The sequence below is a fragment of the Cryobacterium sp. HLT2-28 genome (assembly GCF_004402495.1).
GTDB classification, from domain to species: domain Bacteria; phylum Actinomycetota; class Actinomycetes; order Actinomycetales; family Microbacteriaceae; genus Cryobacterium; species Cryobacterium mannosilyticum.
The window spans coordinates 1-43,899 of the sequence record NZ_SOFH01000019.1; the positions used below are offsets into that span (position 1 = coordinate 1).

Sequence of the window (43,899 nt, forward strand, 5' to 3'; positions counted from 1 at the left end):
GGGGGACCCTGTGGGAGAGTAGGACACCGCCGGACTTAACTTAGCAACAAGTGAAATGGCCACCCAATGGGTGGCCATTTTGCGTTAAGCCTTACGCTGTTCAAGGCAGTCGAAAAGGCAGACCAATTACACAGGAGACACAGTGAGCCCAACAGGTACGCACGGAGACGACGCACGAAACGGCGGCCGGGACGATCGGCGTTCCGGCGGCAACCAGGGCGGCCGGCCACAGGGCGGACGCGGCGGCGACAATCGCCAGTCCGGTCCTCCCTCGGGTGGCGAGCGCGGTTCCGGCGGTTATCAGGGTCGCAACGACCGCGCGCAGGGTGGCGGTGAGCGTGCGCCCTATCGTGGCAATTCCGATCGCCCGCAGCGTGATGGCGAGCGTCCTCCGTACCGTGGCAATTCCGATCGCCCGCAGCGTGATGGCGAGCGTCCTCCGTACCGCGGGAACTCCGATCGTCCGTCCGGTGGCGCTGAGCGCAAGCCGTGGGCGAAGGATGGCGAGCGGGCTCCGTACCGTGGCAACTCGGATCGTCCCTCCAGTGGCGGTGAGCGGCCCCCTTACCGTGGAAACTCCGATCGTCCGTCCGGTGGCACTGAGCGTAAGCCGTGGGCGAAGGATGGCGAGCGGGCTCCGTACCGTGGCAACTCCGACCGTCCGTCCAGCGGCGGCGAGCGGCCCCCGTACCGTGGTAACTCCGACCGTCCCCAGCAGGGCGGCGAGCGTCCCCCGTACCGTGGCAACTCCGATCGTCCGTCCGGTGGCGCCGAGCGCAAGCCGTGGGCGAAGGATGGCGAGCGTGCCCCGTACCGTGGCAATTCCGACCGTCCGTCCAGTGGCGGCGAGCGTGCCCCGTACCGTGGCAACTCCGATCGTCCCTCAGGCGGCGCCGAGCGCAAGCCGTGGGCGAAGGATGGCGAGCGTCCTCCGTACCGTGGCAACTCCGATCGTCCCTCAGGCGGCGCCGAGCGCAAGCCCTGGGCCAAGGACGGCGAACGCACCGAGCGCCCGCGCACGGATGGCGACCGCAAGCCGTGGGGCAACGCCACACAGCGCGGCGGATCGCCGAACCGTGCCGGTGCCCCGCGTGACGCCGGCAAGAAGCTGTGGACCCGCGAGGGTGCTCCGGCCCGCGGCGATCGTGACGCCCGCGTCGTCGAAGAGGAGATGACCGAAGAGCAGCGCATGCAGCGTGAGCTGCGTTCGGTGCGTCCCCGCCACGACGACCCGGAACTTCCCGACGACGTCACGTCGCAGGACCTCGACCGGATCGCCCGCAACGAACTCAAGACCCTGAGCAAGGACAACGCGGAGGCCGTGGGCCGTCACCTCGCCATGGCCGCCCGTGTCATCGACGAGGACCCGGAGCTCGCTCACCGCCACGTCATGTCGGCCGCCCGTCGGGCCGGCCGCATTGCCGTGGTGCGCGAGAGCCTGGCGATCACCGCCTACGCGACCGGCGACTTCGCCCTGGCCCTGCGCGAACTGCGCACCTACCGGAGGATCTCCGGCTCCAACGACCAGCTTCCCCTGATGGTGGACAGCGAACGCGGCGTCGGACGCCCCGACCGCGCGCTCGAGCTGGGCCGGTCCGTCGACCGGGCGACCCTGCCGGCATCCGTTCAGGTGGCCCTGGCCATTGCGATGTCGGGCGCCCGCCTCGACCTGGGGGAGACCGAGGCCGCGCTGAGCGAACTCGAGATTCCGCAGCTCGACCCGAAGACCGCGTTCTCCTACAGTGCTGAGCTGTTCGCCGCCTACGCCGAGGTGCTCGAAGAGCTCGGCCGTGTAGACGAGGCCGAACTCTGGACCGAACGCGCCGAGCGCGCGGATGCGGCCGTGTCGGGCGCGTCGGATGCGGACGAGACCATCGAGATCCTCGAGATGGAGGACGACGAGTTCGACGACGGCGAGCAGGACATCGGCGAGCAGGACATCGACGAGCAGGACATCGGCGAGCAGGACACCGACCCGGAGGTCTCGACAAGTTCGACCACCGGCGCGGACGACGAAGGCCAGCAGGAGCAGGATGCTGAGGCGTCGCCGCGTGGTTGAGCCGAAGACCCCGCTGTCCGGCGTCGACGTGGTGCTCGCTGACCTCGACGGTGTCGTCTACACCGGCCCGGGCGCGATCCCGTTCGCGGTGGAAAGCCTCAACCGCGCGGCCGAGACCATGCGGGTGGGCTACCTCACCAACAACGCGTCCCGCACCGACCAGACCGTGGCCGACCACCTGAGCGAGCTCGGCCTCGGGGCGGTGGCGACGGATGTCGTCACCTCGCCGCAGGCCGCCGTGCGCCTGCTGGCCGACGAGGTGCCTGCGGGCGCCCTCGTGCTCGTGATCGGCGGCGAGGGTCTCGTCGTCGAGGTCGAAAAGGGTGGCTTCGTCGTCACCCGATCGGCCGACGACCAGCCGGCCGCGGTCATCCAGGGCTTCTCGCCCGACCTCGGCTGGAAGGACCTCGCCGAGGCCGCGTTCGCGCTGCACCCCCGCGCCGACGGCGTCGAGATCCCCTGGATCGCGACCAACACCGACTGGACCATCCCCGTCGCCCGCGGCATCGCCCCCGGAAACGGTACCCTCGTCTCCGCCGTGCACACTGCCGTCGGTCGCCTACCGATCGTGGCCGGCAAGCCGGAGGTCGCCATCTTCACGGAGGCCGTCAACCGGTTCGGGGCCAGCCAGGCCCTGTTCATCGGCGACCGCCTCGACACCGACATCCTCGGCGCGAACCGGGCCGGCATCCCCGCCGTGCTCGTGCTCACCGGGATCGACAAGGCGAAACAGGCCCTCGCGGCCGACGCCGCCTCCCGGCCCCGCTACATCCTCGACGACCTGCGCCAGCTGCACGAGCCGTACCCGGAGACCGTGTTCTCCAAGGACGGCACATCGGCCACCGTCGACGGGGCCACGGTGCGCCTGCGCGGCGCGGACGTCGAGGTCGTCGCCGAAGGCGACGGCGCCATCAACCTGCTCCGGGCCGCCTGCGCCGTGATCTGGGCCTCCGGGCGCCCGATCTACGGCCTGAATGTTCCGGAGCGACTGTATCTCTGACGGTAACGTTGAAGGCGTGACAGAGCACTCCACCCCCACGTCGAGGCCGGCGCCCGCGCCGCGCACCCCGGCGGGCGACGCTTCGACCAGCGAGCCGGCGGAGTTCGTTTCCACCCTCGACGCGATCGAGAACCAGCCGCTCGAGGAGCGCGCCGCGGCCTATGTGCAGCTGCACGACCGTCTGCGCGATCACCTCGAGGGCGGCGACGTTCCGCGATCGACCGACGCATGACCGGGAATCCGATGAACGACGACAGCCAGGCCGAGTCCACCGCGCCTGAACCGATGGACACGCCCCAGCCGGATGCCGGCGGGCCGGATGCCGGCGAGCCGCACGCCGGCCAGGGCGAGCCCGAGCAGGCCCCGGCCGGCGCCTCCCTGCCCGAACGCGCGCCGGACCAGCGCCTCGACACCGCCCTCGCCGAGCGCGGCCTGGCCCGCTCCCGCACGGTGGCCGCGCAGCTGATCACCGGCGGGCTCGTCACCGTCGACGGCAAACCGGTCGTCAAGGCATCCGCCAAGGTGCGGGGCACACAGCTGATCGAGGTGGCCGCGACCGACCACTACGTCAGCCGCGGGGCGCACAAGCTCATCGCCGCGCTCGACGCCTTCGCCCTGCCGGTGACGGGCCGCACCGTGCTCGACGCCGGCGCGTCCACCGGCGGGTTCAGCCAGGTGCTGCTCGAACGCGGTGCCGCCCGGGTGCTCGCCGTCGACGTCGGCCACGGGCAGCTCGCGCCGCTCCTGGCCACCGAGCCACGGCTCACCCTCGTCGAGGGCTTCAATCTGCGCTACTCCACCGCCGAGTCGCTCGCCGCGGCATCCGGCGTCGACACCCGGGCCGACCTGGTGGTCGCCGACCTCTCCTTCATCTCCCTGCCGATGGTGCTCCCGGCCCTGGTCGCCACCGCCGCGCGGGGCGCTGACTTCGTGCTGCTGATCAAACCGCAATTCGAGGTCGGCAAGGGCAGCATCCGGGAAGGGATCGTGCACGACCCCGGCCTGCGCGCCGACGCCATCGCCGGCGTGCTCTGGGCGGCCTGGGACCTGGGCCTCCGCACGAACGGCCTGATCGCGTCGCCGATCGCCGGCGGTGCCGGCAATCGGGAGTATCTCTGCTGGCTGAGCCGCGAGGTGGGCACGAATCCGACAGAATGGATCGACCGGACAACGGCACTGGTGGGAGCCTGACGACATGACTGCAGCACGCCACATCCTCGTCGTCGCTCACACCGGGCGGCAGGATTCCCTCGAGGCGGCCGTCACCGTGTGCGAGCAGCTGCTCGCGGCCGGCGCGGTGCCCGTGCTGGCCCGCAACGAACGCGCCGACCTGCTCGCCTCCTGCCCCGCGCTCGACGGGCAGTTGGCAATCCTGCACGAGACGGTCGACATCACCGACCTCGAGCTCGTCGTCGTGCTCGGCGGCGACGGCACCATCCTCCGCGCCGCGGAGATCGTGCGCGGCTGCTCCGCGCCGCTGCTCGGGATCAACCTCGGCCACGTCGGCTTCCTCGCCGAGAGCGAGCGCGACGACCTGGGCGAGGCCGTGCGCCGCGCCCTGTCCCGCGACTACCTGGTCGAGGAGCGGATGGCCCTCGCCGTGCGCGTGAAGGTCGGCGACGACGTCATCTACGAGACCTGGGCGTTGAACGAGGCCACGGTCGAGAAGGCCAGCCGGGAACGGATGCTCGAGGTCGTCATCGAGGTCGACGGTCGCCCGCTCTCCTCCTTCGGCTGCGACGGCGTGGTCATGTCCACGCCCACCGGGTCGACCGCCTACGCGTTCTCCGCCGGCGGGCCGATCGTCTGGCCGAGCCTGGACGCCCTGCTGCTCGTGCCGCTGAGCGCGCACGCCCTCTTCGCCCGCCCGCTCGTCGTCGGCCCGGACTCGTCCCTGGCCGTCGAGGTCGTCGCCCGCACCGGCGCCACCGCCGTGCTCTGCGCCGACGGCCGCCGGGTGCACGACCTCCCGCCCGGGGCGCGCGTGATCGTGCGCCGCTCGCCCATCCCGGTGCGGCTGGCCCGGCTGCACAGCGGCCCGTTCACCGACCGCCTGGTGAACAAGTTCAACCTGCCGGTCACCGGCTGGAGAGGCCCGGTCGGGCGTGAGTGAGCCCCGCGTGAGTGAGCCCCGCATGACTGAGCCCCGGGTGAGCCGGCCCACCGTGAGCACGCCCCGGCGATCCGGCGTGAGCGGGCCCAAGTCATGATCGACGAACTCATCATCAGGGACCTCGGCGTGATCGCCGAGGCGACCCTGCCGCTCGGCCCGGGGTTCACCGCGGTCACCGGCGAGACCGGCGCGGGCAAGACCATGGTCGTCACCGCGCTGGGCCTGCTGCTCGGCGAACGCGCCGACCCCGGGCTCGTGCGCCAGGGACAGACCCAGACCTGGGTCGAGGGCCGCTGGCTGATCCCCGCCGACGGCGCCGTCGCCGGCCGGGTGCGGGACGCCGGGGGAGACCTCGACGGCGGCGAACTCATCCTCAGCCGCTCGGTCTCCGCCGAGGGCCGCAGCCGGGCCGTCGTCGGCGGGCGCGGCGCCCCCGCCAGCGTGCTCAGCGACCTCGGCGGCGACCTCGTCGTCGTGCACGGCCAGTCCGACCAGGTGCGCCTGCGCTCGGCGACCGCCCAGCGCGCGGCGCTCGACCGGTTCGCCGGCCCGGAGCTCGCCGACACCCTCGACCGGTTCACCGAGGTCTTCCACCGCTGGCAGGACCGTCAGGGCGAACTGATCCTGCTCGTCGACGAGCAGGACCAGCGCAGCCAGGAGGCCGCCGAGCTCCGCGACGCGATCGACGAGATCGAACGGATCGCCCCCCAGCGCGGCGAGGACGACGAACTGGCCGCGCGCGCCGAACGCCTCGGCAACCTGGAGGAACTCCGGGTCGCGGCCGCGCAGGCCCGCGAATTCCTCTCCGCCGAGGAGAACCCCGACGGGCTCCCGGATGCCGTCGCCCTGCTCGACTCCGCCCGCCGCCAGCTCGAACGGGCCGGCGAGCACGACCCGGCCCTGCCTCCGATGGCCGAGGCCCTCGCGGGCGCCGGCTTCGTCGTCGCCGACGTCGCCGCCCAGCTCTCCAGCTACCTCGCCGGCCTCGACGCCGACGGCGCCCGCGAACTCGAGGTCGTGCAGGAACGCCGGGCGGTCCTCACCGCGCTGGCCCGCAAGTACGACGGCGGCCTCGACGAGGCCGTCGAATTCCTCGACACCGGCAGTTCCCGGCTGCTCGAGTTGGACGGTGACACCGACCGCATCGACGCCCTCCGCGCCGAGACCGAGGCCGACCGGCTGGTCGTGGAGCAGCTCGCCGACCGGCTCACCGGCATCCGCCTGGCCGCCGCCGAACGCCTCGGAACGGCCGTCACCGCCGAACTGGGCGCCCTGGCGATGCCGGATGCCGCCCTCGTCGCCCTGGTCGACAGCCGCCCCGAGGTCACCGCCACGGGCCGCGACCTCGTGCGGATCCTGCTGCGACCGCACGCCGGGGCCGAGCCGCGCAGCCTGGCGCGCGGGGCATCCGGCGGCGAGCTCTCCCGAGTGATGCTTGCGATCGAGGTCGTCATCAACGCGACCGACCCGGTTCCCACGTTCGTCTTCGACGAGGTCGACGCCGGTGTCGGCGGGGCGGCGGCGATCGAGATCGGCCGGCGACTCGCCCGGCTCGCCGAGACCGCCCAGGTGATCGTGGTCACCCACCTCGCCCAGGTGGCGGCGTTCGCCGGCAACCACCTCAGCGTCGTCAAGGACAGCGACGGCGCCGTCACGGCCAGCAGCGTGCGGCAGTTGCACGGCGACGAACGGGCCGCCGAGATGGCCCGGCTCCTCTCCGGGCTGCCCGATTCCGCGAGCGGGCTCGAACACGCCCGTGAGCTCATTTCCCTCGCCCGCACCAACAGAACGGCCCAGCCAGAGTGATAGAGTCGAAGCCCGTGGTGGAAAATAAAAGCACGGACAAATCAGACGGTATCAATCTCAATACGACGGTCAAGCACATCTTCGTGACCGGTGGTGTCGTTTCCTCATTGGGCAAAGGCCTGACGGCGGCAAGCCTCGGCAATCTCCTGACAGCGAGCGGTTTGCGCGTCGTCATGCAGAAGCTCGATCCCTATCTCAACGTGGACCCGGGCACGATGAACCCGTTCCAGCACGGCGAGGTCTTCGTGACCGACGACGGCGCGGAGACCGACCTCGACATCGGCCACTACGAGCGGTTCCTCGACATCAACCTCAACCAGGCCGCGAACGTCACCACCGGCCAGGTCTACTCGCAGGTCATCGCCAGGGAACGCCGCGGCGAGTACCTCGGCGACACCGTGCAGGTCATCCCGCACATCACCGACGAGATCAAGCGACGGATGCGCCTCCAGGCCGACGACGAACCGCGCCCCGACGTGATCATCACCGAAATCGGCGGCACCGTCGGCGACATCGAATCCCAGCCGTTCCTCGAGGCAGCCCGCCAGGTGCGCCACGAGCTCGGCCGCAAGAACGTCTTCTTCGTGCACGTCTCCCTGGTGCCGTTCATGGCCGCCTCCGGCGAGCAGAAGACCAAGCCCACCCAGCACTCCGTCGCCGCCCTCCGCTCGATCGGCATCCAGCCCGACGCGCTCGTGCTGCGCAGCGATCGGCCCGTCTCCGAGTCGAACAAGCGCAAGATCGCGCTCATGTGCGACGTCGACGAAGACGCCGTCGTCAACGCGATCGACGTGCCCAGCATCTACGAGATCCCCACCATGCTGCACGAGCAGGGCCTGGACCGGTACATCACCGACCTGCTCGACCTCCCGGTCACCAAGGTCGACTGGACCGCCTGGCAGAAGGTGCTCGACGCCGTGCGCGAGCCCAAGCACGAGGTCACCATCGGCCTGGTCGGCAAGTACATTGACCTTCCCGACGCCTACCTCTCGGTGACCGAGGCCCTCCGCGCCGGCGGGTTCGCCAACCAGACCAAGGTCAAGATCAACTGGATCGCCTCCGACGAGTGCGAGACCGACGAGGGCGCGGTCCGCCACCTCAGCGAACTCGACGGCATCTGCGTGCCCGGCGGTTTCGGAGTGCGCGGCATCGAGGGCAAGCTCGGCGCCCTCCGCTTCGCCCGGGAGAACGGCATCCCCGTGCTCGGCCTGTGCCTCGGCCTGCAGTGCATGGTGATCGAATACGCCCGCAACAAGGCCGGCCTGATCGGCGCCTCGTCCTCCGAGTTCGACCCGGAGACCGAGTTCCCCGTGATCGCGACCATGGAGGAGCAGGTCGAGATCATCGCCGGCGGCGACCTGGGCGGCACCATGCGCCTCGGCCTCTACCCGGCCACCCTCGCCGAGGGTTCGCTCGTTTCCGAGCTCTACGGGGCCCCTGAGGCCTCCGAGCGGCACCGTCACCGCTACGAGGTGAACAACGCGTTCCGCGCCCAGATCGCGGATGCCGGCATGTGGTTCTCCGGAACCTCGCCCGACCGCCACCTGGTCGAGTACGTCGAACTCAAGCGCGAGGAGCACCCGTTCTACGTCGGCACCCAGGCTCACCCTGAGCTGCGCAGCCGGCCGAGCCACGCGCATCCGCTGTTCCGCGGCCTGATCGGCGCGGCCCTCGACCGCCAGCAGGCCAGCCGCCTGTTCGAGGTTGAGGTCAAGGTCGAGGCCTAGGCCTTGGTCGACACCGCGCTGAACGCCGAGAACACCGACGGCGCGGCGTCCCCGGCGCTGCTCGCCGACGAGTTCGCGTTCGCCCCCGTCACCGACACCGGGATCGTCTTCGACGGCAAGGTCTGGGACGTGCGCCGCGACACGTTCGACTACGCCGGCTCCGGGATCGTGCGCGAGTACCTCGACCACCCCGGCGCCGTGGCGATCCTCGCCCTTGACGACGAGGACCGGGTGCTGTTGATCAAGCAGTACCGGCACCCGGTGCGCGCCCGGGAGTGGGAACTCCCCGCCGGGCTGCTCGACGAAGACGGGGAACACCCGCTGATCGGGGCGCAGCGCGAGCTCGCCGAGGAGGCCGACGTCACCGCCGCCGACTGGGACGTGCTCAGCGAGTTCTACACCTCGCCGGGCGGCAGCAACGAGGTCATCCGGATCTACCTGGCCCGCGGCCTGGCCGCCGCCACCGACGCGTTCGAACGCACCGACGAGGAAGCCGACATCGAGATCCGCTGGGTGCCGCTGGACGACTGCGTCGACGCCGTGCTCGCCCGCCGGCTGCAGAACCCGTCGCTCGTGATCGGCGTGCTCGCCGCCCAGGCGTCCCGGGCCCGTGGCTGGAGCTCGCTGGCCGCCGCGGACACCCCGTGGCCGCGGCATCCGGTCAACTGGGACCACTCGGTGTGATCGCCCGGGCGGCTGTGGATTCGTACCTGCGGCACGTCGCGATCGAACGCGGGCTGAGCGCCAACACGGTCGCCGCGTACCGTCGGGACCTCGTCATCTACGCCGGCTGGCTCGCCGGGCACGAGCTCACCGACCTGCGGGCGATCACCTCGCTGCACGTGTCCGAGTTCGTGCGGTTCCTGAGCCTGCGCGAAGAGTCGCCGCTGACGGCGGCGTCGATCGCGCGCATCCTCTCGACCGTGCGCGGGTTCCACCGGTTCCTGCTCGAAGAGGGCACGGTCGAAACGGATGTCGCGCACGAGTCGAAACCGCCCAGGCTCGGCACCCGGCTGCCCAAGGCCATCTCGATCGAACAGGTGACCGCGCTGCTGGACGCCACCGACGGCGACGACGTGCAGGCGCTGCGCGACAAGGCCCTGCTCGAGCTGCTCTACGCCACGGGCGCCCGGGTCTCCGAGGCGGTGAACCTCAACGTGGACGACGTGCTCGAAACGGATGTCGTGCGGCTCACCGGCAAGGGCGACAAGCAGCGGATCGTGCCGGTCGGCAGCTTCGCCCGGAAGGCCATCGACGCGTACCTGGTGCGGGCGCGGCCGCTGCTCTCCGGGCGCGGCAAGGCCACGCCCGCCCTGTTCCTCGGCCTCCGCGGGCAGCGGGTGAGCCGCCAGAACGCGTGGCTGATCATCCGGGCCGCCGCCGAGCGCGCCGGTCTGGACGGGCACGTGTCGCCGCACACACTCCGGCACTCCTTCGCCACCCACCTGCTCGCCGGCGGCGCCGACGTGCGGGTCGTGCAGGAACTGCTCGGGCACTCGTCGGTCGCGACAACCCAGATCTACACCCTGGTCACCGTCGACACCCTGCGCGACATGTACACGACCGCGCACCCGCGCGCCCGCTGAGGGTCGCCACAGCCCCAATCCGTGCGATCCCGGTCGGGCCCACTCCTGCTATGTGCATAACTCCTGCAATTCGTGGTGGCGACGGATGCCTGCCCCGGAATTCCGGGGAACTTGTCGGAGCGACGCAGAAACTGCAGGAGTTATGCGGGGGCGAGGCCGCGGATCCGGACTGATCGGGGCGGGAGCGGCGCTTTTCGGCGATCCTTGCGAGCGGGAGCCGATCCGATCGCTACACTCGACACAGTGATGGGTGCAGGACGGATCGAGGACATCTCAGTGGCGCGTAAGCAGGGTGACCGGATACTACTCCCCGGTTTCGAGGACGTACCAGTCGGTGCTACCGGGCGCCCGAAACGCGAATTCGAGGAGCCGGAGCCTCTCAAGAGCCACGGCCCGGCGCGCATCATCTCGCTGTGCAACCAGAAGGGCGGCGTGGGCAAGACCACGACCACCATCAACCTGGGTGCCGCCCTGGCCGCGTACGGCCGTCGCGTGCTCGCGATCGACTTCGACCCGCAGGGCGCGCTCTCGGCCGGCCTCGGCGTGCCGACGCACGACGTCACCACCATCTACGACCTGCTGCTCAGCGGCTCGGTCAACCCGAGCGACGCGATCCAGAAGACCTCGGTCGAGAACCTCGACATCATCCCGGCCAACATCGACCTGTCCGCCGCGGAGGTGCACCTCGTCAACGAGGTCGCCCGCGAGCAGATCCTCGCCCGGGTGCTGCGCAAGATCTCCGGCGACTACGACGTCATCCTGATCGACTGCCAGCCCTCCCTCGGAATCCTCACCGTGAACGCGCTCACCGCGAGCCACGGCGTGCTCATCCCGCTCGAATGCGAGTTCTTCGCCCTGCGCGGCGTCGCCCTCCTGATCGAGACCATCGACAAGGTGCGCGACCGGCTCAACCCGGCCATCGAACTGGACGGCATCCTCGCCACAATGTACGACTCCCGCACCCTGCACTCCCGCGAGGTGCTCGATCGGGTCGTCGACGCGTTCGGCGACAGCGTGCTCGAGACCGTCATCGGCCGCACGGTCAAGTTCCCCGACGCATCCGTCGCCGGTGTTCCGATCACCGAGTTCGCGCCAGAGCACGCGGCAGCCAAGGCGTACAAGCAGGCGGCGCGGGAACTGATCCAGCGTGGCGCCGTCGCCTGACGCGGCCGCTCCGAAAGCATTCTCGGTTGCCCTCGGCAACTTCGAGGGCCCGTTCGACCTGCTGCTCAGCCTGATCAGCAAGCACGAGCTGGACATCACCGAGATCTCGCTCAGCCGGGTCACCGACGAGTTCATCGGCTACCTGCGCGGGCTCGACCAGACCGAAGAGCTCGACCAGGCCACCCAGTTCCTCGTCGTCGCCGCGACCCTGCTCGACCTCAAGGTCGCCGGGCTGCTGCCGCAGGGCGAACTCGTCGACGCGGAGGACGTGGCCCTGCTCGAGGCCCGCGACCTGCTGTTTGCCCGGCTGCTGCAGTACCGCGCGTTCAAGACCGCCTCGGCCTGGTTCCTCGGCCGGATGGACACCGAGGCCACCCGGCACGTGCGCTCGGTGCGGCTCGAGGAGAAGTACCGCGCGCAGACGCCCGAACTGGTCTGGACCCTCTCGCTCGGCGACTTCGCCGCCCTCGCGGCGCTCGCGCTCACCCCGCGGGAGCTGCCCACCGTGGGCCTGGACCACCTGCACGCGCCGCTGGTGAGCATCCGGGAACAGGCCGCCTACATCGTGTCGATGCTGCGCCCGGGGGAGACCCTCACTTTCCGCGAGCTCATCGTCGGCGCGGAGCTCAAGGGCGTCGTGATCGCTCGTTTCCTGGCCGTGCTGGAGCTCTACCGGCACGGCGCCATCTCCTTCGACCAGCTCGAACCGCTCGGCGACCTCAGTCTGCACTGGAGCGCCGAAAACTGGTCCGAAGCCAACCTCGCCGACCTCGGAGCCGACTATGACGCTTGACGCCGTGCACACCAGCGACCCCGCCGCTGACCCGATAACCGGCCCGGCCCTGGCCGGCACCATTCAGGATGCCGCGGGCGGGCTTGCCCCGATCGAGCGCAAACTCGAGGCCCTGCTCATGGTCGCCGACGAACCGCAGAGCCTGATCCACCTGGCCACGGCCGTCGACCGCCCCCTGAAAGACGTCAAGGCGGCCATCGCCCGCCTGGTCGCCGACTTCGACGGCGTCGCGGGCACCGTGCGCCGCGGTTTCGAACTGCGCGAAGTCGCCGGCGGCTGGCGCATCTACGTGCGCCCCGAATACGACCTGGTCGTCGCCGATTTCGTGCTCACCCAGAACCCGAGCCGGCTGTCCCAGGCCGCCCTCGAGACCCTCGCCGTGATCGCGTACAAGCAACCAATCAGCCGCGGCGCTGTAGCCTCGATTCGGGCCGTTAATGTTGACTCGGTCGTGCGTACCCTCCTGGGTCGAGGTTTGATCACCGAGGCCTTCACCGACAGCGAGACCGGCGCGATCAACTACGCCACCACCGACCTGTTGCTCAGCCAGCTGGGAATCAACACGCTGGACGAGTTGCCATACATATCGCCGTTGCTCGCAGACGGCGCAGACGGATTTGAGGATCTTCCATGACCACCGACCCCCAGGGCACCCCGACCAACCCGGATGCCGCCGCAGACGGCGTGCGCCTGCAGAAGGTCATGGCCTCCGCCGGCGTCGCCTCCCGCCGCGTCTCCGAGGACCTGATCGCCGCCGGCCGGGTGCGCGTGAACGGCAAGGTCGTCACCGAACTCGGCCGTCGAATCCACCCCGACACCGACAAGATCGCTGTGGACAACATCGCCGTGCAGCTGGACACCACCCGCCGCTACGTGATGCTCAACAAGCCCGTCGGCGTGGTCTCCTCCATGCAGGACGAGAGCGGCCGGCCCGACCTGCGCGAGTTCACCGACCAGTTCGAGGAACGGCTCTTCAACGTCGGCCGCCTCGACGCGATGACCAGCGGCCTGCTCATCCTCACCAACGACGGTGACCTCGCGCACGTGCTCGCGCACCCCTCGTTCGGCGTCACCAAGACCTACATCGCCAAGGTGGAGGGCCGCGTCTCCGCGCAGACCATCGGCCTGCTGCAGAGCGGCATCGAACTGGACGACGGCCCCATTTCCGCCGACAAGGCCCGCATCCTGACCAGCCCTCCCGGCGACGGTTTCAGCCTGGTCGAGCTCACCCTGCACTCCGGCCGCAACCGGATCGTGCGCCGCATGATGGAGGCCGTCGGCCACCCCGTCGTCGACCTCGTGCGCCGCCAGTTCGGCCCGCTGCACCTCGGCACCCTCCGGGTCGGCGACGTGCGCGACCTGACCAAGGCGGAACTGGGCCAGCTGCTCACCGTGTCCCGCGCCGAAACCAAGGACTAGTTCCGAACACCAGGAGAACCACCATGGTCGAGAGTCGACTGATCGGACCGGTGCGCGTCGTCGGCGCGGGCCTGCTGGGCACCAGCATCGGCCTCGGCCTGCGCAACCGGGGCATCGACGTGATCCTCGCCGACGCGTCGCCGACCAACCTGAGCATCGCCGTCGACTACGGCGCCGGCCGGGCGGCCGCCCCCGGCGACGCACCCCAGCTGATCGTCGTCTGCGTTCCCCCCGACGTGACCGCCGAGATCGTCGCCCGCGAGCTGGAGGCGTTCCCGCAGGCGATCGTGACGGATGTCGCCAGCGTCAAACTCGCGCCCCTCGCCGAGCTCACGGCCCGCGGCGCCGACGTGTCCCGCTACATCGGCGGTCACCCGCTGGCCGGCCGTGAACGCGGCGGACCCCTGGCCGGCCGCGCCGACCTGTTCGTCGGCCGGCCCTGGGTCGTCGCCGCGCACGACGCGATCAGCTACCAGCAGGCCACCGCGATCGACGACCTTATCCTCGACCTCGGCGCGATCCTCGTCGAGATGAGCCCCGAAGAGCACGACCGCGGCGTCGCCCTGATCTCCCACGTTCCCCAGGTCGTCTCCACGATCATGGCCCGCCGGTTGACGGATGCCCCCGCCTCCGCCCTCAACCTCGCCGGCCAGGGCCTGCGCGACGTGACCCGGGTCGCGGCCAGCGACCCCGAACTGTGGGTGCAGATCCTCGGCGCGAACGCCCAGCCCGTGCGGGACATCCTGCTCGCCTACCGCGACGACCTCGACCGGTTCATCGACGCCCTCGCCGACCCGGCCGCGCCCGGCGCACGGCGCAAGGTCGCCGAGGAACTCGCCGGCGGCAACGCCGGGGTGGCCCGGCTGCCCGGCAAGCACGGCCAGGACCGCCGGTTCGTGTCGCTGAGCGTGATGGTCGACGACACCCCGGGCCAGCTGGCCCGGCTGCTGGCCGAGATCGGCGAGGTCGGCGTGAACCTCGAAGACCTCCGGCTCGAACACTCGCCGGGCGCCCAACTGGGCCTGGCCGAAATTTCCGTTCTCCCCGAAGCGGTTTCCCGCCTCACCGAAGAGCTGGCCGCCCGCGGCTGGCGGATTGCTGGTTAGAACTATGGGACGTCATTCCCGCCCCCACCTCGTCGCGATCGACGGGCCGGCCGGCAGCGGTAAGTCCAGCGTCAGCCGCGCCGTCGCCCGCCGCCTCGGTTTCGACTACCTCGACACCGGCGCCGCCTACCGGGCCCTGGCCTGGTACGTGCTCTCGAAGAAGATCGACCCGGCCGACGCGCCGGCGGTCATCGCCGCGCTCGGCGGCTTCGACTACTCGATCGGGATCGAACCCGACCGGTACTACGTGCAGGTGGGCGACACCGTCGTCACCGACTTGATCCGGGAGCCGGAGGTGTCGGCCGCGGTGAGCGCCGTGGCCCGCATTCCCGAGGTGCGCAGCTACCTCACGAAACTGTTCCGCACCATCGCCGCGGGCTCCCCGCGCACCGGCGTGGTGATCGAAGGACGGGACATCACCACCGTCGTGGCCCCCGAGGCGGAGGTGCGCATTCTCCTTACTGCATCCGAAGAGGCTAGAATGGCTAGGCGCTCTGCGGAAATATCGACCCAATCGGCTGAAACCGTGGCAGAACAGTTGCGATCGAGGGATCGCGCTGACTCCCAGGTAGTCGAATTCATGAGCGCCGCAGACGGTGTGATCACCGTCGACTCCACCCATCTCGACTTCGACCAGACCATTGACGCGGTCATCGATGTCATCAATACACGCCGCGAGGAACTCGCATGAATAACAACGACTTCGACGACACGATCCCAGCCATCGACACGGAACTGGTCTCACGACTGGACGACCTCGATGAAGATCTGGTCACCCGGCGCGCCGCCGCCCTCCGCACCGGACTCGACGAGTACGAGCTCGACGACGAGGACTTCGACGTTCTCGACTCGGTGACGGATGACCCCGACGCCATCCAGTACCTGCCGGCCCTGCCGGTGATCGCCATTGTCGGCCGCCCGAACGTGGGCAAGTCCGCACTGGTGAACCGCATCCTCGGCCGCCGTGAGGCCGTCGTGGAGGACACCCCCGGTGTCACCCGCGACCGCGTCACCTACAAGGGCGAATGGCACGAACGCAAGTTCAGCCTCGTCGACACCGGCGGCTGGGAGCCCGACGCCAAGGGCATCGACGCATCCGTCGCCGCTCAGGCCGAACTGGCCATCGAGCTCTGCGACGTCGTCATGTTCGTCGTCGACGCGAACGTCGGCCCGACGTCCACCGATGAGGCCGTCGTGCGCCTGCTGCGCAAGGCCGGCCGTCCGGTCTTCCTCGTCGCCAACAAGGTCGACGACATCCGCCAGGAGCCCGAAGCGGCCAGCCTGTGGGCGCTCGGCCTCGGCCAGCCGTGGCCGGTCTCCGCGCTGCACGGTCGCGGCGTCGCCGACCTGCTCGACGCGATCCTCGAAAAGCTCCCCGAAATCTCCGCCGTCGCCAAGCAGGAGGTCGGCGGGCCCCGCCGCGTGGCCATCCTCGGCCGCCCGAACGTGGGCAAGTCCAGCCTGCTGAACAAGGTCGTCGGCGAGGAGCGCGTTGTCGTCAACGAGCTCGCCGGCACCACCCGCGACCCGGTCGACGAGCAGGTCGAGCTCGGCGGCAGGGTGTGGCGCTTCGTCGACACCGCCGGCATCCGTCGCCGCGTGCACCTCTCGCAGGGCGCCGACTTCTACGCGTCGCTGCGCACGAGCGCCGCGCTCGAAAAGGCCGAGGTCGCCGTCGTGCTCATCGACGTCACCGAGGTCATCAGCGAGCAGGACGTGCGCGTGATCGACCTCGTGCTCGAGTCCGGCCGTGCGCTGGTGCTCGCGTTCAACAAGTGGGACCAGATCGACGACGACCGTCGCCGCTACCTGGAGCGTGAGATCGAGCAGGACCTGGCCCACGTGGCGTGGGCTCCGCGCGTGAACATCTCGGCCAAGACCGGTCGCCACATGGAGAAGCTCGTTCCGGCGCTGGAGACCGCGCTCGAGGCGTGGGACACCCGCATCGCCACCGGCAAGTTCAACGCGTTCCTCGCCGAACTCGCCGCCGAGCACCCGCACCCCGTGCGCAGCGGCAAGCAGCCGCGCATCCTGTTCGGCACCCAGGCGTCCAGCCGCCCGCCGACCTTCGTCATCTTCACCACCGGGTTCCTCGACCCGGGCTACCGCCGGTTCATCCAGCGTCGCCTGCGCGAGACCTACGGATTCGTGGGAAGCCCGATCAACATCAGCATGCGCGTGCGCGAGAAGCGCAAGCGCTAGGGAGTTGTTCGAGCGAAACGCGCGCGTCCTTCGGGGTGCGCGCGTTTTGCGTTACCGCCCGGCTCAAGGGATCGCATCCGGGGCTCGACAACCGGGCGGGTCAGCGGGTGGGGGCGGGCAGCTGGCGCTCGGGCGCGTGGAGGCGGGTCATGATCTTCGTGATGCCGCCCGGGCGGCGGCCTCGGGTGAGCAGCGAGACGCCCACCATCACGGCGAAGGCCGCCGGCACCGTCCAGGCGGCGGGCTGCGCCAACAGTTCCTGGCCCGGCCCGGCCAGGGGCCCCAGCACCCGGCCGGCCACGATCGCCCCGCCGCAGAGCGCGGCGCCGGCGAGCATCCCGGCGATCGCGCCCGCGTCGGTGAGACCGCGCCACCAGATGCCCAGCAGCAGCAGGGGACAGATCGTCGACGCCGTGAAGGCGAAGACCAGGCCGACGCTCCCGGCCAGCTGCATCGAATCGGTGAGCAGCGCGACGCCGAGCGGCACCAGGGTGGAGAACACGGCGGCGACGCGGAAGCCGAGCACGCGTCCGCCGAGCACGTCCTGGCTGATCACCCCGGCGATGGAGACCACGAGCCCCGACGTGGTCGAGAGGAACGCGGCGAACGCCCCGGCGATGACGAGGGCGGTGAGCACGTCACCGGCCGGGCCGGGAAGCAGCCGGCCGGGCAGGAGCAGCACCAGCGCATCCGGGGTGCCGCCGGTGGCGATGTCGGGGGTGAAGGCACGACCGAGCACGCCGTACACGGTGGGGAACAGGTAGAAGACCGACAGGAGCCCGATCACGATCAGAGTCGTGCGCCGGGCCGAGGGTCCGTCGGGGTTCGTGTAGAAGCGCACCAGCACGTGCGGCAGGCCCAGCGTGCCGAACAATAGGGCGACGACCAGTGAGATGTCCCGGTAGGCGTCGGCCACGGGGGAGGTGGCCGGGGCGGATGCGAACGGCTCGGCCACCGCCGCGACCGAGAGTCCCGAGTTGCCCATGATGATCAGGATCAACACGATCGGTAGGGCGATCGCCGTGAACTTGAGCCAGAACTGGAACGCCTGCACGAAGGTGATCGACCGCATCCCGCCGGTCACCACGGTGACGCAGACGACGACGGCGACCGCCACGGAGCCGACCCACGACGGCAACCCGGTGGCGATGCTCATGGTCAGCGCGGCGCCGTGCAGCTGGGGCACGATGTAGAACCAGCCCACCATCACCACCAGAGCGCTCGTCACCCGTCGCGCCGCCACCGACTCCAGCCTCGCCTCGGTGAAGTCGGGGATCGTGTACGCGCCCGACCGGCGCAGCGGCGCCGCCACGAACAGGAGCAGCATCAGGTAGCCGGCGGTGTAGCCGATGGGGAACCAGAGCGCATCCGACCCGGAGATGAGGATGAGCCCGGCGACGCCGAGGTAGCTGGCGGCCGAGAGGTACTCGCCGCCGATGGCGGAGGCGTTCCACCACGGCCGCACCGTGCGGGAGGCCACGTAGAAGTCCTCGGTGGTGCGCGAGATGCGGAGGCCGTAGAAGCCGATCCCCGCCGTCACGGTGAACAGCCCGATCAGGGCCGCGTAGCCCGCCCAGGCGTTCATGCGCCGTCGACCAGGGCGAGGTACCTGGCCTCGTTGCGGGCCGCGGCCCGCACGTGCAGCCACGCGCTCAGCAGGATGATCGGGTACACGCCGACGCCGAGCGCCAGCCAGGAAAAGGGCACCCCGAGGAACTCGGCCTGATCCAGGCCCGGCACGTACGCGATCAGCAAGGGAAAGGCCAGCAGAATGAGGAGGAACCCGACGGCGACGACCACCGCGAGGAGCAGCTGCGAGCGGATCAGGGAACGCACATACACCTGGCCCACCTCGGACAGCTCGGCGACCTCACCAACCACCGGGCGGCCGGGTGCGCGCCGGGCCTGGGCGATGGGCGCCGTGACCCTGACCCGGCGCGGCGGGATCGGTGCGCCGGGGCCCGCCTCGGTGGGAGGCTCCGGCGTCATGACGACGGCCTGATTCTGGTGGCCTCGAGCTTCTCTCGAAGGTCCGGCAGGTGCCTTCGGCTCACGGGCAGTTCCGCCCCGTTGGTGACGATGGTCGGCCGCGCGGCACCCAGTTTCGCCTGGGTGATGTGCGACATCGAGACCAGATAGGAGCGGTGGATGCGGAGGAACCCGGCATCGGCCCACTGTTTCTCCAGGTCGGCGAGCGGAACCCGGATGAGGTAGCTCGATTCGTCGGTGTGCAACCGGGCATAGTCGCCCTGGGCCTGCACGTAGCGAACCTCGTCACGGCGGATCATCTTCTTCAGTCCGCCGAGATCCACGGTGATGAGCGTCGGCGGGGTGGTCTCGGCCATCGCGAGGGTCTCGATCACCCTGGCCACCGACTTGGCGAGCCGTTCGGCGCGCACGGGCTTGAGCAGGTAGTCGACCGCGGCCAGTTCGAAGGCCTTCACGGCGTGGTCCTCGTCGGCGGTGACGAAGACCACGGCCGGGGACCCGGCGGAGCGAGACACCGCATGGGCGATGTCGAGACCGGACAGCCCGGGCATGTGGATGTCGAGGAACAGTGCATCGACGCGCTCGTGATCGAGGATGCGCAGCGCCTCCGATCCCGACGAGGCGCGGTGAATGGTGCCCACCCGTTCATCTCGGCCGAGCAGGAACGCAAGCTCGTCGAGGGCCGGGAGCTCGTCATCGGCGATGAGGACACTGATCATGACGCCAGTCTCTCAGGCACGGGGTGCGCCGGTCACGAAGCGAGGTCGGGTCGGGGCTGGGATTTCGGCACCCGCAGGGTTATCAGGGTGCCGGCGCCGGGGGCGGTGTCGATCACGAGGCCGTGGTCGTCGCCGTAGACCTGGCGCAGGCGGGAATCGACGTTGCGGAGACCGACGTGGTCGCTGGCGCTGTACCCGGCGAGCACGGAGCGCAGGTGCTCCGGCTCGATCCCTACGCCGTCGTCCTCGATCGTCACCTCCACGAAGGCGCCGGCCACCTGGGCCGCGATGGCAATGTGACCGACGCCCTCCTTGTCGTCCAGCCCGTGGCGCACCGCGTTCTCGACCAGCGGCTGCAGGCTGAGAAAGGGAATGACGGTGCTCAGCACCTCGGGAGCGATGGTCAGGGTGACCTGCAGCCGGTCGCCGAACCGGGCCCGTTCGAGCTTCAGATAGTGCTCGATGCAGCCCAGCTCCTCGGCGACGGTGGTGAAATCCCCGTGCCGGCGAAACGAGTACCGGGTGAAGTCCGCGAACTCCAGAACCAGGTCGCGGGCCTTGGCCGGGTCGGTGTTGATGAAGGACGCGATGGCATTGAGGGAGTTGTAGATGAAGTGCGGGCTGATCTGGGCTCGCAGGGCGCGCACCTCGGCCTCCATCAGGAGAGTGCGGGAGGACTGCAGCTCGGCCAGTTCCACCTGGGCGGCCACCCAGTCCGCCACCTCGCCAGTCGCGCGCACGAGGCCCGGCTTGACCCGGGGTGCGTAGGCGACGACCGTGCCCACGATGCGGGAGCCGGAACGGATCGGCGCGACGACGGCCTCCTTCAGCTTGGCGTCGTGGGGCACCGCCTCGCGAACCACCTGGGGTCGACCGGTGGCCAGCACCTTCGAGGCGAGATCGATGGCCCCGCCACGGTGCTCCTCCCCGGCGCCGTCCCAGGCCAGCAGGCCCGAGACATCCGTGATGGCCAGCGCCTCGCAGCCCAGCAGACCGCGCAGATGCCGACCGGCCTTCGCGGCGCCGGCGGGCTCCAGCCCGTTGCGCAGATGCTTGCCGGCCAGCGACGCGGAGTGCAGCGTCGTGTAGGTGGCCTGCTCGGCGTCCGTGCCGAGTTCCCGCCAGGACCTGAGCAGCCTGAAGCCCACGGCGCCGACGACCGCGATCGTCAAAGTGATGACGACCACGCCAACGACGACCACGGCGAGCAACGGCGACTCGGGCATGGTGCTAACACTAACCGGCACGCTTCGGGGCAATCCGCCGTTCGGCGCAGGGTGACCGCCGCTCGGCGATGGAACCGGGTCGATTGCTCGCCGCAGCTCGGGGCGTGCGGGAGAGTGATCGGCACCGCACCAGACCACCGGTTCGTATGAATGCTCTATCAATGATGAGGAGAAAATCATGGGCAATGTCGCCCTGGAAGAGGAAGTCGACGCGGTCATTCCCGCGGCAACCTTCCACCGAGTGCAGGAATCAGCCGAGTTTCAGGAACTGCGCAAACGCCACCGCAGCTTCGTTTTCCCCGTGGCCATCGCATTCCTGCTCTGGTACTTGGCCTACGTGCTGCTGGCCGGCTACGCCCACGACTTCATGTCGACCAAGGTGTTCGGCAGTGTCAATGTTGGCCTGCTGCTCGGCCTGGCCCAGATCGTGAGCACCTTCGCGATCACCACCTGGTACGTCAGCTACGCGGGCCGCCGGCTCGACCCGATCGCCGCAGCCATCCGCCACGAGATCGAGGGCCCGCTCGCCGCTGCCACGAAGACCTCTGCCAAGAAGGAGTCCAAGTGAACATCCACCTCGCGGCCGCCGCCGCAGCGACCAGCCCGGGTAACCCGGTTCTCAACATCAGCATCTTCGGCGCGTTCGTCGCCATCACGCTGATCATCGTTCTGCGGGCCAGCCGCAACAACAAGACCGCGGCCGACTACTACGCGGCCGGCCGCTCCTTCACCGGCGGCCAGAACGGTACCGCCATCGCCGGCGACTACCTCTCCGCAGCCTCGTTCCTCGGCATCGTCGGAGCCATCGCCATCACCGGCTACGACGGCTTCATGTATTCCATCGGCTTCCTCGTGGCCTGGCTCGTCGCGCTCCTGCTCGTCGCCGAGCTGCTGCGCAACACCGGCAAGTACACGATGGCGGATGTGCTCTCCTTCCGACTGAAGCAGCGTCCGGTGCGGATCGCGGCCGCGATCACCACCCTGGTCGTCTGCTTCTTCTACCTCCTGGCCCAGATGGCCGGAGCGGGCGGGCTCGTCTCGCTGCTGCTCGGCATCAACGACAAGGTCGGCCAGTCCGTCGTGATCACCATCGTCGGCACCCTGATGATCGTCTACGTGCTCATCGGCGGGATGAAGGGCACCACCTGGGTGCAGATCATCAAGGCCGTTCTGCTCATCGCCGGCGCCGCCGTGATGACCGTGTGGACGCTGGCGCTGCACGGCTTCAACCTCTCGACCCTGCTCGACCACGCCGTGGAGACCGCGGGCAACCCCGAGATCCTCAACCCCGGTTTGAAGTACGGCCTGTCCGACATCACCCAGCTCGACTTCATCTCCCTGGCCCTGGCGCTGGTTCTCGGCACCGCGGCGCTGCCGCACGTGCTGATGCGCTTCTACACCGTTCCGACGGCCAAGGAGGCTCGTCGCTCGGTTGTGTGGGCGATCTGGCTCATCGGCGGGTTCTACATCTTCACCCTGGTTCTGGGCTACGGCGCGGCGGCACTGATCGGCGCCGACCGCATCCTCGCTTCCCCGGGTGGCGTCAACTCCGCGGCCCCGCTGCTGGCCTTCGAGCTCGGCGGGCCCGTGCTGCTCGGCCTGATCTCCGCGGTCGCGTTCGCGACGATCCTCGCCGTTGTGGCCGGCCTCACGATCACTGCCGCGGCATCCTTCGCCCACGACATCTACGCGAGCGTCTTCAAGAAGGGCAAGGCCCGTCCGGAGGACGAGGTCAAGGTGGCCCGCCGCACCGTGATCATCATCGGCATCGTCGCGATCATCGGTGGCATCGGCGCCAACGGTCAGAACGTGGCGTTCCTGGTGGCCCTGGCGTTCGCCGTGGCGGCCTCCGCCAACCTGCCCACCATTCTCTACTCGCTGTTCTGGAAGAAGTTCAGCACCCAGGGCGCCGTGTGGAGCATGTACGGCGGACTGTCCTCGGCCATCCTCCTGATCGCGCTGTCCCCGGTCGTCTCCGGTTCACCGACGTCGATGATCCCCGGCGCCGACTTCGCCATCTTCCCGCTCAGCAACCCGGGCCTGATCTCCATCCCGCTCGCGTTCGTGCTCGGCTGGCTCGGCACCGTGCTGGACAAGGTTCCACGCGACGAGGCCAAGCAGGTCGAAATGGAGGTGCGTTCGCTCACCGGCGTCGGCGCCGAGAAGGAGGCGGTGAGCCACTGATGAACAGGGAAACCATCACCCACACCGGTCCGGATGTCCCGCGCCTCTTCGCACCGACCGAGCAGTTCCAGGCGCAGGCCAATGCCGACGCGTCGCACTACGAGCACGCCGACCGGGACAGCGAGCACTTCTGGGCGACCCAGGCCGAGAACCTGGTCTGGACCCAGCCCTGGGACGAGGTGCTCGATTGGTCGAACCCGCCCAACGCGCGCTGGTTCCACGGCGGCAAGCTCAACGTGGCGTACAACTGCCTCGACCGGCACGTCGAGTCGGGGCACGGCGACCAGGTTGCGCTGCACTGGGTGGGCGAACCGGGCGACACCCGGGACATCACCTACGCGCAGCTCACCGACGAGGTCTGCCGGGCGGCGAACGCGCTGAGCTCCCTCGGGCTGGTCGCCGGCGACCGGGTTGTCATCCAGTTGCCGATGATCCCGGAGGCGGTCGTCTCCATGCTCGCCTGCGCGCGGCTGGGTCTCGTGCACAGCGTCGTCTTCGGCGGATTCGCGCCGGCGGCGCTGCGCGCCAGGGTGGACGACGCCGCGGCGCGAGTGGTGATCACCTCCGACGGTCAGTACCGGCGAGGGGTCGGCGCACCGATGAAGGAGAACGTGGACGAGGCGCTGGGGGGCGCCGAAACCGTGGAGAAGGTGATCGTGGTGCGCCGGGTGGGGGAGCCCGTCGCCATGCAGGAGGGTCGCGACCTCTGGTGGCACGACCTGGTCGGCTCCCAGTCGGCCGAGCACGAGCCCGAGTCGTTCGACGCGGAGCATCCTCTGTTCATCCTCTACACGTCGGGCACGACCGGGAAGCCCAAGGGGATCCTGCACACCTCGGGCGGCTACCTCACCCAGGTGGCGTACACGCACCGGGCCGTGTTCGACCTCAAGCCGGACACCGACGTGTACTGGTGCGGGGCCGACGTGGGCTGGATCACCGGGCACAGCTACATCGTCTACGGGCCGCTCGCGAACCGGGCGACCCAGGTGATGTACGAGGGCACCCCGAACACACCGCACGAGGGCCGGCACTTCGAGATCATCGAGAAATACGGGGTGACGATCTACTACATCGCCCCGACGCTGATCCGCACGTTCATGAAGTGGGGCGAACACATCCCGCAGGGCTACAACCTCGAGTCGGTGCGCCTGCTCGGCAGCGTGGGGGAGCCGATCAACCCGGAGGCGTGGATGTGGTACCACACCCACATCGGCCGGAGCACGACACCGATCGTGGACACGTGGTGGCAGACGGAGACCGGCGCGATCATGATCTCGCCGCTGCCCGGCCTCACCGCCACGAAACCGGGCTCGGCGCACCAGGCGTTGCCCGGCATCTCGGTGCGGGTCGTCGACGACCACGGCGAGACCGTGGAATCCGGCGGGGGCGGGTATCTCGTGATCGACAAGCCCTGGCCGGCCATGTCCCGCGGCATTTGGGGCGAGCCGGATCGCGCGCAGGAGGTGTACTGGGACCGGTTCAAGGCGCAGGGCTTCTACTTCGCCGGGGACGGGGCGAAGTACGACGAGCACGGTGACATCTGGCTGCTCGGCCGGGTCGACGATGTGATGAACATCTCCGGCCACCGCATCTCCACGGTGGAGGTGGAGTCGGCGCTGGTCTCGCATCCGATGGTGGCGGAGGCCGCCGTGGTGGGAGCCGCGGATGCGACGACCGGGCAGGCCATCGTGGCGTTCGTCATTCTCCGTGACCGGAACGACGACGACGTGCTCGACAATGAGTCGGTCGCCGCCGTGCTCAAGGCGCATGTAGCCGCGGAGATCGGGCCGATCGCCCGGCCGAAGCGCCTCCTGATCGTGCCCGAGCTGCCGAAGACGCGTTCGGGGAAGATCATGCGCCGTTTGCTGCGGGACGTGGCGGAGGGCCGGGACGTGGGCGACGTCGCCACCTTGGCGGACACCACGTCGATGCGCACCATCGCGACGAGCCTGGCGGGCGCGACCGCGTCCGCGTAGCTCGTGACGGTGGTCGAGCTTGTCGAGACCAATCCAGGATCTCGACAGGCTCGATCACTGTGGGCACCGGTGGTCGAGCTTGTCGAGACCCCAGGCCCCCTACAGAACCAGCTCGACCACCGCGCGATCACCCGTCGGCCGTGCCACAACCTCGAACCCCGCGCCGAGAAACAACGACACCGTCCCGTGGTACAGCTCCGCAGCCGGCGCCTTCACCCGCTCGGCCGTGTCCACCGGATAACCCTCTATCACCCGCGCGCCGAGCCGGCGCGCCTGCTCGACCGCGCCGGCCAACAGGTCCGCCGCGATCCCGTGCCGGCGAAAACCGACCCTCACGACGAAGCAGGTGACCGCCCAGACCGACGCGTCGTCGGCATCCTGCCGGCTGCCCTCGGTGACCACCTTCGCCCGCCGCAGCCGCGGATAGTTCGGCCGGGGCTCGACCGCGCACCAGCCCACGGGCTCGTCGCCCTGATACGCGATCACGCCGGGCGCCGGGTCGTGGGCGCGCACCTGGTCCTGCAACAGCTGCTCGCACTGCGCCGGTTCCGCGGTCTCCCACGCCTTGTTGGGAAGCTTGAAGAACTGGCACCAGCACCGGTGCGGGTCGCCGCGGTTGCCGAACACCGTGCGCACGTCGTCCCAGGGCACCGTCTCGACGGATGCGATGGTGATCTCAGGGTTCGGCGTCACGCGTTCAAATTACCGCGTCAGGGCGTCGCACGGGGGTTTTGGGTCGAACTCGCCGCCGCCATTTTTCGGTGTCTCAGCGCGCGGTCGTCGGCTCCAGTTCGGGCTCGGCCGCGGCCTCGCCCAAGGCGGTGGCTTCGTCGTCGGTCCCGGCCATGCCGGTCGTCTCGACCGCGTCGTCGGCGTCGATCTCGTCGGCGTCGAGATCCTCACCGGACAGGTCGAGTTCATCGTCGAAGGAGTCCTCGGCCGGCTCCGCGTCGGCCACGCCTGCAGCGATCCCGGCGGGGTGGGTCTTCACGTGCGCGGCCAGCGCCAGCAGGAGCCCCAGCACGCCGGCCCCCATCAGCGTGGTGCCCAGGGTGCTCCCGGACTGCGCCGTGAAGTAGGTCGCATAATCCTGCGAGCCTGAACTGGCGAATTGAGCCTGGGCGGCATTCGAGGACGTCATCACCAGGTAGCCCACCGCGGTGACGACGAACCCGGCCAGCCACAGGAGCGCGAGGGGCACGTTGATTTTCGCCAGGACGTCAGAATTATTGCGAGACATGGTTTCCTTCGTTGGGGGAGCGGCCGAGACCAGCCTCGCGTCACGCTACGGGCGCGTTCTATGGATTTCCTATGCGTGGTCAGGGGATTGGCCCGGAAGCGCTCGGCCGGGATGCGTTTTCGCGCGCTCAGCGGCATCCTGTACCTGCGATTCCGCCCTGCTACTTTCGGTTTGAGCCGTCTGAGTCGCGATTGTGGGGCGCCAGCGGTGCGCGGGCACCCACCGAAGGCGGTAAGCTATCGGAGTTGTCTCCTGCTGGTTTTGTTCCTTGAAATCGTCTGTGGGAGCGGCGGGCTGTGGCGCAGCTTGGTAGCGCACTTGACTGGGGGTCAAGGGGTCGCAGGTTCAAATCCTGTCAGCCCGACCAAAGGGCCGTTCGCGAAACTCTTCACGAAACGGTCCGGTCGAAACAAAAAGAAATCGCTCCTGAGGATTCTCAGGAGCGATTTCTTGTTTAAGCGGATCTTGCGGTGCTTTGTGGCAGCGAATTCTTGTTCAGCGACGTAGCTCGGCTTGTTTTGTCTGTTTTCGCGCGCGCCGGATTGTCTCGAATGATGGGGTTTTGCCCTCTCGGGCGGTAGTGGGTCCTAGGCCGGAAGGTTAGGTCCTGAGCGGTGGTCCGCCGGTCTCGTCGGACGCGACGTGTTTGACCTTGTCCGGACGCATCACGCCGGCCGGGTAGGTGTCGGTGTAGGGGTTGTGGAATTCGCGGTCGCGGCGGCGGATCGGAGGCACCACAGGCTGCCCGTTGACCTGCTTCCTGGCTTCCTCTTTGATCTTGTCGCTGATGAAAGCGGCGATCTTGCGCAGGTTGAAGTTTGTCAGCAGGATGCTCACGATGATCTGCGCGGCGCCGAATCCGCGGACGCGGCGGCGGCTGGCGGATTCGATGTCTTCGGGGCCGTTGCTCTTGATCTGGCTGTTCAACGACTCGATGGAGTTCCGGGCATGGGTGTGAAATTCATTCCATTCCTTGGTCCCGTATTCGAACGACTGAGCGTTCCGCCGGTTGTTGGCGGTGTCGAAGGACACGGAGTGTTGGCTGCAGATTTTCTCGGCAAAGTCGGGCAGGTTTTCTCCGTCCACAGCCGGTCGGACTTTATCCTTGACGCTCTTGAGGAGCTCCCGCAGGGGACAGGTTACGGTCGGGCTGGGGCCCAGGGCGGGGCAGCGAAGAACCACGCGGCCCTTCGCATCGGGCTTCTCTTTGACGTGGAGTTGGAACGCCGTGCGTTTCTTGATGCGCTCCCGGTAGGTTGCCGTATCGATGATGTTGCCCAAGAGCTCCTTGGTCGCGTTTTGAAACGGCTTGGGAGTAGCGGGGCAGTAGGTGCCGCCTTCGATATAGAGGGCGCCGTGGTGGGCGAGTCCATGAGTTGCGACAGAACGACGCCCGATCCGTGCGGCATGGGTACGGGTGATCTGCATCCCCAAGAAGTGGCAGAGATCGGAGTGTTGTTGTGCTGACATCGAGTTGATGCCGTCCTCGAGGATCTGTGCGATCACCCCGGCAGCCTTCCCCTCGATCTCAGATAGCCACGCCTCATAGACCACGGGGGACTGGTCGCCCGCCTCATGATCCTCCGACCGGTAGAAGTCATTCACGCGCGCGGCCTTGCTCGGGGACAGCTCGAAGGTGCGGCGATCGTTGACCATGTCTGTAACACGGATGCGATCATTCACCGCCCACCGCTCGAGGTAAAATCCTGGCATCAGGTGATGCCCCTTGGGCTCCTGGCCAGCGGCCGTCATCGCTTCGGCGGCCAGCTCGTACGGCTGCTTCTGAGGGGAAGGTCGGGCACGCTTCCGCTTCGTCACGGCGCAACTCTAAAGCACCGGCCGTGCGTAACGAATCCGCGCGCGTCATAACTAAAGGTAGAAATGGCCGCATTAAGTTATAGAATTGGGGCATGGCACCTCACTTGACAGCGGACGCTGGTATCGACCTGCTCACGTCATCCGGCCTGAATGTGGCCATCGACAGTGCGAGCGACCTCGTCGTCAACGGCGTCCCCGTCGAGTTGAAGGTGTGCGCCCGCACCCCTTCACCGTCCGACGTGATGAGGATGCTCGATCGGGCTCGTCAGCGCGGGGTGCGGAATGAGAGCACGAACAGACGACTGCTGATCGTGATGCCGAGCGTTCCGACGTCGATTCGCACTCTCGCCGAGGCCACGCCAGACCTCGCCGTCGCCGGCGTCAACGACAGCATTCTGATCTGGGGCAGGAAGACGCAGTTCCTCGGCCTCGTCGACGACATCGAGGACGTGGGCCGGCCGAGGGGTCGACCATCGTGGGGTCGCCATGCGCTGATGCGGGTGCTTCTGTTTTCCGATGAGCCGCGCACGCAGGTGGAACTTGCGGCGCAGATAGGCACCTCACAGGCGGCGGTCTCCAAGGCTCTCAAAGACTGGATGGGCACCGTCGAGAAGGCCAACGGCCGTTGGCGCGCCGTCGAGCCAGAGAGGCTCTGGGACCGCTTCCTGGACACCTACCCGGGCCCCGGTGGCATCACAGAGTCCTGGTACAGCCTTGACCCGATCATCAAGCAGGCCGAGGACGCCCAGGCCACCAGTCCGGACGTGCTGCTCTCAGGGGACGCGGCCGCCGACACGATCGCGCCGTGGCGGGTGCCCAGGAAGGCCCTCGTCTACGCGAAGAAGGGGCTGCCGCTGGCCCGCGCCAAGTTCGCCGAGGCGGCGCGAGAGGAAGCCAGCCTCGAAGTCGTCATCCCCGCCGATCCGACCATCTGGGCGACTGCCGCAGCTTGGTCAGCGCATCCACGTACGGTGGATCCGGTGCTCGCGGCGTGGGACGTCCGGCGAACCGGTGGCCCGGACGCGGGCGAAGCGATCGATCGCCTGGCCAGGCGAGTGCTTCAGAGGGCCCTGAGATGACAACGACCCAGGTGGTTGCAGAGACCGTGTCGACCTCTGACGCTGACGACGCTGCATTCCAGGCGCTCGAGGATGTGGCCGCGATCGCCCTTGATCTCGAGGACATCCTCGTCATCGGCGGGCAGATGGCATCCCTCCTATTGACAGCGTTCCCGGCGACCGGGTCACTCGCCCGGCGCACCGGTGACGCGGATGCCGCGATGACGACCGCCATCGCGGCATCCGGGACCGTGCATGACAGACTCATCGCGGCGGGGTACGAGGCGGTGAGCGGCAACCACTACGAGCGAGGAGCAGGTGCAGAGGTCGCTGTGGACCTGCTCGTGCCAGCCGACAGCAGCACCTTCGGGCGTGCTGAGCACGGCGGCCGTGCGTTCGACGCCGTCCCGGGCCTTCGGCTCGCGCTCAGCGGTCACCGGATACTCGTCGACGTCCGCGTGACCTTCCGCGACGGATCGACACGGCAATTCACCGTTCCTGTTCCGAGTGTCGAGACTGCGATCATCCTGAAGGCGTACGCGACACGCTCACGCCTGGAAGCGAAAGACATCACCGACCTCTACAACTTCTTCCTCATCGTCAACCAGCACGACGCGAACACCATCGGCGGATGGAAACTCAGCGAAGCGACCATGTCCGGTTCCCGCTCTGACGCCGCTCGCATCCTCCACGAGCTCACCGAGACCATCAAGAGAAGCGCCCCGATCCGCGACGCGGGCGTGCCCGGCACGCTTTTCGTTGCGCTTATCCGTCGGCACGTGACGGATCCTCGTTGAAGGAAAGTGAACGCTTGCCCTACGAGCATTTCCCCACCATTTTCCCATCGAAATCAATCATGAAAGTCCGGATACGGCCGCGTACAATCGAGAGCAGTGAACCGCCCGGTTCCGTGTAATCACAAGGGAATCCGAGGGTTTTCCGAGACACTCGGTGAAGTTCAAGTTCAGCCTGAACTTTCAAGGGGTCGCAGGTTCAAATCCTGTCAGCCCGACCTTGGTCACCCATTCTGAGACATACCGCAACGGGCGATGCGGAGTCGCGGCACAAAAAATCCCTTCCATAGACTGAGTCAGGACAATCGGCTCTATTCTCGAATCGACACCGCATCGCCGCGGAAAGGTCTTCTATGCCCAGCACTGGCGCGGTCCACAACTCCTCAGACACGCGCGGGGCAGAGGCGTCGAGTGGCGGCACGGCGGCATCCGCTGTCACTGAACCTGACCTGCTGCTGCAGCGGGAGGGCCAGCTGGCCCGCATCATTCTGAACCGGCCCAAGGCGCTCAACGCGCTGACCCACCCGATGATCTGCGAGATCGCTGCGGCCCTGACCGAGTGGGCCGACGACCCCACCGTGCACACCGTGCTACTCACCGGCAGCGGCGACCGCGCCCTGTGTGCCGGCGGCGACATCGTGTCGATCTACCGCGACGCCCGCACCGATCCCGATGAGAACGCGCAGTTCTGGGCCGATGAGTACACGATGAACGCCCAGATCAAAAGGTATCCCAAACCGTTTGTGGCTCTGATGGATCGCATCGTGCTCGGCGGGGGAGTCGGCCTCAGCGGGCACGCCTCGCACCGGGTCGTGACCGAACGCACGAAGCTGGGCATGCCCGAGACGACGATCGGTTTCGTGCCCGACGTCGGCGGAACCTGGCTCTATTCCCGCGCTCCTGGCGACCTGGGCACCCACCTCGCCCTGACCGCTGCGACCATGACCGGCGCCGATGCCATCGCGCTCGGCCTCGCCGACAGCTTCGTCAACTCGACGCGGCTTGATTCTCTGGTGGACACTTTGAAGCGGATACCCGCTGCCGCAGCCATCGCCGAGCACGCCGCGTCGACCGTGCCACCGGCCTCGCTGTTGGCCGAACGCGCCTGGATCGACGAATGCTACGCCGGCAACGACCTGCCCACGATCATCGCCCGGTTGCAGCAGTCGCCTGTTGCGTCAGCGCACGATGCAGCGACCGCAATTCTGGCCAAGTCGCCGACCGCCGTCTCGGTCACCCTCGCTTCCCTGCGCCGGGCCCGCGACCTCGGCAGCCTCGAAGACGTGCTGGAGCAGGAGTACCGGGTGTCGCTGCGCATGGTGGCCGGCCCCGATGTGGTCGAGGGTATTCGTGCTCAGGTCATCGACAAAGACCGCACTCCGGTCTGGCAACCCGGCACCATTGAGGCGGTGACGGACGCGGACGTGCAGGCGCACTTCGCGTCGTTGGGGGAGCGTGAGCTGCGCTTGCCCCGTGCAGCCCGGCGTTCGAGCTAGACATAGCCCGAGGGAATCCGGCCTGGCGTGATAGCTCGTGCTCCATAGGAAGGCACGTGGAGGGGGAGGAAGGATTGCCTCTCGGCGGAGGAAAACGACGTTAGGCCTCCCCGGTAATCCGGGGCGACGGGCTCGGTGTATTTCGGCTTCGTGATGGGGCAGATCATGGAGACCGACGTCTGCGAGGGCACGATCGCATCTGCCGCGGTCATGACGCCCACGGATAATGGAGTGCAGCTCAATGTTTCGAGCCTTTCAGATCGTTACCCTGCGGGTCTCCCGCCTTGAAGAAGAAGAGGACCGGCAGATGCGATATCGCACACTCGGCAACAGCGGCGCAGTCGTTTCGACCTACTCACTGGGCACCATGACCTTTGGGGCGGAAGCCGATGAGGAGATGGCCAACGCGCTCCTGGACACGTATGTGGGCGCCGGCGGCACCCTCGTCGACACTGCGGATGTCTACAGTTCCGGAACCTCGGAAGAGATGATCGGGTCGTGGTTGGCCTCTCACCCGACCGAAAGGAAGCAGATCGTTCTCGCCACCAAGGGCCGGTTCGCCATGGGCGACGGCCCAAACGATCGGGGTACCAGTCGTCGGCATTTGCACCGGGCCCTCGACGATTCACTGCGTCGGCTGGGAACGGAGCACATCGACCTGTATCAACTGCACGCCTGGGACCCGTTGACGCCGTTGGAGGAGACGCTGCGCTTTCTCGACGACGCCATCCGCAGCGGAAAGATCAGCTATTACGGCTTCTCCAACTTTCTCGGTTGGCAGCTGACCAAAGCCGTGCACGTGGCGAAGGCTTTGGGCTTCACGGCGCCGGTCACACTCCAGCCGCAGTACAACCTGCTCGTTCGCGAGATCGAATCTGAGATCGTGCCGGCGGCGCTCGATGCGGGTCTGGGACTTCTGCCCTGGTCGCCGCTCGGCGGCGGGTGGCTATCGGGCAAGTACCAGCGCGACACCGATCCCACCGGTGCGACGCGGCTGGGCGAAGACCCCGCACGTGGAATGGAGGCCTGGGCCCCGCGTAATAAGAAGGAACGCACCTGGCGGATCATCGATGCCGTCGCCGAGGTCGCGACTGAGATCGGTGCCACGAGCGCACAGGTGTCTTTGGCCTGGCTCGAGGCGCAACCGGGGGTGACCTCGGTGATCCTCGGAGCGCGAAGTGTCGAACAGGTCACCGAGAACCTGTCCGCGGCCCACGTGCAGCTGAGTGCTGGTCAGCTGGACCGGCTGGGAGCCCTGAGCTCTCCGGTCGTCTCCGACTATCCGTATGGGGAGGCCGCGGTCGCGCAACGCTCCCGCGGACGCCTTCCAGACTGAATCGAGTCCGACGCCTCAGCAAACGCTTCTGCTATTGGTCGCTTGCTGCCTGGTCGGGGTGGGACGTGGCGGGTTGCTTTGTCCACGTCGGTGGAGTGTCCGTGCCGGCGCTCTCGTCCTCGGCGGCGTCGGCGGCCGTTTTGTGGATATTCCCGGCGGCGTGATGGACCGGCGCGTAGATCACATAGAGGTTCATGGGACCGTCCCCGGTGTTGGTGACGTTGTGCCAGGTGCCCGCGGGGACAAGGATGCACCAGCCGTCAGAGACATCCTGCTCGAAAACGAGCTTGTCCTTGTCGGGCCCCATTTGAGCCTTCCCGGTGCCGGCGTCGAGGCGCAGGAACTGGTCGGTGTCGGGGTGCATTTCCAGACCGATGGATTCTCCGGCCGGGATGCACATCAGGGTGACCTGTAAATACAGGCCGGTCCAGGCGACGGTTCGATAGTTGGTGTTCTCGATGGTGGCGGTCTCCAGATCGAAGGAGTCCGGGTGGGGGCCGATGTCACTGCGAGTCATGTTGGATGATCCTTTTTCTCGGGTCTTTCATCGTTGTTTTGGCCAGGTGTATCTGAATCCTGTTGCTCCGCGACGTGCCGGTTCCGCCCCGGCCGTACCCCGGGTTCTTCCGCGGGAGACCGCCCGGAAGGACGCCGCGGCGCGGATGAAATCCTTGAGGCGTGGGCTCGCCTCCAGTCTCCTTGAATTGGCCGTGATTGGCTACCGTGCAGAACCTCGCCTGGTGATGACCGAAAGCCCGCGGTCGGGCCTCGCACGATATCGAGGAAAAGACCGCGGGCTGCGGAGGAAATAGAGCTCCAGAGTCACGGACCATGCGCGCCCTGTTGGCTTTCGCAATCAGCCCACCAAACCAAATGTCCCGGAATCTCAAGGGTTTCCGGGATTTTTTTGGTAAATGAATTGACTACCCCATCACAAACCCATCTTTTACTCCTCTCCGGAGCCGCTGAGACGGCCTTTCCATCCGAGGCGGCGGCGTCGTTTTCGGTCCGCTCCGATCGTCCGGGATCGTGGCGCACACCTTCTGAGTATGAGCATCCACGACGACTACCCACCCTCCTCTCCCACCCCCGCCACCGACGCGTGGGGTCTGGAACCCCTGATGGACATCAACGAGTTGGCGTCCTACTTGGGCATACCGATGTCCACGGTCTACGACTGGCGTGTGCACGGCAAAGGCCCCACGGCCTACCGGTTCGGCAAACATCTGAAGTTCGCCATCTCCGATGTGCGGGCCTGGATTGCCGAGCAGCGTGAGCCGTCCAGCCCGCCCCGGCGCACCGATCGCCGGTGAGCTGAGATGTCGCGGCCACGGTTGACGATCAGCACCTTCGGCGACATCACCACGCGGGTGACGCCGTCCGGCCGGTTCGAGGCTCGGACCGTCAAGTTACGGCCTCAACCTTCAGTCGGTCGCTGGTTCAAATGAAGCACGTGCATGGCGAGGGTACAGGCCAATTGGACGTTGGACGTCTCCATCCTGTTCCGCTTCGAAAAACCCCATGTAGAGCGGTGAGACACCAAACGTGACGAGACGACTTTCCGGGACGCTCGGGGCGGGGGCACCGAGCTCAGCGTCTAGGTGCGGCTCAGCGCTTCCTCGTCGGCCGCAACATTCTTCTGCACGGCGAACTGGGTCCGGTGCAATTCCTCGTACCGCCCACCCACAGCCAGCAGTTCCTCGTGCGTACCGCGCTCCACGATCGAGCCGTCCTCAACCACGAGGATCAGGTCCGCGCTGCGGATGGTGGAGAGGCGGTGTGCGATCACCATCGCCGTCCGTCCCTTGAGCGCCTCGCTGAGCGCCGCTTGCACGGCGGCCTCAGACGTCGAGTCCAGTGCCGCCGTCGCCTCGTCGAGGATGACGACGCGCGGCTGGGCGAGTAGGAGCCTCGCGATGGTCATCCGCTGGCGCTCACCCCCGGACAGCCGGTAGCCACGCTCTCCCACCATGGTGTCCAGCTGGTCCGGCAGGGACCGGATGAGCGGCTCGAGCCGCGCACGGCGGACGGCGTCCCACACCTCGTCGTCGGACGCCTCGGGCCTCGCGAGGCGCAGATTGGAGAGGATGGTCTCGTGGAACAGGTGGCCGTCCTGCGTCACCATGCCCAGGGTGTTTCGCAGGGAGGCGAAAGTGACATCGCGGACATCCGTCCCCGCGAGGCGCACGGCGCCGCTGTCGACGTCATACAGGCGCGAGAGGAGCTGCGCAATTGTGGACTTGCCGGCACCGGACGTACCAACGAGGGCAACGGTCTGCCCCGGCTCGATCCTGAAGGACACGCCGTGCAGCACCTCCTCGCCGCCGCGGGTGTCCAGAGTGGAAACCTCCTCGAGAGAGGCGAGGGACACTTTGTCCGCGGACGGGTAGGCGAAGCGGACGTTGTCGAACTCGACGGCCACTGGGCCTTCGGGGACGGTGACGGCGTCGGGCTTCTCCTTGATGAGCGGGTCGAGGTCCAGCACCTCGAAGACGCGCTCGAAGCTGACCACCGCGCTCATGATCTCTACCCGTGCGTTTGCGAGGCTGGTGAGCGGGGCGTAGAGGCGGGTGAGGAGGAGCGCAAGGGTGACCACGTCACCGGTGTTCAGCTGGCCGGCGAGTGCGAGGGAGCCGCCGAGCCCATACACGAGCGCGAGGGCGAGAGCGGAGACGAGCATCAGTGCGGTGAAGAAGACGAACTGCAGCATCGCGGTCCGGACCCCGATGTCGCGGACGCGGGCGGCGCGGACGCGGAACTCCTCGGCCTCCTCGTCGGGCCGGCCGAACAGCTTGACGAGGGTGGCGCCGGGCGCTGAGAAGCGCTCGGTCATCTGCGTGCTCATGGCGGAATTGTGATCGGCCGCCTCGCGGCGCAGCGCGGCGAGGCGGCTGCCCATGCGGCGCGCGGGTACCAGGAAGATGGGGAGCATGATCATGGCGAGAACCGTCACGAGCCAGGACGTGCTGAGCATGACGATCAGGGTGAGGGTCAGCGCCACGAGGTTCGTGACCACGCCGGACAGCGTGCCGCTGAACGCCTGCTGGGCGCCGATCACATCGTTGTTGAGGCGGCTCACGAGGGCGCCCGTCCGCGTGCGGGTGAAGAACGCGATCGGCATCTTCTGCACGTGGTTGAAGACGGAGGTGCGGAGGTCCAGGATCACGCCTTCGCCGATCCGCGCCGAGTACCAGCGCGTCACGAGTGACACGGCGGCGTCGGCCACGGCCACGATGGCGATGACGACGGCGATCCAAACGATCGTGGTGACCTCGCCCCGGGCGACGATGACGTCGACCACCTGGCCGGCGAGTACCGGCGTCGCGACCGCGAGGAAAGCCCCCACGATGGAGAGGGCGATGAAGATCAGCAGCTTGGACCGGTAGGGCACCGCGAACGTCATGATCCGCCGCACGGACTCACGGGAGAAGCCGTGCTTGCCGTCCCTGGCGGTAGAGATCTTGTGCAGCGAGCTCCAGGCCGCGCCTTCCATGCTCATTGAGGTTCCTTCCGTGGGCAGAAGGCCCAGCTTAGATGGCGATTTGCCCGAGCTTTGCGACGCGGCTGCCGAGGTGACGCTCGGTGCGCCGGTCAGGACCGCGTCGGTCCGCGGTCATTCCACGACTGTGCGCCGGCTCCGAGGTAGAAGCCAAGACGGTTGCCCTAACGTGCCCCGCGCACCGCGTAGCGGTGCATGGTTACTCCTTGGTCGAACGAATCCTGTTCCAAGAGGTCGAGCTCGAGAGGCTGGTCGAGAGCGTCGAAGAGCGGCCGGCCGGCTCCGAGCACGACAGGGTGTGTGAACAGCCAGAGCTCGTCGAGCAGGTGAGCCCGCATCAGCTGGGTCGCGAGGTTCGCGCCACCGATGCCGATTTCTCCGTCCGTCTCCTGTCGCAGCACGGCGAGTTGTTCGATCGCGTTGTCGCCGCCGATGATGCGCGTGTTGTGTTCGGCCATGGTGCGCGTGCGCGAGACGAGCACCTTGGGTATGTCTGTCCAGATCTCGCCGTACTCGCGCAGGAAGCCCGGAAGGGATTCGTCTGTGCGAGCGTTCGGCCAGAACGGATCCATCATCTCGTAGACTTTGCGGCCCTGAACCATCATCGCCAGCGCCCGCGCGCGAGCGTTGAATTCGCGATGCAGCGGCTCACCCAGGCGGATCCAACTGGGCCCTCCGATGTCACCGTGCTCACCCACATCGCGCTCGATGAAGAGATCAAGCGAGACATTCATCCAGTAAACGAACCGGCCGGCCATGACCACTCCCTTCGCCGAGCCACGATAGAGGGGAAACTCCTACACGCTAACCGTGTGAGTTAGCGCTGGGCGGGCTCGGCACCACCCTACAACTCGCCCCCGGCTCCACGGCGACCGCCCTTGTTGGTCCGCAAATCGGACGTCGACGGACGCGGATTCAGCGCCCAGTCGCGAAGATTCCGAAGTCTCGGGGGAGTGGCGTTTGGGAACCCTCAACGGGCACATCGGCCTCGCTAGGCGCTCAGGAGTGACCGGATCTGGTTGAGCTCTCCCGCGTGAGCAGCAGATTGCACGTCAAGGTCGTATCGGGTCTGGAGGTTCATCCAAAATCGATCCGTTGTGCCGAGTGCTCGTGCCAGCCGAAGGGCGGTGTCCGGGCTGATACCTCGTTTGCCGTGAACGATCTCGTTGATGCGGCGCGGGGGCACGGCGATCGCCTGGGCAAGACGGTATTGGCTGATGCCCAGCGGAGTGAGGAATTCTTCGAGAAGAATCTCGCCGGGGTGAATGGGCTCGTGTGCGGCAGTCACAATATCTCCTCAGTGATAGTCGGTGATTTCGACATCTATTGGCCCAGCGGGTGTCCACGTGAAGCAGATGCGCCATTGGTCGTTGACTCGGATGCTGTGTTGGCCTTTTCGGTTGCCCTGCAGCTGTTCGAGACGGTTGCCCGGTGGAACGCGCAGGTCATTGATGGTTTCTGCGGCGTCGAGTATCAGTAGCTTTCGATTCGCGATTCGCTGCAAGTCGGGGCCAAGCTTGCGCACATGGACCCGCTGCCAGACGCGCTCAGTGTCTTTTTCTGCGAACGTCTGGATCACACCATGAGCATAACGCGTAGCGTTATTATCGTCAAGCGTTATTAGTTACATGCAGGGCACGTGGACGCCACGAGTTTCACATCGACTTGCGTGTCTCGGTACTGCCTGATTGTTGTCTGTGTCACCTGGTCTGCTCCTCTCGTTGGAACCCGGGCAAATCGCCGACGGCGGGCAGTTGAGATCATCTCACCGGCACGAATGCTGGCGAAGGGACAAAAGTCCTGCCCGGGAAGATGCCGGGCGCAACCCATCGGCGCCACTCACACATTTAGGCGCCGGTCCGGACTCGCCCCCGGCACCAGCAGGCGGCCCTCCACGGAGTCCTCGCCCGCGTGCGCGACCTCGGCGCCGCCCTCCTTTCGGTCACGACCGGACGAGGCGCACGCCGGTCGCGAGCAGCCAGACGAGCCAGGCGGCGAATCCTAGGAGCCCGACGAAGATCAGTGCCGAGCCGTCGGCGATCGCGAGGCTGCCGAGCCCCGCGGCGAGCAGCAGGCTCCCGCCCACCAGGCCCAGCAGGCGCTGCCAAGCCGGAGTCAGCCCGCTCGCGTGCGCGGCGAGAGCCACGCCGAAGCAGGTGGTGCCGATCAGCGGCAGCGCCAGCGCGAACGCCGCCGCGTGAATCTGCCAGACGAGCTCGAAAGCGGGCGTCGGCTCGGCGAGCCCGCCAGCGGAGAGCGCGAGCCCGATCTGCGTGACGTTGAACAGCACGAAGATGGCCGCCAGCGTCGCGCCAGCGGCCAAGGCGAGGCGCGACCAGCCGGCGCCCGCTCCGCCGCGCCGCTCCACGAGGCCGTGCAGGCCCGTCACGAACACCAGCAGCAACGGTAGGTACAGGGCCCCCAGACCAGAAATGATCGCGACCGCGTCGCGGTTGGTCGCGTAGTAGGCCAGCACTTCCTCGAGCGGATCGCCATAGCCCGGAGCGCCCGTTACCGCAAACAACACGTTCTCTATCACCACCAACACTGCGAACCCGATCGAGGCGGCACCGACGGGCCGGCCTCGAGCGAACGCACTGCGGGCTGGCGTGGTGGCGGTGTTCTTCGGTGATCTCATCTCTTACTCCTTAGTTGCGGTCGGATGCCCGGCGGGTTGTCGAGGGGGTTCATGATGTGAGCGCGCCACGCCTCGCACGACCGCGCCTCCGCCGGCTGGTCCGTCGCAGGATGAGCAACTCCGCCACGGCGCTGTTGATCACGAAGCCCGCGGCGACCAGCCATGCCTCGCCGAATGCGTCGACCTCACCGACATTGAGCGTCCACAGTGTGACGACGAGTGCTTGGGTTCCGCCGGAGATGGCGATCGCGTAGGCGCGCGTCATCCATGCTCCATGCGCGGCGAAGTCGCGACGCGTGATCGTGATCACCGCGAGCACAAGAAACACTGTCATCGGTACGGCGAAGACGAGGCGAATCATCGCGAGTGCGAACTCATCAGGGGGCCCACCGAAGAAGACTGCGAGCCAGATGCTGGACAGTGTCGCGATGAATCCAGCGGGGATCAGTGCACGGCCGGCGGTACGGTGCCAACCGCGCCGAATTCGCAGTGCTGGAGAGAACTGGAATGCGCCGAGAATGCAGTACACGCTCATGGCCACGATGTGCGCAACGATCGCCACCGATGTGGCCAACAGAATTTCGCTCTCGGGCCCAGCGATCCCGTCCCGCAAACGAAGCACACCGCCGAGCACGGGAAGGGCACTGAGGATCAAGAGGCCGGTTATGGCAAGCCATCCGCTCCTCGGCCGCTGCCGCTCGCCCTTTTGCTGAGCGATAGGGCGGGTGGCGGTCATCTCTTGGTCGATCGAGAAGCTCTTGTCGAGGGGGTTCATGATGCCTCTCCTGGGGTGTCGAGGGAGCGCATAGCGCGCCCGTCGCGGATGAAGAGCTGGCGGTCGCATCGCGCCGTCTCCCGGGCAGGCACCGAGAGGGCGACACCAGCCAACGCGTCGAACCGGGCGGTGCCCTTGCCGTAGCACTCGCGGATATCGTGGGCCACGAGCACGGGTGTTCTCAACGTTGTGGCGGTGGTGTTCACTGGTGCTACTCCTTGGTGTGGTTGAGGCTGGTGACGGTGATGGTGACCTTGCCCCTGGCGTGCTCCTCAACGAAGTAGCGGATCGCCTCAGACGTCTCAGCGAGCGGGTAGCTGCGGTCGACTGGCGGCGTGATGGTGGCGGCGTCGATGAGCTCCCGAAGAACTTCGAGGTCGGCGCCGCTCGCGGCTGCGGAGAGGGGTCGAAGGTTCTGGGTCACGAACATGCCCAGCAGCATCGCTGCAAGCATCCGTCGGATCGGACCGAGCACTCGTCCCCCGTTGCCCGACGCCAGCACAAGAGTTCCGCGACGAGTGAGGGCCCGCCTGCACTCGGCTATCGATCGGTTGCCGACGAGGTCGAAGATGACGTCGTAGCGAGCCCCGCCCGTCGCGAAGTTCTCAGCCGTGTAGTCGATGACGTGGTCTGCGCCCAACGTCCGCACGAACTCGAGATTTGCGGTGCTGCAGACGCCAGTCACTTCGGCCCCGAACGCCTTGGCCAGCTGCACGGCGAAGGAGCCGACTCCGCCGGACGCCCCGTTGATGAGCACCTTGTCGCCCGGCATGATCTTCGCGACATCCCGCACCCCCTGCAGCGCCGTCGTTGCGGCGGTCGGCACGGCAGCCGCTTGGTCGAAGCTGATTCGCGAGGGTTTGTGAGCGAGGCGCTTCGTGTAGGCGACGGTGTACTCGGCGAAGCTGCCGGCATCCACCTCGGCATACACCTCATCGCCCACGCTGAAACGGCGCACGTTCTCGCCCACAGCCTCGATCACGCCGGCCACATCCCTGCCTCGCGCCCGGACCTTGGGCCGCCGCAGGCCGAACGCCAACCTCGCAACGAAGGGTTCACCCTGCATGAGCAGCCAATCGGCCGCGTTGATGGATGCTCCCAGAACCCGGATGAGGACTTCGTCCTTAGCCGCTACGGGCCGGGCAACAGTCTCGTATTCGAGAGTGTCGAGTCCGCCGTAGCGGTGTTGGGTTATCGCCTTCACCGTTTTCAGCGCCCCTCGGGGTCAAGTCCGTTGACCAGCTCTGTCGAGGCTGGCTACCAAGATCGCCGGTGATGCGGTGTGGCGTGGCCAGGTCCAGGCGGAGCGCAGGATGAAGGCCAGGATCAGCACCTCGACTCCGATGGTGAAGCCGTAGTAGAAGGCCCAGTCCCAGGACGCCCCTGCCGCGTTGAACACCATGACGGGGATGTACAGCGCTGCAACGACGAGGTTCGTGGCGCGGTTCACCCGAGCGGGCAGCGTCATGGAGAGCATCACCATCAGGGCCGGGATCGCGATGATCGCGAAGAAGATGGACATCAATGTCCCGCTGATGTCGAACTCGAAGATGATGCCACCCCGGATTTCGTCGATTTCGCCGGGCTGGTAGAGGTGGAAGTAGTCGATGTAGATGACGAGGAACATGAGGCTGGTCCAAGCTGCCGCAAGCTTGGCCTGCACGGGCCTGCGCAGATCTTCCAGCGTGCTCTGGGACGGCGGATTCTCTAGTGCGGTGTGGGATTGAGGCGTTCTCATCACAATGCTCCTTGGCTTGATTCGTTAGATCGGGACTTACGGGTGTAAGAACCGGTCCCCAGCGTAGCCTTACGAGCGTAAGTGCGCAAGGATGGGAGAATGACGTCGCGCACACCGCTGAGCAGGGAGCGGATCATCACCGCCGCCGCCACCGTCGCTGACGATGCGGGTGTTGCCGCCGTGAGCATGCGCAGTGTCGCGAAGGTGCTCGGCGTTGAGGCGATGTCGCTCTACCATCACGTGCCAGGCAAGGAGGCGCTGCTCGACGACCTCGCCGACTGGGTGTTCGAGAGGATCGAGCTGCCCGAGGTCGGCGATACCTGGCGGGAGGCGCTGACCGCCCGGGCACGATCGGCACGATCGGTTCTCACGGCTCATCCGTGGGCGCTGGGGATGATGGAATCGCGTCCAACCCCCGGCCCGGCGCTGCTGCAGCACCACGACCGGCTACTTGGCGTGCTGATGACCGACGGCTTCAGCGCCGCGCTCGCGACACACGCGTTCTCCGCCATCGACGCCTACGTGTACGGGTTCGCGCTGACCGAGACGAGCCTGCCGTTCGAACCGGGGGACGGCGCCGAGGAGGCGTTCGCCGTCAAGGTCGCCGCACCGGCGGAGCTGTATCCGCACATTGCGCGCTCTCAAGCCGAGCTGTTCGGCGATGGCGGCTACGCGTTCGCGGACGAGTTCGACTACGGGTTGGAGCTGCTGCTGGAGGGCCTGGAGCGTCGGGTCGCCGACGATATCCCCGCGCTACGCGAGCGTTCTAGTCGAGGCACCCGGCGAAAAGCGTAAAAACCTACGGAACGTCGATCGCTCAATCGAGTCGGGCGTTGGACCGTCCCGGAAGCCCGCAGGAGAGACATCGACGCCCACAGCCGCCGCGTGATCGGTTGGGCCATCGCCGACCATATGCGCACCGACCTCATCCAGGACGCCCTCACGAAGGCCATGGTGCTGCGCGGAGACCGGCCGGCGACCGTGATCTTCCACTCGGACCGCGGCACCCAGTACGCGTCGGAGCAGATCACCCTCTTCGCCGCGAACACCGTTGGTAGCACCCGCGTCAAGGTGGGGGCAGTGCCGCACCTGCTCGGCTACACCCGAGCGACAGCCTCGGCTTCCGGAACAGCTCAACAAGTAACGAAAGCCACTGTTGCCGGATGCGGGGCTTCGCCGTTCAACGCCCATGCGAAGGCCGCGGCGATGCCAGCGATATCGCAGTCCGACAGAATCGGCGTGCGGTAGTCATAGAGGTAGTTCCCCGTCAGAGGGTCAACCGTCACGTTCGCCCACCCGTAGGCCATGATGTCCGTAGAGGTATTGAGCGGCGACGCGTGTCCGAGTCCAAGGGCGTGTCCGAGTTCGTGCAACCCCATCCGATAGATCCGAAGGTTATCGAAGTCGGGGTACGGCCCGCCGGGCGGCTCCTCCGATTTGATGATCACATTCGAGCAGTGCTGAGAACCGCAGGTCGCGTTCCCGCCCCACGCGACTCCACCAGCGTGCGGGACGTAGTGCACGACGATGTCAGCGGCTCGCGAGCGACCGGTGCCGGTGACGTCAACCAGCGAAACCATCGGGAGTCGACGTGCAAGCACGCCACTCCACGTCGCCACCGCATTGCGCAGGGCACGCACTCCATCAGGGCTCGCCTCGGGTGCTGCCGTCACCGCGACGGTCAGATTGGTGTGATTCCACCAGAACTGCGTGCCAGGTCCACCTGACTTGTTGTTGACGCCACTCAAAACAGCAACAAGATCAGCGTCGGATGGACCAGTGATGAAGGGCGCGTCGTCCGCCGCTGATGCGGTCGCCGGAACTCCGAGGGACCCGCCAAGGACGAGGGCAGACAGGGCAATTGTCGTTAAGGCGGTGCGCCCGCGGCGGCGCTGGCGGACAGCGCCCTCCGAACCGGTACGGCGGATGGTGGACCACATGACTTGACCACTTTCTCTGTGAGCACGACTGGCACCCTGCGGCGCATCATAATCGAACCTCACGGCCGGCAACAGGCCGCATTGACTCATAGAAAACCTCCGCGTAGCTGTATTCATTGCCTCATTTGTGAACCTCCGCTTGGTGGTGTTGGTTTCCAATGTGGTGGATCTGGGCTACGCCCAATACCGTTCAGTTAAGCGTGTGAAGGGTGATTTCTGGCTCGTGGCGGGGTTGTGGCCAGTCGGCGTGGTGGAAGCGTTTGGCGGGCCATTTCGAGACCTTGCGCTTGATGACACGAGGGTTTGAACGCCGTCGTCGTGCGGGGTTCAGCCGTCGGATCAGGGCTAGTACCGCATGGCGCCAGACCGCTTTGGCGTGGTCAAAGTGGGGAGGGGGGGAAAACGCCCTGAGCCACGGAGCGGCGGGCGATGCGGAGTGCGGCGATGAAGGAGACCCTGTCAGGATCACGGTGAGCGTGCTGGGCGGCCTCGACCATG

General features: G+C 67.6%; 44 protein-coding genes and 1 tRNA gene. 27 read left to right on the forward strand and 18 right to left on the reverse strand.

Annotated features, from left to right (window positions below; all coding sequences use genetic code 11):
* Positions 1 to 142 precede the first annotated feature (142 nt).
* From E3O48_RS18010 to der, 16 genes are all read left to right on the forward strand, one after another.
* Positions 143 to 2,059: a hypothetical protein gene (locus tag E3O48_RS18010; RefSeq protein ID WP_241982476.1), complete on the forward strand. Its 1,917-nt coding sequence runs from the start codon at positions 143 to 145 to the stop codon at positions 2,057 to 2,059.
* Positions 2,034 to 3,059: an HAD-IIA family hydrolase gene (locus tag E3O48_RS09130; protein WP_134538233.1), complete on the forward strand. Its 1,026-nt coding sequence runs from the start codon at positions 2,034 to 2,036 to the stop codon at positions 3,057 to 3,059. The genes E3O48_RS18010 and E3O48_RS09130 overlap by 26 nt, the downstream gene beginning before the upstream one ends.
* Positions 3,060 to 3,075: 16 nt before the next feature.
* Positions 3,076 to 3,291: a hypothetical protein gene (locus tag E3O48_RS09135; RefSeq protein ID WP_134538235.1), complete on the forward strand. Its 216-nt coding sequence runs from the start codon at positions 3,076 to 3,078 to the stop codon at positions 3,289 to 3,291.
* 11 nt (positions 3,292 to 3,302) lie between these two features.
* Positions 3,303 to 4,250 carry a TlyA family RNA methyltransferase gene (locus E3O48_RS09140; RefSeq protein WP_241982477.1) on the forward strand — a complete coding sequence of 316 codons (948 nt, stop codon included), beginning with the start codon at positions 3,303 to 3,305 and terminating at the stop codon, positions 4,248 to 4,250.
* Between the two features lie 4 nt (positions 4,251 to 4,254).
* On the forward strand, positions 4,255 to 5,172 hold the full coding sequence (locus E3O48_RS09145; protein ID WP_134538237.1) for an NAD kinase: 918 nt from the start codon (positions 4,255 to 4,257) through the stop codon (positions 5,170 to 5,172).
* Between the two features lie 93 nt (positions 5,173 to 5,265).
* On the forward strand, positions 5,266 to 6,978 hold the full coding sequence (gene recN / locus E3O48_RS09150) for a DNA repair protein RecN (protein ID WP_134538239.1): 1,713 nt from the start codon (positions 5,266 to 5,268) through the stop codon (positions 6,976 to 6,978).
* A 14-nt stretch (positions 6,979 to 6,992) separates the two neighbouring features.
* Positions 6,993 to 8,705 carry a CTP synthase gene (locus tag E3O48_RS09155; RefSeq protein WP_134538241.1) on the forward strand — a complete coding sequence of 571 codons (1,713 nt, stop codon included), beginning with the start codon at positions 6,993 to 6,995 and terminating at the stop codon, positions 8,703 to 8,705.
* Between the two features lie 3 nt (positions 8,706 to 8,708).
* Positions 8,709 to 9,389 carry an NUDIX domain-containing protein gene (locus E3O48_RS09160; protein ID WP_370249604.1) on the forward strand — a complete coding sequence of 227 codons (681 nt, stop codon included), beginning with the start codon at positions 8,709 to 8,711 and terminating at the stop codon, positions 9,387 to 9,389.
* A complete protein-coding gene (gene xerD, locus E3O48_RS09165) occupies positions 9,350 to 10,291 on the forward strand; it encodes a site-specific tyrosine recombinase XerD (RefSeq protein WP_370249606.1) in 942 nt (313 codons plus the stop codon). The genes E3O48_RS09160 and xerD overlap by 40 nt, the downstream gene beginning before the upstream one ends.
* A gap of 246 nt (positions 10,292 to 10,537) precedes the next feature.
* Positions 10,538 to 11,455: a ParA family protein gene (locus E3O48_RS09170; protein ID WP_134538294.1), complete on the forward strand. Its 918-nt coding sequence runs from the start codon at positions 10,538 to 10,540 to the stop codon at positions 11,453 to 11,455.
* Positions 11,439 to 12,248, forward strand: a complete 810-nt coding sequence (locus E3O48_RS09175) for a ScpA family protein (protein WP_134507425.1) — start codon at positions 11,439 to 11,441, stop codon at positions 12,246 to 12,248. The genes E3O48_RS09170 and E3O48_RS09175 overlap by 17 nt, the downstream gene beginning before the upstream one ends.
* On the forward strand, positions 12,238 to 12,882 hold the full coding sequence (locus E3O48_RS09180) for an SMC-Scp complex subunit ScpB (RefSeq protein WP_134538245.1): 645 nt from the start codon (positions 12,238 to 12,240) through the stop codon (positions 12,880 to 12,882). Before E3O48_RS09175 ends, E3O48_RS09180 begins: the two co-directional genes overlap by 11 nt.
* Positions 12,879 to 13,667, forward strand: a complete 789-nt coding sequence (locus E3O48_RS09185) for a pseudouridine synthase (RefSeq protein WP_134507423.1) — start codon at positions 12,879 to 12,881, stop codon at positions 13,665 to 13,667. The genes E3O48_RS09180 and E3O48_RS09185 overlap by 4 nt, the downstream gene beginning before the upstream one ends.
* Before the next feature lie 23 nt (positions 13,668 to 13,690).
* Entirely contained in the window at positions 13,691 to 14,773 is a 1,083-nt protein-coding gene (locus tag E3O48_RS09190) for a prephenate dehydrogenase (RefSeq protein WP_134538247.1), read from the forward strand.
* Positions 14,774 to 14,777: 4 nt separating this feature from the next.
* Positions 14,778 to 15,464 (forward strand): (d)CMP kinase, encoded by a 687-nt coding sequence (gene cmk, locus E3O48_RS09195; protein ID WP_134538249.1) that lies wholly within the window; start codon positions 14,778 to 14,780, stop codon positions 15,462 to 15,464.
* The gene (gene der, locus E3O48_RS09200; protein WP_134507420.1) at positions 15,461 to 16,975 is read left to right on the forward strand and encodes a ribosome biogenesis GTPase Der; all 1,515 of its coding nucleotides are present in this window, start codon (positions 15,461 to 15,463) and stop codon (positions 16,973 to 16,975) included. Before cmk ends, der begins: the two co-directional genes overlap by 4 nt.
* A gap of 100 nt (positions 16,976 to 17,075) precedes the next feature.
* Here der and E3O48_RS09205 read toward each other — a convergent pair whose 3' ends face one another.
* From E3O48_RS09205 to E3O48_RS09220, 4 genes are read right to left on the reverse strand one after another with little or no spacing between them, the layout of a single operon-like run.
* Complete coding sequence (locus E3O48_RS09205; protein WP_134538251.1) at positions 17,076 to 18,560, reverse strand: cation acetate symporter; 1,485 nt, start codon at positions 18,558 to 18,560, stop codon at positions 17,076 to 17,078.
* Entirely contained in the window at positions 18,557 to 18,964 is a 408-nt protein-coding gene (locus tag E3O48_RS09210; RefSeq protein ID WP_241982478.1) for a hypothetical protein, read from the reverse strand. The genes E3O48_RS09205 and E3O48_RS09210 overlap by 4 nt, the downstream gene beginning before the upstream one ends.
* Positions 18,961 to 19,683, reverse strand: coding sequence for a LytTR family DNA-binding domain-containing protein (locus E3O48_RS09215; RefSeq protein ID WP_134507417.1), 723 nt, complete (start codon positions 19,681 to 19,683; stop codon positions 18,961 to 18,963). The genes E3O48_RS09210 and E3O48_RS09215 overlap by 4 nt, the downstream gene beginning before the upstream one ends.
* Positions 19,684 to 19,715: 32 nt before the next feature.
* Positions 19,716 to 20,909 carry a histidine kinase gene (locus E3O48_RS09220; RefSeq protein ID WP_134507416.1) on the reverse strand — a complete coding sequence of 398 codons (1,194 nt, stop codon included), beginning with the start codon at positions 20,907 to 20,909 and terminating at the stop codon, positions 19,716 to 19,718.
* A gap of 178 nt (positions 20,910 to 21,087) precedes the next feature.
* On the opposite strand from E3O48_RS09220, the gene E3O48_RS09225 reads away from it, so the two are divergent.
* The 3 genes from E3O48_RS09225 to acs are packed head-to-tail and all read left to right on the forward strand — an operon-like array spanning position 21,088 to position 25,069.
* On the forward strand, positions 21,088 to 21,477 hold the full coding sequence (locus E3O48_RS09225) for a DUF485 domain-containing protein (protein WP_134538253.1): 390 nt from the start codon (positions 21,088 to 21,090) through the stop codon (positions 21,475 to 21,477).
* Complete coding sequence (locus E3O48_RS09230; protein WP_134538255.1) at positions 21,474 to 23,093, forward strand: cation acetate symporter; 1,620 nt, start codon at positions 21,474 to 21,476, stop codon at positions 23,091 to 23,093. Before E3O48_RS09225 ends, E3O48_RS09230 begins: the two co-directional genes overlap by 4 nt.
* Complete coding sequence (acs, locus tag E3O48_RS09235; RefSeq protein ID WP_134507413.1) at positions 23,093 to 25,069, forward strand: acetate--CoA ligase; 1,977 nt, start codon at positions 23,093 to 23,095, stop codon at positions 25,067 to 25,069. The genes E3O48_RS09230 and acs overlap by 1 nt, the downstream gene beginning before the upstream one ends.
* A gap of 99 nt (positions 25,070 to 25,168) precedes the next feature.
* Here acs and E3O48_RS09240 read toward each other — a convergent pair whose 3' ends face one another.
* Positions 25,169 to 25,762: a GNAT family N-acetyltransferase gene (locus E3O48_RS09240; protein ID WP_241974572.1), complete on the reverse strand. Its 594-nt coding sequence runs from the start codon at positions 25,760 to 25,762 to the stop codon at positions 25,169 to 25,171.
* 73 nt (positions 25,763 to 25,835) lie between these two features.
* The gene (locus tag E3O48_RS09245) at positions 25,836 to 26,309 is read right to left on the reverse strand and encodes a hypothetical protein (protein WP_134507412.1); all 474 of its coding nucleotides are present in this window, start codon (positions 26,307 to 26,309) and stop codon (positions 25,836 to 25,838) included.
* A gap of 290 nt (positions 26,310 to 26,599) precedes the next feature.
* On the opposite strand from E3O48_RS09245, the gene E3O48_RS09250 reads away from it, so the two are divergent.
* Positions 26,600 to 26,676, forward strand: a tRNA-Pro gene (locus tag E3O48_RS09250).
* A 233-nt stretch (positions 26,677 to 26,909) separates the two neighbouring features.
* Here E3O48_RS09250 and E3O48_RS09255 read toward each other — a convergent pair.
* A complete protein-coding gene (locus tag E3O48_RS09255) occupies positions 26,910 to 28,127 on the reverse strand; it encodes a DUF4238 domain-containing protein (RefSeq protein ID WP_134538257.1) in 1,218 nt (405 codons plus the stop codon).
* 92 nt (positions 28,128 to 28,219) lie between these two features.
* Between E3O48_RS09255 and E3O48_RS09260 the strand changes: the two genes are divergently transcribed.
* The 4 genes from E3O48_RS09260 (at position 28,220) to E3O48_RS09275 (ending at position 32,811) form a co-directional block, all read left to right on the forward strand.
* Entirely contained in the window at positions 28,220 to 29,206 is a 987-nt protein-coding gene (locus E3O48_RS09260; RefSeq protein ID WP_134538259.1) for a hypothetical protein, read from the forward strand.
* Positions 29,203 to 29,982: a hypothetical protein gene (locus E3O48_RS09265; RefSeq protein WP_134538261.1), complete on the forward strand. Its 780-nt coding sequence runs from the start codon at positions 29,203 to 29,205 to the stop codon at positions 29,980 to 29,982. The genes E3O48_RS09260 and E3O48_RS09265 overlap by 4 nt, the downstream gene beginning before the upstream one ends.
* Before the next feature lie 350 nt (positions 29,983 to 30,332).
* A complete protein-coding gene (locus tag E3O48_RS09270) occupies positions 30,333 to 31,475 on the forward strand; it encodes an enoyl-CoA hydratase/isomerase family protein (RefSeq protein WP_134538263.1) in 1,143 nt (380 codons plus the stop codon).
* Positions 31,476 to 31,782: 307 nt separating this feature from the next.
* Positions 31,783 to 32,811 (forward strand): aldo/keto reductase, encoded by a 1,029-nt coding sequence (locus E3O48_RS09275; RefSeq protein WP_134538297.1) that lies wholly within the window; start codon positions 31,783 to 31,785, stop codon positions 32,809 to 32,811.
* A gap of 31 nt (positions 32,812 to 32,842) precedes the next feature.
* Here the strand turns inward: E3O48_RS09275 and E3O48_RS09280 are convergent, their stop codons facing one another.
* Entirely contained in the window at positions 32,843 to 33,328 is a 486-nt protein-coding gene (locus tag E3O48_RS09280; RefSeq protein ID WP_134538265.1) for a cupin domain-containing protein, read from the reverse strand.
* A 532-nt stretch (positions 33,329 to 33,860) separates the two neighbouring features.
* Between E3O48_RS09280 and E3O48_RS09285 the strand changes: the two genes are divergently transcribed.
* A complete protein-coding gene (locus tag E3O48_RS09285) occupies positions 33,861 to 34,124 on the forward strand; it encodes a helix-turn-helix domain-containing protein (protein WP_241982479.1) in 264 nt (87 codons plus the stop codon).
* Between the two features lie 284 nt (positions 34,125 to 34,408).
* Here the strand turns inward: E3O48_RS09285 and E3O48_RS09290 are convergent, their stop codons facing one another.
* The 9 genes from E3O48_RS09290 to E3O48_RS09325 all read right to left on the reverse strand — a co-directional run bounded on the left by E3O48_RS09290 (position 34,409) and on the right by E3O48_RS09325 (position 41,461).
* On the reverse strand, positions 34,409 to 36,310 hold the full coding sequence (locus E3O48_RS09290; protein ID WP_134538267.1) for an ABC transporter ATP-binding protein: 1,902 nt from the start codon (positions 36,308 to 36,310) through the stop codon (positions 34,409 to 34,411).
* A 164-nt stretch (positions 36,311 to 36,474) separates the two neighbouring features.
* A complete protein-coding gene (locus E3O48_RS09295) occupies positions 36,475 to 37,068 on the reverse strand; it encodes a dihydrofolate reductase family protein (RefSeq protein WP_134538269.1) in 594 nt (197 codons plus the stop codon).
* A 233-nt stretch (positions 37,069 to 37,301) separates the two neighbouring features.
* Positions 37,302 to 37,598 carry a HigA family addiction module antitoxin gene (locus E3O48_RS09300; RefSeq protein WP_241982480.1) on the reverse strand — a complete coding sequence of 99 codons (297 nt, stop codon included), beginning with the start codon at positions 37,596 to 37,598 and terminating at the stop codon, positions 37,302 to 37,304.
* A gap of 9 nt (positions 37,599 to 37,607) precedes the next feature.
* Positions 37,608 to 37,889, reverse strand: a complete 282-nt coding sequence (locus tag E3O48_RS09305; protein WP_134538272.1) for a type II toxin-antitoxin system RelE/ParE family toxin — start codon at positions 37,887 to 37,889, stop codon at positions 37,608 to 37,610.
* A 363-nt stretch (positions 37,890 to 38,252) separates the two neighbouring features.
* The gene (locus tag E3O48_RS09310) at positions 38,253 to 38,948 is read right to left on the reverse strand and encodes a hypothetical protein (RefSeq protein WP_134538274.1); all 696 of its coding nucleotides are present in this window, start codon (positions 38,946 to 38,948) and stop codon (positions 38,253 to 38,255) included.
* Positions 38,949 to 38,997: 49 nt separating this feature from the next.
* Positions 38,998 to 39,723, reverse strand: coding sequence for a DUF2306 domain-containing protein (locus E3O48_RS09315; protein ID WP_166788663.1), 726 nt, complete (start codon positions 39,721 to 39,723; stop codon positions 38,998 to 39,000).
* Positions 39,720 to 39,929: a hypothetical protein gene (locus E3O48_RS17630; RefSeq protein WP_166788664.1), complete on the reverse strand. Its 210-nt coding sequence runs from the start codon at positions 39,927 to 39,929 to the stop codon at positions 39,720 to 39,722. Before E3O48_RS17630 ends, E3O48_RS09315 begins: the two co-directional genes overlap by 4 nt.
* 5 nt (positions 39,930 to 39,934) lie before the next feature.
* Positions 39,935 to 40,927 (reverse strand): NAD(P)-dependent alcohol dehydrogenase, encoded by a 993-nt coding sequence (locus E3O48_RS09320; protein ID WP_134538278.1) that lies wholly within the window; start codon positions 40,925 to 40,927, stop codon positions 39,935 to 39,937.
* A gap of 21 nt (positions 40,928 to 40,948) precedes the next feature.
* A complete protein-coding gene (locus E3O48_RS09325) occupies positions 40,949 to 41,461 on the reverse strand; it encodes a DUF6326 family protein (protein ID WP_134538280.1) in 513 nt (170 codons plus the stop codon).
* A 99-nt stretch (positions 41,462 to 41,560) separates the two neighbouring features.
* On the opposite strand from E3O48_RS09325, the gene E3O48_RS09330 reads away from it, so the two are divergent.
* Complete coding sequence (locus E3O48_RS09330; RefSeq protein WP_134538282.1) at positions 41,561 to 42,256, forward strand: TetR/AcrR family transcriptional regulator; 696 nt, start codon at positions 41,561 to 41,563, stop codon at positions 42,254 to 42,256.
* Between the two features lie 69 nt (positions 42,257 to 42,325).
* On the forward strand, positions 42,326 to 42,709 hold the full coding sequence (locus tag E3O48_RS18330) for a DDE-type integrase/transposase/recombinase (RefSeq protein WP_134538301.1): 384 nt from the start codon (positions 42,326 to 42,328) through the stop codon (positions 42,707 to 42,709).
* Here the strand turns inward: E3O48_RS18330 and E3O48_RS09340 are convergent.
* Positions 42,595 to 43,401 (reverse strand): hypothetical protein, encoded by an 807-nt coding sequence (locus tag E3O48_RS09340; protein ID WP_134538284.1) that lies wholly within the window; start codon positions 43,399 to 43,401, stop codon positions 42,595 to 42,597. The genes E3O48_RS18330 and E3O48_RS09340 overlap by 115 nt on opposite strands.
* Positions 43,402 to 43,899 lie beyond the last annotated feature (498 nt).

Bases quoted from the DNA above. Each gene is read 5' to 3' on its own strand.
- E3O48_RS09215 (WP_134507417.1), bottom strand. From the start codon at position 19,683: ATGATCAGTGTCCTCATCGCCGATGACGAGCTCCCGGCCCTCGACGAG.
- E3O48_RS09170 (WP_134538294.1), top strand. From the start codon at position 10,538: ATGGGTGCAGGACGGATCGAGGACATCTCAGTGGCGCGTAAGCAGGGT.
- E3O48_RS09205 (WP_134538251.1), bottom strand. From the start codon at position 18,560: ATGAACGCCTGGGCGGGCTACGCGGCCCTGATCGGGCTGTTCACCGTG.
- E3O48_RS09295 (WP_134538269.1), bottom strand. From the start codon at position 37,068: ATGGCCGGCCGGTTCGTTTACTGGATGAATGTCTCGCTTGATCTCTTC.
- acs (WP_134507413.1), top strand. From the start codon at position 23,093: ATGAACAGGGAAACCATCACCCACACCGGTCCGGATGTCCCGCGCCTC.
- E3O48_RS09225 (WP_134538253.1), top strand. From the start codon at position 21,088: ATGGGCAATGTCGCCCTGGAAGAGGAAGTCGACGCGGTCATTCCCGCG.
- recN (WP_134538239.1), top strand. From the start codon at position 5,266: ATGATCGACGAACTCATCATCAGGGACCTCGGCGTGATCGCCGAGGCG.
- E3O48_RS09245 (WP_134507412.1), bottom strand. From the start codon at position 26,309: ATGTCTCGCAATAATTCTGACGTCCTGGCGAAAATCAACGTGCCCCTC.
- der (WP_134507420.1), top strand. From the start codon at position 15,461: ATGAATAACAACGACTTCGACGACACGATCCCAGCCATCGACACGGAA.
- E3O48_RS09270 (WP_134538263.1), top strand. From the start codon at position 30,333: ATGCCCAGCACTGGCGCGGTCCACAACTCCTCAGACACGCGCGGGGCA.
- E3O48_RS09310 (WP_134538274.1), bottom strand. From the start codon at position 38,948: ATGAGATCACCGAAGAACACCGCCACCACGCCAGCCCGCAGTGCGTTC.
- E3O48_RS09220 (WP_134507416.1), bottom strand. From the start codon at position 20,909: ATGCCCGAGTCGCCGTTGCTCGCCGTGGTCGTCGTTGGCGTGGTCGTC.
- E3O48_RS09190 (WP_134538247.1), top strand. From the start codon at position 13,691: ATGGTCGAGAGTCGACTGATCGGACCGGTGCGCGTCGTCGGCGCGGGC.
- E3O48_RS09285 (WP_241982479.1), top strand. From the start codon at position 33,861: ATGAGCATCCACGACGACTACCCACCCTCCTCTCCCACCCCCGCCACC.
- E3O48_RS09180 (WP_134538245.1), top strand. From the start codon at position 12,238: ATGACGCTTGACGCCGTGCACACCAGCGACCCCGCCGCTGACCCGATA.
- E3O48_RS09330 (WP_134538282.1), top strand. From the start codon at position 41,561: ATGACGTCGCGCACACCGCTGAGCAGGGAGCGGATCATCACCGCCGCC.
- E3O48_RS09315 (WP_166788663.1), bottom strand. From the start codon at position 39,723: ATGAACCCCCTCGACAAGAGCTTCTCGATCGACCAAGAGATGACCGCC.
- E3O48_RS09275 (WP_134538297.1), top strand. From the start codon at position 31,783: ATGCGATATCGCACACTCGGCAACAGCGGCGCAGTCGTTTCGACCTAC.
- cmk (WP_134538249.1), top strand. From the start codon at position 14,778: ATGGGACGTCATTCCCGCCCCCACCTCGTCGCGATCGACGGGCCGGCC.
- E3O48_RS09130 (WP_134538233.1), top strand. From the start codon at position 2,034: ATGCTGAGGCGTCGCCGCGTGGTTGAGCCGAAGACCCCGCTGTCCGGC.
- E3O48_RS09260 (WP_134538259.1), top strand. From the start codon at position 28,220: ATGGCACCTCACTTGACAGCGGACGCTGGTATCGACCTGCTCACGTCA.
- E3O48_RS09145 (WP_134538237.1), top strand. From the start codon at position 4,255: ATGACTGCAGCACGCCACATCCTCGTCGTCGCTCACACCGGGCGGCAG.
- E3O48_RS09325 (WP_134538280.1), bottom strand. From the start codon at position 41,461: ATGAGAACGCCTCAATCCCACACCGCACTAGAGAATCCGCCGTCCCAG.
- E3O48_RS09140 (WP_241982477.1), top strand. From the start codon at position 3,303: ATGAACGACGACAGCCAGGCCGAGTCCACCGCGCCTGAACCGATGGAC.
- E3O48_RS09265 (WP_134538261.1), top strand. From the start codon at position 29,203: ATGACAACGACCCAGGTGGTTGCAGAGACCGTGTCGACCTCTGACGCT.
- E3O48_RS09185 (WP_134507423.1), top strand. From the start codon at position 12,879: ATGACCACCGACCCCCAGGGCACCCCGACCAACCCGGATGCCGCCGCA.
- E3O48_RS09290 (WP_134538267.1), bottom strand. From the start codon at position 36,310: ATGAGCATGGAAGGCGCGGCCTGGAGCTCGCTGCACAAGATCTCTACC.
- E3O48_RS09340 (WP_134538284.1), bottom strand. From the start codon at position 43,401: ATGTGGTCCACCATCCGCCGTACCGGTTCGGAGGGCGCTGTCCGCCAG.
- E3O48_RS09210 (WP_241982478.1), bottom strand. From the start codon at position 18,964: ATGACGCCGGAGCCTCCCACCGAGGCGGGCCCCGGCGCACCGATCCCG.
- E3O48_RS09280 (WP_134538265.1), bottom strand. From the start codon at position 33,328: ATGACTCGCAGTGACATCGGCCCCCACCCGGACTCCTTCGATCTGGAG.